The sequence below is a fragment of the Paenibacillus sp. OK060 genome (genome assembly GCF_900101205.1).
Taxonomy (GTDB): domain Bacteria; phylum Bacillota; class Bacilli; order Paenibacillales; family Paenibacillaceae; genus Paenibacillus; species Paenibacillus marchantiae.
Window position 1 is genome coordinate 517,346 of sequence record NZ_FNFR01000001.1, and the last position, 57,671, is coordinate 575,016.

The window sequence follows — 57,671 nt, forward strand, 5'->3', positions numbered from 1 at the left end:
CCTCGTCGTTGACGCTGGAAATTCGGTTCAACATGCAAAGGATTTCTTACATGAAATAGAGAAGTTAAACGTTCCGCCCGTTAAATATGTGGTCATTACTCATGCCCATTGGGATCATTTTTTAGGAATGAATGAATATGGAGCTACGATTATTATGAATAGTCTAACTAGCCAAAAGATGAATGATTGGAGGAACTATTCTTATGATGATCGCTCTCTACAGGAGTATGTGGATTCCAAGAAGATGACTTCACATTGTATGGAGACGATACAAAATGAAATACCGGAGAGAGACACATTTCAGTTATGTCCTCCGGATATTATTTTTGAAAAGTCTCTCCATCTGGACTTGGGCAATAAAGTTTGTGTGCTTGAAACCATTCGTAGCACCCATACCAATGATTCAACAGTCGTGTATATTCCGGATGAAAAGGTCATTTTTCTGGGCGATAGTGCTTACAATACAACTACCAATTCGTTATATCATATTAAGCAAGACAAGTTATTGCCTATGATTGAGGACATTCAGCAATATGATGCCGTTCATTTCTTGCTTGGTCATGAGTCGATCTGTGACGTGGAGGAGATGGATACGTTTTGGAGAGAGCTCATCTCAGCCAATGATGTTGTGAAATCCACATCATTAGAGGAAGCAATCGAGCGTTTTGAAGCAGCCAATAATCGAACAGCCAATGACAATGAGCTTTTCTTCTTACAAGGATTCGTGAATGATCAGATATTACAATCAAAAGCAACGGAATAAAAGAAGATCCATGAAAATCCATTTCAATTGATCCATGTGAAGTTCTCTGATATACTTTTCGCATGATATTTGATTGGGGGTTACTCAGATGGCAATGCTGAATTGCTCGTTAGCTAGAAATAACTCATGCAAAGCCTGATCGGGGGCGATACTTTGCGTGGGGCGCGATAGCTTAGATTCTTTCGCCCATACTTAATTTTATCGTTTCTAATAACAGGCTTTGCCCTTATTGATTTTTTTCTATGAAAAATAAGGAGCTGAAAGCTATGAGTACACCATTTATTAGAAACCACCAATATAATTTGATTAAAAAACAAGCGGAATTTGTTCGCAAAACCGTGCAATCCGCCGCGGATCGCAGGGTCCTGGAGACTGTTAGATACAGTGCTGCAACAAACATCGTTGAAGCATTTACGGATCTGACAGAGAACCAGCAGCAAATGCTGGAGCAAATCTCGTCGCTGGAGACAACAGACGATTTTCAATGGTATATGAAAGCATTGGAACCATATCTGGAGTTGTATCCATCGATTACGTTGAAACAAATTCAGAAGTTATTTCCGAAGAACAAAAAGATGAAAATGCCTGATCTACCATCCATTGATTTTCGATATGTAACGTACCTGAGCTGGGTAGATATTGCGACGAACAAATTATTCGTTGTATATCCGTTCGAAGGACAGTTTATCGGTATTGAGGGAAGAATAACGCCGACACACAAGAAGGGGTACTGCCTATTCTGTAATCGGCATCAAGAGCTTGCATTCTTCACGGTCAAGACCAAGAACGCTTTACCGGATAATTATTCTGCGATTGGTCAATACGTATGCATGGAGAACCAAGGATGTAATCACAGCATTACCAATACAGAATCGCTGGAGAAGTTCATTCTCTCCGTTCGTAAATAAGGTTATATTAAGTAAAGGCTGCCTGCAAAGGCGGCCTTTTTTGCTTATGCTTTCATTCCTCAAGGATACTCAGAAATCATTGGAAAAAGAGGTTGATAATTGTTAACATGTAATCATACGGTGTGTAAATGGAGAAGAGGTAGGAAATTGGAAATCAAAGATCGTCCGAAGATAACAATCCCAAAAACGTTACTGGAAAAAACTTTAGATATCACAACCATCATTTTATTTATTATTGGCATTATATACTGCTTGCAACAATGGATGACCTTACCGGATCAGATACCGATTCATTTTAATATGAAGGGGGAGCCTGATGGCTGGGGAGGAAAGTGGGGAGTATGGCTGCCCTTAGTCATTGGGCTTATTTTATGGATTGGACTTTCGCAACTGGAGAAGTATCCTCATACGTATAATTACCTCAATTTGAATATGGAGAATGCGGAGAGACAATATAAAAATGCACGGCTCATGATTAATCTGATGAAGACGGAGATATCCATATTTTTTATTTATATCAGTTGGATGATTATTGAGTTTTCAAGTGCGGATAAAGTCACTCATCATAATTGGTTGCCCGTTGTCATATTCATTATCGTTTTATTTAGTTCCATAGGTTTCTTTATATACAGATCATTTAAACTCAAATAACGTTGGAGCTAGGGTCTTATTGAAGAAGTGAAGACAAATACTATGAAATCGTGAGGATCTGAAAAATGAATAACCCTGCTGTTAACGATGAATTGAAAATTGTATTTGAAGATCATGAACAGGATTACCATGCTGTATGTAGCAATCTGTATCAATACAATCTAAGAGAAACAAAGGGTTTGTTAAAAAAACCTGGAAAAAGCATCAATTTGTTTCTAAGGGATAAGACTGGCAAAGCAGTAGGTGGGATCTTCTGTGCTACGTACTGCTATACTTTATATATTGATAACTTTTGGATTGATGAAGAATACAGAGAAAATGGGTATGGGAAATCATTAATCATGCAAGCAGAAAGCATTGCTGTTAGTGAGGGCTGCAAACTTTCACATACAAGTACATTTTCTTATCAGTCTCCTGAATTTTACAAGAAGATGGGTTATGAAGTGTTTGGAATGATAGATGAATACCCGGAAGGAATTATTCAGTACTTCCTGAAGAAAAGATTATAGACTTACATAGGAATCTCAAAAATATCATATAACATATATAAAGGAGAAATGATATGACGGTCGTTGGAATATTGGGGACAATTCATAATCAAGAATTAAGAGAAAAATATAATAGTTCTCTTACCTTGTATGAGGATCTGATTACAGAATTCAACCCGGATATTATCTGCGGTGAAGTGCATCCCCAGAGTTGGATGAAGTATATCAAGGATAAACAGGATAAGGGATATTGGGGGGAGCCAGCCAGTGAGTATTGGGAGCTTATCTTTCCATTATGCGAAGAACGGAATATAGAGTTTGTGCCTATTGACTGGTTTGAGTTAGATGTCTGGAATGATTTTGATCCATTTAACGGCTTCTTAGAAGAGCAGCGTAAAGCGTTGGAGAAGATCGATGATGAATGGTTTGCTAAACAAATGAATACACATGACGTTGGAACGATTCCCTTTAATTCGGTTGCGTTTGATACTATGACCAAACAAAAATATGAATGGTTGGATCAGATTAATCCAAAAGCAAATAACTTTAGATGGATCGTACGAAATCAGATCATGATTCAACGTGTGAAGAACACGTATCATTCGAATCCGGGTAAGAAAATTTTATGTGTTGTGGGAGCAGATCATAATTATATTTTCAAAGAGGAATTAATTAATGAACCTATTGAATTGGTATATCCATTACGATAGTTCAATTAATAGACTATAACCTTCAGGAGGTTTATTCCATGATCAGATTGTGCAACAGTATGGACGCAGATGCAATGGTTGAGATCATTAATGATGCAGCAAAGGCATACCAGGGTGTAATTCCTGAGGATCGCTATCATGAACCCTATATGCCATTGCAAGAATTGAATCAGGAAATCCGTGATGGCGTCGTATTCTGGGGCTTTGAAGAAAATAATAGATTATGGGGCGTTATGGGAATTCAGGATAAAGGTGATGTTGCTTTAATCAGGCACGCATATGTAAGAACTCACCAACGGGGGAGCGGAATAGGCACAAAACTGTTGGCTCATCTGGTGGCATCAACCGACAAACCGATATTAATAGGAACCTGGGATTCCGCAGAATGGGCTATAAAATTCTATTTGAAAAATGGTTTTACCCTAGTTTCATCGGATGAGAAGAAGCAGTTATTAACTCGATACTGGAACGTCCCCGAAAGACAAATCGAAACCTCTGTTGTTTTATGTGACGGGAAGTGGGGCGCCTGAATGCTTTATCATTTTAGCGAGGTTTCAGATATCCAAGTTTTTATTCCAAGAGAGAAACAAAACAGAGCTGAATTTCCAGCAGTGGTGTGGGCTATTGATGAAGAGCATGAATATTCATATTACTTTCCAAGAGATTGTCCAAGAATCATTTGTAAAAAGACTGACACGATAAGTGATGAGAATAATGAGAAGTTTTTTAAACATTCTAATGCGGATATCATCGTTACGGTTGAAAGTTCATGGTATCCGAGGATTATGAATCAGGTTATATACAGGTACCACTTCGATGACACCAATTTTGAACTCTTTGATCCAACGGCGGGCTACTATATTTCTTATCAGGTTACAAAGCCTCTACATATAGACCGCATGGAGGGTTTAATAGAGAGATTATTTGAAAAAGGAATCGAACTCAGATTTACTCCAAATCTGTATCCACTGAGAGAGGCGATACTGACATCGGATTTTAAAGAATTTGGAATACATAGATTCAATAACGCAACGAAAGTATAGAGCGATTACTTTTCGCTATGATGTGAAGGTACGAAATCATAAGGCGCTTACGACATGTTGTAAAAGGATGGGGATCATATATGGAAGCTAAAGTTGTAAATTTGCCCGCTTTCAGGTGGTAGGGTACAAAATTGAAGCCACGGTTGCCGTGTTTGAGTCGGGTCTTGGAAAGATCCATCATGAACAACTGGTCAATAGAAAAGATGAGATTCAGCATCGGAAAAATGATAATGTCATGTTGATGCAGATTTATCCTATGGACGCAAATTTTAATCCCAAGGAGGATGTGTTTACACATCTGATTGGTCATGAGGTGCTCGCAGACAGCGCTGCCCCACCTGACATGATTCTTCACGCATTCAAGGAAAGCCAGTATGTGACTTGCACACACAAAGGGCTTGAATCGGAGCTTGATGCTACATATGATTATTTATACGCTCAATGGATTGGTGAAACGGGATATGAACTGAAGGACTATGATTTTGAAATTTGGGATGAACGATATCAACCTGATCATCCCGATAATGAGATTGATTTGTTCGCAGCGTTGCAGTAGTTACCTTATCCAGGTTTTAAAATCAAAGAAGTCCCTAAGTAAATATTTGTTAACGTGAATGTCAAGATTTTGATTCGCCTTTTAAACTGGAGGATGACTCTTTTGAAAGTATTGATTTGTGTTCTTATGTTATTTTTAGGTATTTCAGTATTCTTCCCGACATTTTTTCCTTGTTGGCTTTTTATGCGATTGATGGGAGTTGTGATGGGAATATTATCTCTAGGTTTGGGACTATTTCATAATATGAACAAATTAAAAAATGTCTTTAAGCGCATATCCTCCAAGTTTTTTTGTGTCATTACCGGTATAGGATTAATATTGTTTTTTTTACCGGGAGTTATATCTGGTGTTCGGGATATAGGTCCATATCTCTCCAAAGAATACGTGAAAATAACAGGCATTCCAAACTCTATAACATCCATGGGTAGGAAGTGGAGGGAGCAAACTATTGAAATTAATCAGATTGAATTGAACAATACACACGATATAGCTTGGCAGGAGCGAGATAAAAAATTGGAGATAATGTTTTTGCCCAGATCAAAGTATGTCATAAGTATTAAAGTCATTGAATAAGTCGAAGGTACCCCGAGCAATAAAATGACAATTTAGCTATACCTTTATTCTATTTCGTATATAATAGAAATTCATATGAGTCTGTATAACTACATAACATCGCGAGGTGCACCAATCTTATGCCAACTATCTATGACTTTAGCGTAACCAAAACGAGTGGAGAACGTTTCCCACTCTATCAATACGAAGGAAAACCTGTACTGATCGTAAATACAGCGAGCAAGTGCAAGTACACACATCAGTTCGACGACATGCAGAAGCTTTATGACCGATATAAAGAGCAAGGGCTTCAGATCATTGGTTTCCCGTGTAATCAGTTTGCGGAGCAAGAACCGGGAAGCAGCGAAGAGGCGGAGACCTTTTGTCAGATTAACTATGGTGTGAAATTCCCCATGTTCTCCAAGATGGATGTCAATGGAGAAGCGGCGCATCCGCTGTATGACTTTTTGAAAAAGTCGGGACCTTTTGCAGGCTTTGATGAGTCAGATGTGCAAGCGAAACTGCTAAAGCTGATGGTGGCGGACAAAGCACCGGAATGGTTGCATGGTGATGCGATCAAGTGGAACTTTACGAAGTTTCTGATTGATGCCGAAGGGCATGTGGTTAAACGTTTTGAACCTGTTGATTCGATTGACGAGATCCAGGCGAGTATTGAACAGCTACTGTAATTTATCTTTCACATTCCTAAAGGGCCATGACACGTACCGTGCAAACAAGCGGATATGTGCATGGTCTTCTATATTTCAAAGTCTGTCCAGTACTATCCGACATGATGTGAAACGGGTAAAATGGTAAGAAACCTCTCCAGAACAGGAGGTACTTGAACGTGCCAAGTGTAATGCAATTTAGTGGTCCATTGGAATATAGCTATCGCTCCACCAGCACGTACGACCCTGGAGCATCGGACGGATTTCATTCGCATCCACAATATGAGGTGTACTATTTTCATGATGGCGAATGTACCTATCTGATTGGAGATCGAGTCTACAACCTTGAACCGGGTGACCTGGTCCTGATGCATGGCATGACCCTTCATCGGCCACATCCAATGCCAGGCAAACCTTATGTGCGAACGACGCTGCACTTTGATCCCTCGGCCATCCGCAGCAGTCTGCACCCGGACCGGGTGAGCGAAGTGTTAAAGCCGTTCGAAGAACTGAGAAACTGCCGGATCAATCTGACAGGCAATATTCGCTCCGAATTCGAAGCCTTGCTGTTGAGTCTGCATCAGCTTACCGTGAATCCGGGGGATTTCAAAGAGGAACGCATGAACGTTCGTTTATGTGACCTGCTGTATGTTATAGCTGGAATCTGCCGAGGCAGGGTCGAGGACCACCTTCCCTCTTCCGAGAAGGAGCGGCATGTACAGCATATCATTGCTTATGTCGAAACTCATTATATGGAGGACATTGGGCTGGATGATCTGGCAAGTGAGCTTCATCTGTCCAAGCCTTATCTGGCCGGATTGTTTAAAGAAATGACGGGTAGTACCATATTTAAATATGTGTATGACCGTCGCATTAATCAGGCCAAGCTGTTATTCCAGTTCCAGCCGGATATCAGTGTGACAGAGGCCAGCCGGTTGGCCGGGTTCAAACGTTTATCCCATTTCAGTCGAATGTTCAAACAAAGTGTAGGGTGTGCACCTGATCTGTACCGTAGTCGATTACATCGATCGTTTGATTAATGTAGCGTTACGGATCAAAAATTTTACATGCTGCACAGCCTGAGGAGGTTACTGAATGCAATCAGAACAACCATTCAAGCTTAATTACCGAATTGGATCAGCCGATGCCGATTACAGATCACAATGTCGTCCATCTGCTTTACTGGAGCATATGCAGTTGGCAGCAGACCGCGATTTAGCAGGTATGGGAGTTACCGTATCGCAGATGCTGGATCAGGGATTGGGTTGGATGCTATTAACGACAGATGTCACGATCATACGCCCAGCCCGATTGGAAGAAGAAGTATCCTTGCAGACGTGGCATAAAGAAAATAAAGGTGTGACATGGTTAAGGGATTATATCCTTACAGATCGAGAGGGAACACATCTGGCTGAGGCTCGTACAGCTTGGGCGTTGGTCGATCTGAAGAGACGCAGAGTCGTCAGACCATCAGCTTTACCTTTTGAAGTGAAATCGCATCCTGAGTTATCCTTAGGTGAAGCCCCTGCTAAAGTGACGGTCCCTTCTGAACTCAGCTTGCAGGAACAATATCGTTTAACTGTACAATACAGCAGCACAGACAGTAATGGGCATATGAACAACGCCCGGTATGCAGACGTCTGTTGTGATGCATTAACACTGGATGAACTGGCTGCAGGTATGATCCGTCTGCAAATTTCATATCATCGTGAGATTCGTATGCAGGAGTTAATGATTGTTGAGCGTTCAGAGGTTACAGAGGGAGCTGTGTGGGTTCGAGGAAGATTGGCTGAAGAGAATGAGAGCATTATTTTTGAAGCCAAATTAAGTCTCGGAGACTCAACTGACTCGCCCAGCAATCAATAAAATGGAACTGAATACAAGTAGATGAAGTCAACCAGTCCGTTCTGGTTGGCTTTTTTCTATTTTTACCTCCTGATGCAGACATGGAATGCACCGGTTACGTTCATCTCATAATTCGCTCGTGTTTAGAAGCCAGACAGAAAAGGTAAAAGAAGGGTAAATGAAAACTGAGGAGGAATCACGAATGAAACAGCACACACCGGATCAAAATAACAAGGATGCACATAAGGATCGTTCCCATGATAATCCGGAGCAGTATCCGACAGAGCAGGAAAGTTTGCTTGACCGGCATGAAGAAGAGCAGACGGTGGACCCCATTCCAATGGAAGATCTGAATATGGAGAAGCAGGAAGAGAAGAATAAGGATCAGACCAAAAGCAATTCGTCATCGGAAGAGAAATATCGAGCAGATTATCGTGAGTCGCAGTGATCAGAATCAATTCAATTGCTGTTAAAAATGAGTACTTAATTCCCCCTATTCAAGAGGAAATGACTAAATGTACATTTAGTGAAAATAAAATAGTTTGTTGACTAATGTATGTTACTATATTATAGTTACTATGTTGGCAATTTAGGAAATACCATTTTGGGAGGCGAATATTTATGTCTAAATCTTTCTTTGAAGCGTTGAAAAACAGAAGATCTTATTATGGAATCAGCAAGGAATCCACAATCTCGGATGCTAAAATCCAGGAAATCGTGGAAGAAGCGGTAAAATACACTCCGACTTCATTCAACTCACAAACATCTCGTGCCGTAGTATTGCTCGGTGAACAACACGATAAACTGTGGAATCACACGGAAGAAATTTTGCGTGAAGTGGTTGGCAATGCAGAAGCTTTCCAATCTACAGCTGAAAAAATGGCTGGATTCCGCAGCGGATATGGTACAGTACTCTTTTTCGAAGACAACAATGTGATTGCGCAGCTACAACAAAATTTTGCAGCTTATGCGGATAACTTCCCCATCTGGGCGAACCAATCTAACGGTATGTTGCAACTGGTGATCTGGACTGCTTTGGAACAAGAGGGTCTGGGCGCTTCCCTGCAGCACTATAACCCGCTGATTGATGAGAAAGTCAAACAGGAATGGAACATTCCGGAGAACTGGAGACTGATCGCTCAAATGCCATTCGGCAAACCAACAGCAACACCAGGCGAGAAAGAATTCCAACCGATTGAACAACGTGTAAAAGTACACAAGTAAGACTTTTACCTGGATCGAAAGTCGACCTTAATTGAAAAGATTGAGGTGCCTCGTTTCAGCGAATTTCCCATTATTTAACCACATACGGCCTCGCTTCAATTTGATACGATGATGTAGATCGTACTCCAATGAAGCGAGGCTTTTTGATGTGAATAATAGAATATACAAACGTACCCGCCGAAAGCTATGGAATGCTATTTTGTGCGGCGTACTGGCGATAGGATCAATCACCATCGGTGAATCCACAGCTCAGGCAGCATCGGCTCAGCAGGTGTTTAAGGATACAACCTCCAGTTATGCCAAGGATGCCATTGCACATCTGGTAAAGGCGGGAATTGCTGCCGGAACCTCCGAGAATACGTTTGAACCCAAAAAGGCAGTCACTCGTGCTGAATTTGCAACATTTGCCGTGAGACTGCTAGGTTTGAAGCCCGTTAAAAACAATATTAATCCCTATAACGATGTCAGCATGAACGCTTGGTATTACGGCAACGTTGCAGCCATGACCAATCTTTCCATTCTTGAGGGCAAGAGTCAGGGCGTGTTCCAGCCAAACGCCTCCATTACTCGGGAAGAAGCGGCTGCACTGCTGGTGAGGATGCTGAAACAATCTTCCAAATCAACGAACCTTCTTTCATCCACATATGACGATGCAACTGAGATATCTGACTGGGCACGTCCTTATGTGCAGACCGTATATCAGCTTGGATTGATGCGCGGCAGTGATGGCAAGTTTCGCCCGCATGACCAAGTGACTAGAGAAGAGGCAGCAGTGATGCTGGATGCCATTTTGCAAAAGAAAACCTGGTCAGATCAGCTGAAAGGCGAGGATCAGCTCGGTATTCAGTTGGGATGGCAATATAACGCCTCTACTGCTGAGTTCAAGAAACAGATCGAACAATCGGAAGCCAACACGCTGGTTCCCCGTTGGTTCTTCCTGAATAGCAGCATGAAAGTCACGGATCTCACGGACACATCGTTATTATCCTGGGCATCTGCTACAGACAGGCAGGTATGGCCGTTGCTTGGCAATCGTTCGAACCCGGACCTTACCCACCAGATGTTATCGAGCTCAGCCAACCGGGCGTCGGTGATCTCACAGGTCACCTCTTTGGTGAAAACATATAAACTGGATGGCATTAACGTGGATTTCGAGAACGTACTGCCAGCTGATCGCGAAGGAATGACCGCATTTATTACCTCGCTGACAACGGCTTTGCACGCTCTGGGCGCTGTTGTGTCTGTAGATGTATCACCCGATCTGGGGACAGATTGGACCGATGCATTTGATTATGCGCAATTAGGCGCTGTATCGGATTACATGGTACTGATGGGATATGAGGAACATTGGAACGGCGATCCGCAAGCAGGGTCTGTGGCATCTCTTCCTTGGGTTGAAAGGGCTTTGGATACGATGCTCGCTGAGGTCGTTCGCGCCAAAACAATTCTGGCTCTACCCTTATATACACGGGATTGGTCTTCCGTTAATCCGGCAGCCAGTTCATGGGATATCACCCTGGCAGAACAGGGAACTCGTGCACGAGCTTCAGGTTCCGTGAGACGATGGGATGCAGATCTGGTCCAATATGTCATCGGCTATAACAGTAACGGTTCGCCGAGATATATATGGGCAGAGGACAGTCGTTCATTATCGGCGAAAGTAATGATGAGCGGAGAGCGTAATATTGCCGGATTGGCCTACTGGTATATGGGCGGAGAGACGGCAGATGTATGGAATGCCATTTCGAACGCTTCACGATTTGAATCATACATTTTCTAAATTCCCGAAATTATAATTCTTTCTTAAACCAACCCAAACACACCGTTATTCAGACGGATGGTTTGGGTTATTTTATTTTGGTAAAAGCTAAGTTGTAATGAATCACGTTTGATTTTGGTTGAACGGTGTAAATGGATAGAAGGATAGTGAACTGTCCAATAACATATAAGAGATAGAAGCATAGGAGGGAGATGGAGCATGCGAGAGTATGATTGCATCATAGTAGGTGGAGGACTCGCAGGACTTCAGGCAGCCATTCAGATGGGGCGTTACTCTTCCCACCGGGTATTGGTGGTGGACGCAGGAGAAGGCAGATCAACGTTATGCCGAACCTATCATAATATTCTCGGTTTCCCCGATGGAGTATCTGGTGAAGAGCTGCGCTCCAAAGGCAGAATGCAGGCAGAGCAGACAGGAGTAGTTTTTGAAAAAGACCGTATCATTAAGGCAGGACGCCGGGGAGAACAAATTCAATTGTTCGGCTCTTCCGGCTCTGAATATATGGCAAAAACAGTCTTACTGGCAACCGGACTAACGGACAGAATACCCGCTATTCCGGGATTAAGGCCTACGTTGGGACGAACAGTATATGTGTGCCCGGATTGCGATGGATATGAGATTCAGGATCAGCGCACGATATTGCTTGGTTCAGGCGAAGCCGGTGCAAACATGGCTATGGTTTTGATTCAACGTACCAATGAGTTGTTGTACATCAACCATGAGCAGTCGCCAATCTCTGCTGAGCTTCATCGAAGCATGAAAGAGGCAGGAGTTCGTTACCTTGAGGCGGCCGTCCAAGAAGTGCAACAGATGGAGGATGGCCATATTACGGGTGTGCTGACGGAAGATGGACAGATATATGAGTCGGAGCGTGGATTTGTCGCGTTTGGAGGCAATCGTGTGCATTATGAACTGGCAGAGCAGCTTGGAGCCGTCATCGCGGATAATAAACACGTGGAAGCTAACCCGCGCAGCATGCAGGCCGCGCCTAATGTATGGATTGCCGGGGATCTGGGTCTGCACGCGGAACAAGCTACGGTTGCCATGGGCGAAGGTTCAATTGCAGCGATCTGGATTCACAAGGCATTGCAACAGATGGAAAAGGAAAATAAGGTGAAGCAGATTTAAACGCAAATTAAAAAGCCGATTAAAATGCAGATGGAGAACAGCCCCGTTCATAGAAAAAACAGTTTAAAAAGTCCCCCGACCGTTGTGACTAAGGTTGGAGGACTTTTTGCGTTGCACGTAAACCTCTTGCATAAGGATGGTCAGAATTTATTTGCTGTTTGTATTGCGGATTTCGGTTGTTTTGGCTTTGTGAGGATGGGTGATATTGTCTACGATTTCTCCTACGGCTTCTTCAATCATGTCCGTTGGGCCGGGGTTGTTCGGGTCGGGTTGAATAATTGTATTCACACCAGGCTGTAGATCCTTGTTTTTTCGTTCTTTTTTATGTTCATTCATGGAAAATTCCTCCTTATTCGGGTATGTTTAAGGTGTTCCTTAACATATCCAATCCTTGTGATGTATATGTAAACGATTAACCAATCAAATCAAATTGAAACGCTAGGTGTTAGGGGAGGAGGAGTTCATCTGTTCAAAAAAACGAGCATGCTCCTGTTACTTCTGATTTTATGTGTGTGGACATATTGGAGAACGGATAGCGATGATCAGAATCCGTATTTGATTACCGACTACAGCCGCCTTCATCCGGTTAAGGTTGAACGTGTGGTCGAGGGTCATGAAGAGCAGCAGCTCGTTGAACTGCTCAAAGAAGCTCGAGAGCAGAATCTGACGATATCGATTGCTGGGCAGCGCCATAGTCAGGGAGGGCACACTTATTATAAAGACGGCATTGTCATAGACATGACCTCGTATAACAAAGTGCTGGAAGTCAATACCGATGCCAAAAAGGTGCGTGTGCAGGCTGGGGCGACCTGGGCTGACGTACAGCGAGCCATTAACCCATATGGACTGGCGGTCAAAAATATGCAGTCCCAGAATATTTTCACCGTAGGCGGATCTATCAGTGTAAATGCACATGGTCGGGAGCTTCATCAGGGTTCCTTGATTGAAAGTGTCGATTCCTTTCATCTCTTGACGGCAGATGGTCAGATTCGGCAAGTGAGTCGCACGGAGAATGCAGAGCTTTTCCCGCTTGTACTTGGGGGTTACGGACTGTTTGGCGTGATTTTGGACGTTACGTTGACGTTAACGGATGACGAAGTCTATCGTCTCACAACTGAGCAGGTGCAGGTTGAGGACTACCCGACTTATTTTCAAAAGAATGTCCTGGGAGGCGCGATGATGCGTATGCATCTGGCCCGAATTTCAGTTCAGCCCGGTGAAGGCTATTTTCGCGAGATGTACGCATTGAATTATGCCTCTGATCCAATGGCTTCACTGGATAATTATGATCGTCTGGATGAACGTGAAAGAGGCGTGCTTACCAGCAAACTTCTGTTCAACCTGAACCGTGAATTCCTATGGGGGCGGGCCTGGTTTTGGCCGCTGCAACAGCGGTATTTCGAGTCACAGGATGGCAAGAGGCTCAGCCGCAACAATGCGATGGCTTCTGCGTCTGCCTTCATGGAGTATCATCAGCCGGGTGAAAATGATCTGCTGCAGGAATATTTTATTCCGGTGGATGTCTTCCCCGCATTTGTTCAGGAGATGGGAGAGATTGTATCCCAGGAGCAATTGGATTTGCTCAACATTACAGTCAGGTTTGTGAAACATGATGAAGAAGCTGTGCTTTCCTATGCGACGCAGGATATGTTCGGCCTTGTCTGTTTATTTCACGCTTCATTGTCTGAGGTAGAACAAGAGAAGTTCAAGGGCAGTATGCAGCAGCTGATAGAAGCCGTCCTTCGATATAACGGAACATATTATCTGCCCTATGCAGGTTATGCAACTTCAGAGCAATTCGAACAGGCCTATCCACGAAAGAATGAGTTTTTTGCAGCCAAAGAAAAGGTGGATCCGAATCATTTATTTATGAACTATTTTATGGAGCAGTATGGAGGAAATCATCCATGAATATCAAGTGGCTTGTTCGATCTCAAAGTATCGTTACGCTCGCTTCGGGCATGATTTATCCGTATTATCTTTTGTTTCTCAAAAATCTGGGTAACAGCTTCTCCAAATATGGGCTTGCCTTTGCCGTATTTACAATCAGTTCGGCTGCTGCTTCGCAATGGCTCGCTCCCCGGATGGATCGACACGCCAAGCAGTGGCTCATTGTAAGTTCGGTGGGGATGGCCGCAGCCATGATTGCATTTCCGTGGGTCATTTCCTACATCTGGGTGCTGCTGCTGCAAATGATGATGGGGACATGCAATGCGATGCAGCGAATGAGTGAACGGGTGCTGCTCGCCGATTATACGGTGGCTGGGCAACGGGGCCCAGCTGTAGGTAACTATCATTTCTGGACATCTGCTGCTTCAGGATTTGCGGTTATTGTTGGCGGTGTGCTGATTGATTGGCTGACGATCGATGTATTATTTTATCTGAGTGCCATGCTGTATATGTGGGGAGCTCTGGCAGTATGGCGATTACGTAGCATTTCTGAGGAAGCAGCTGATGGCTAAAGGATAGAAATGGTCTGATTAATCTCCAGCGAGAAGTTTATATTATAGATAACCTGGTATGATTAAGCATTTTGCTTACATTCCACAAAGCGAGTATTCTCAAGGAGGTTTTTCAGATGAATGAACAAAATCATGTTATCCATAAAGATGGACAAGTTTCAACCGACAAGGTAGACAATGCGATTGATAAGATTGCGCCGGAGGCACGGGAACAGATTTTACAGAACTTTGATGCCTTTAAAGGATATCTGGGCAAACGAATTGCAATGGGAGAATCGATTGGACTGGGTGAGGAACAGATGGCCAAAATCGCCGAGAAAGTAGCCGACTATTTGGCAGCCCGGGAAGAGCCGCGTAACCGTGAAGAGAAGTTGCTGCAAGAACTGTGGAATGTCGGGAAAGAGGAAGAGCGCCATATGCTGGCTCATATGCTAGTGCGTCTGGCACAAGGTTCAGCCCCGAATCATTAAGATCGAGCTGAAATTAAAAGCTAAGCCAACAGATACTCTGGATGCCATGGCATTCAGGGTTTCTTTTTGATGACACCTATTGTAACTATTTTTCATCTGGCTGATACTTTTGCAGTGTGTACACCCAGTATGATAGGGAGAGTAAAAGAAAGATTAAATATTCATATGAGCGTTTGAAGAGAAAGCCTTTCGGTTAAGGAATAGTAACGTTCATAATAAGGAGAGATGCTGCCTATGAAGAACGCGGCGAAACAATGGAAATTACGAATGCTGGGTGCGGCTGTTGCCTTGCTTGGCATGATTGTGCTTGCTACATATTTACTTACACCAGCGAACGCTGAGGAGAGCACGGACTCTGTACAGGCTTCTGCCAAAGCGCAGGCTGCAAACTCCGAGATGTTTACAGCGTATGTGGAAGACATACAGCATGAGAATGGTAAATTGTACTTGATTGTAGACAAGATTGGCTGGTACCAAGGTGCAGAGGCTGATAAAGTTTTTGAACAACGCAATCCGGGCTCTGGTATAGATGGTGCTCCTGATGGTTATTATATTGTCAATGACAGCAAAGAGCAGGAAAAGGTAGAAGTAAGTGCTAATGCTGAAGTGTTGATGCAGTTATATGATCGCGATGGTACAGTGTCGGGCACCACTATTCAATGGAATGAGTCCGTGGCGCTCAGCAAATTCGAATCTTTGTATGACAATACCAATATTCTTGATCTGTCCGTATTCCCGTATCACCTCACTGTACAGGACGGAAAAGTGATCAAAATTGTACAGCAATACATTCCATAAAATTAGATCAAAATGCAACGGTTAAGCATTCCTCCGGTTCCATTGAACCGGCAGGGATGCTTTTTGGTTATGACAAATTCATGAAGGAGATTGTAATTCATGGTATGTACATGTATCATTATAGGAATGGTGTTTTTACATAGTTCAGGAGGCTTCTCATGCTTAAAGACATGATTGCATTAACGAAACCCGGACTTTTGCGGCTGAATGTGTTTGCGGTAGCGGTAGGGTTCTGGGTCGCTTCAAAATGGGATATCTCGTGGATATCTCTGCTCATGGTGTTGATTGGATCAACCTTGGTCATCGCTTCGGCATGTGTTATTAACAACTACTGGGATCGTGAGTTGGATCAGAAGATGGAGCGCACCAAAAAACGGATTGATTACATCAATCATCTTAAACCCAAGTTTGTATTGGGGTATGGAATTGTTCTTGGTGTGGTTGGTTTTGTGCTGCTGTACTTCCTGGTCAATCCGTTATCCGGTTGGATGGCACTGCTCGGATGGTTTGCTTATATCGTGATCTACACGATGTGGCTCAAACGCAGCTCGACCTGGAGTACATCATTGGGTGGAATTGCGGGGGCGATGCCGCCTGTAATCGGTTATTGTGCGGTAACCAATCAGATTGATGCAGGTGCCTGGTTGCTGTTTGCGCTGTTATTTCTGTGGCAGCCACCTCACTTCTGGTCACTCGGGATTCGCAGAGTGGAAGAATATCGTGCAGCCGGTTTCCCACTGTTGCCGGTAGTCAAAGGTGTGAAGCGCACAAAGGTGCAGATGATTCCTTATGTATTTCTGTTGCTTCCTGCTGTATTTCTGTTGTATTACTACAACTACGTTGGGCTTGTGTTTCTGCTTGTATCCGTCATTGGTGGTCTGATCTGGTTTGTCCATACACTAAGCGGATTGAAAACTCAGGATGATGAGAAATGGGCCAAAGTTAACTTTCTGATCTCCGTCAATTATCTCATGGTTGTATTCATTGTCATGGTAGCAAACACAACCTGGTCCTGAGCAAAACATCACTTTTGTAAAATATTCGAATATGAAGGTGCCAGGTTAGCTGGCACCTTACGAAAAAGCACGCTGTAGAATAGACTTGGACAACCTGTGGTTGTTCCGGCATACTTCTCGGGGTGTTTTTTTGCTATAATTATACTTTGGAAAATGATTTTGGAAGAATGGGAAGTGGAGTAGATGAAGGATTTACAGCAGGCTATCCTCTTGAGAACGGAGGGGAAAATGCAGGAGGCGATAGAGCTGCTGCAGGAACTGGCGTTACAGGAACCAGACAATGCACAGGTTTGGTACCAGCTGGCTTGGGCTCATGATTCACTTGGACTGGAGCGGGCAGCGGTACCGCATTATGAGAAGGCTCTAAGTCTAGGGCTTTCGGTTGAGGACAGGACAGGTGCCATACTCGGACTTGGCAGCACATATCGGACTCTGGGGCAGTATGAGCAGGCGAAGGCCTGGTTTGAAAAGGGATTAAGTGAATTCCCGGAGAACCGGGAATTTGAAGTTTTTCTTGCCATGGTGCTCTACAATCTGGGCGTGCATGCGGAGGCAATGAAGCGGTTGCTGGTACAACTGGCTGATACATCAAAGGATAAGGGAATAACCGACTACAGCAGAGCCATCCGTTTCTATGCAGACCAGCTGGATCGGGTATGGGATTAAACCTAACGTATTCGAGCGATAACACCTAATCTAAAGGAGATGATTGGATGAATTCGAATCACGAACAAGAACAGGTGCACGAAAGACTTGACCGGCTTGAGCAGAAGCTGGATTACCTAGCAGAAGCTCAACAGGCGAACAGACGCTCACCCGGTGTACGCTTTCTGATTGGTTTTGCAATTATGATTGCCGTTGTATTTGTTCTCATACTGGTCATTGGCATTATACAATTTTTTAGTAGTGGTGGTTGAGGCAACGGAGGACCGATTATAACGATGGAGTTAGCCATTCCTGTACCGCTTCAATAAAACGACGCGAAGCGGGGGACAGATTGGTGAGAGACGGGCAAGCGATGCCAATTGTACGATAAGGATCTCCAGTGAGTGGAACAAGAGCGAGCTCGTTCGTATGGTGTTGAAGAACCATTTCAGGCAAAAGACTGATGCCAAGACCGTTTCGAACCATCGCCATGATGGCCTGATCTTCGGCGACCTCATAGACCACATTCAGCTTGGCCGCATGCTGTCGGATCAACCGTTCGATCTCGTTATCACCACCCCATTTAGGCAAAATAAAGGGCTGTTCCAGCAATACATCAAATGAGACAGACTTCTCCGTAGCGAGTGGATGTTCCAGAGGCAGGATGCACATCATCCTGTCTTTTTGTAATGGAATTGTCTCAAAAGGCGAAGAATCGCCAAGGGACAGAAAGCCAAGATCGATGGCGCCTCCAGCCAGCCAGCCTTCAATTTCTGCGTAGTCCCCTTCCCACAGCTTAATTTCGATTCCGGGATGACCGAGGCGAAATTGCTTCAGGATGCCAGGCAGCCACTGCGTGGATACACTGGCGAATGTGCCAATACGAACGGTTCCAATCTCGGCGCCGCGAATTAATGAAATTTCCTGGTTCATCAGTTCCGTCCAACGCAGAATTTCACGAGTATAGCCCAGAATACGTTCCCCTTCAGCAGTAAGTCGTACACCAGAGCGGCCTCGATTCAGCAGCGAAAAACCACACTCGGTCTCCAGACTGGCGATCGCATGACTGACCGCTGATTGGGTAATATTCAATGCTTCTGCTGCTTTGGTGAGGCTGCCGTATTCCACTACGGCATTCAAAATTTCGTATTTGACCAATGACATGAAAGATTCCGTTCCTCTCTTCATTTAATACATGAGTTTATTTCATATTAACTATTATAAATATTCATTTTTATAATGCAAAGAGATCGTTTATACTTGCCAAGGCGAGTTAGTTCGATAGAGCCTCGGATAGATTATAATACATAGAATGAAGGTAGAAGCAAGATGAACGGAGTACGTGCACCACAAGGTCAAGCATCAAGAAGAGCGGATTTACAGATGCTGCTCGCAACGGTAATATGGGGATCATCCTATCTGTTTATGAAATCAGGACTGGAGTCCATGCAGGAATTGAATCTGGTCGCTTTCCGGTTTGGAATTGCCTTTATCGCGGCAGCTGTCCTTTTCCATCGGCGACTGTTCAGAATGGATCGAGGAACGCTTGCAGCAGGGGCTATTATGGGAACAGCGTTATTTGCGGCCTTTGTATTTATCACTTATGGAGTACAGCGCACTACGGCTTCCCAGGCAGGATTTTTGATCAGTTTGGCAGTGATCTTTGTGCCCATCCTGACGACAATTCTGCATCGCAGAATGCCAGACTTGCGGTTAACGATAAGTATTCTCGTGGCGGTAATTGGGCTCGCATTGTTGACACTTCAACATGAGCTTAGCCTGCATATGGGGGATATCCTTTGCATTCTCGCAGCATTAATGTACGCGATCTACATTATGATTGCTGGCAAGTATACGCCGAAGCATGATCCGCTAACGCTGGGAACGGTGCAACTGGGCGTTGCAGCCCTGTGGGGGCTGGCTGCTACATTTGTGCTGGAGACACCACGTTTACCTGACACACCTCAATCTTGGGCGGCCATTCTGGGTCTGGGAGTACTGTGCAGCGGCATTGGCTACATTTTACAGACTCTTGCCCAGCGGCATGCTTCACCAACGAGAACGAGTCTGATCTTTTCGCTTGAACCACTGTTTGCAACAGCATTTGCGTTTACTTTTCAAGGGGAGTCCCTTACACTGCAAGGGTATGCGGGTGCAGCACTGATGCTCATTGGTGTTCTGATTACAGAGATCAGAGTCCCTTATCCGGTATTCTGGCGAAGAAAGCGGACAGCATTACAGACCGAACTGGGAGATCAGGGAGCACCGGGCGTATAACTTTGAAATAAAGCAAGAGTTCTTCCATCAACTTCATTGTGAAGCAGGTGGAGGAACTTTTTTGTTATTTATTCGAGAAATTTTCAGAATCTATAGCAAATCCTCAACCTAACAAAATGAAACTTTTCATAACTTGTTTTGTTGAATCCCTTTTTTTATGCTACACTAAATGAAAAATAAAGGAAAAACGGGTGAGAAAGATGGCCAAAAGAGTAACCATGCAGCAAATTGCCGATGCTGCGGGGGTATCCAAATTCGCAGTTTCTCGTGCGTTGACCGGTAAACCCGGTGTCAGTGAACATACCCGGGAGATGATTGTCAGAACGGCAGGACAGCTCGGATATTTCAAAGCTGAACCGAAACGTTTCCTAGTGGAAACCCCTGCTGAACAGGAGATGAAGATAGACAGACAGGGGACTATTCTGATCTTGTTTCCTAACATTCGTTCGCAGAATCGATCCTCCCTGTACTGGGGTCCCATCTTTGACGGAATATCTGCACGCCTGAATGAGAAGGGCATGGATATCCTTACCTTGACGGAACCTTCCTCAGATCGCATGTTTTCGGTGCTGAATCCTGAAGCCATCAGCGGTATTATAACTGTCGGTTCCATTTCCACATCCGTATTGCTCGAGATTTATCGACTGCATATTCCACTTGTGATGGTTGATCATGAAGACCCGGCAATTCATGGAGATACGGTGTTTACAGATAACATGAAATGTATGCAGGAACTGGTGTTGATGCTCGTTGGAAAGGGCTACAGACGGCTACAGTTTGCTGGCGAATTGCCTGATGCAGCCAGTTTCAGAGAACGATGGCTCGGCTATCGTTCGGTACTGGAAGAGATGCAGCTGCAAGTTTCGCAGCAAGCAGATTTGCTGGGACCTGATCTGGATCACATTCGGGAATCGATTATCGCCATGAAGATGGAGGATATCCCCGAAGTGATGGTATGTGCCAACGACCACATGGCCGCTGTTGTGATTGGTGCACTCCAAAGCAGGGGCATTGAGGTGCCAGAGCGCTGTGCAGTAACCGGGTTTGATAATACCCGTGCAGATGAGCCTATTCTTGCTACGGTGCATATCGATAAGGAGAATCTGGGCAGACGTGCGGTGGACCAGTTATTATGGCGGTTGGAGCATCCGGACGGGCCTTTTGAAAGAAAGCTGATCTATTCGGAACTAATCATTCGTGATGAGTACAATGCTAGTTTAACGTGAAGCTAACGAACGTAAATTTAGAAATGTAATATTAACACACGCCAGGACCCTATAAACTTGGGGTGAAAAGACATGGAGAGATTGGGCTTCATGTCTTTTTTTTGTTATCGGATATGTTTTTTTGAAATAATCCACAAAACAGATTGACTGAATTGAGCATATCATGTTAATTTTGTTTTGTAAGTTATTTGTTTTTATAATAACAAAACCTAACAAAATGTTTTTTTAAAAAATACTTCAATGATAACGGAGGCTGTCATGAGCAAAATACAATCGCAGACTTTTCAGAATTGGACGTTCAAGGCTTGTGAGGATCAGGAATGGATGCCGGCTCACGTACCCGGCTGTGTGCATACGGATTTGCTGAAACTGGGTAAAATACCGGACCCTTTCTATGGAACTAACGAAAAAGAAATTCAATGGGTCGATAAGAAAGACTGGGAATATCGCACGGAATTTGATGTGAATGAAGCACTGCTGTCGCAGCAGCATCTGGAGCTTGTCTTTGATGGTCTGGATACATATGCAGATGTGTATGTGAATGAACAACATCTGTTGTCGGCAGACAATATGTTCCGGGTGTGGACAGTCGATGTGAAATCTGTTGTAAAGGCAAGTGGCAACGTACTCCGAATACGTTTTCGTTCTCCGATCAATGAAGATCTGCCGAAGCTTGAGAAACTAGGATATGCCCTGCCTGCATCGAATGATCAATCTGACGTGGGGGGATTAGGCGATAAAAGAGTGAGTATTTTTGCACGGAAAGCCCCGTACCACTATGGTTGGGACTGGGGTCCACGTTTTGTAACCAGCGGAATCTGGCGTGAAGTACGCCTTGAAGGCTGGACAGACATACGAATTAATGATGTATTCATTCAGCAAAATGAAGTAACTGCTGCTTCCGCTTCGCTCACTGCCGTCGTGGAAGTGGAGTCTGAGCAATCCATAGAAGCGATCATTCGAGTAGGAACGGATGAACAGAGTTGGGAGCAGGCTGTAACCCTGAAACCGGGCGTCCAAACTGTGGAGGTTCCAATCTCTATTGTTGAGCCGAAGTTGTGGTGGAGCCGCGGATTGGGTGACGCGCATATGTATTCTTTCCATACGGAAGTGATTCAGGGCGAACAGGCTGTGGCTGAGTCTACAGTCAAAACGGGTATTCGGTCCATTCGTCTGGTTCGTGACAGTGATAAAGCGGGAGCATCCTTTTATTTTGAGTTAAACGGAGTTGCTGTGTTTGCCAAAGGTGCGAACCACATTCCCAATGACAGCTTCATAACAGAAGTGACACGTGAGCGCTATCTGCATGAGATTGTATCTGCTGCCGAGTCGAACATGAATATGCTCCGTGTATGGGGTGGTGGCTTCTATGAAGAAGACGTATTCTACGAGTTGTGTGACGAATATGGTTTGCTCGTATGGCAGGACTTTATGTTTGCATGCAGCATGTATCCTGGAGACGAGGCTTTCCTAAATAGTGTGAAGCATGAGGCGATTGATAATGTGAAACGTCTGCGTAATCATCCAAGCATTGTGCTGTGGTGTGGTAATAACGAGATTGATTCAGCGTGGGCACATTACATTGAGGATGGCGGCTGGGGTTGGAAAAAAGATTACAACGCGGAGCAAAGAGAGCGCATTTGGGCGGATTACGAAGCTATTTTCCATGATCTTTTGCCTGAAGTGGTGGAAGCCTATGCTCCTGGTGTGGATTATTGGCCTTCTTCACCACTGGTATCACTGTCGGGAGACGAGAAACAGCATGCTCACCCATCCACATCAGAAGGGGATATCCACTATTGGGGTGTGTGGCATAATGTGGAGCCCTTTGAGAACTACAACGTTCATGTTGGTCGCTTCATGAGTGAGTATGGCTTCCAATCCTTCCCTGAATACGATTCGGTTCGCAAGTATGCGGAGGAAGAGGATCTGGCATTGGAGTCTGAAGTCATGCTGGCGCATCAGAAGAACGGGGCAGGTAATCGTCTGATCAAACAATACATGGATATGTACATGCATGAACCGAAAGATTTCCCATCCTTCCTCTATATGAGCCAAGTGCTTCAGGCTGAGGCGATGAAAACAGCCATTGAGGCTCACCGTCGTCGCAAACCGTTCTGTATGGGAACGCTCTACTGGCAGATGAATGATTGCTGGCCGGTGGCTTCCTGGGCGGGTATGGATTACTTCGGACGTTGGAAAGCATTGCAATATTACGCGAAACGCAGCTTCAGTGATATCTTGGTATCGGTAGATGGTACGAAGGAAGATGTGACAGATATTTACCTCATCTCGGATCAGCTTGAACCTGTGAAAGGCAAACTCCAGATACGCCTGATTGGCTTTGATGGCAGAGTATATCGTGAGGAAGAGCATGAAGTCGCTCTGGCATCCAACTCTGGTCAACAGGTGCTGTCATTGAGCCAGGCGGAATGGCTGGAAGGTCGCGATGCTGCAACAACATTGCTGCGTATTGATCTGAAGCAGGATGGGGCATCCGACATCACACAGGAACATTATTTTGCACCTTCAAAGGATATTGCATTGCAACCAGCGCAAATTAAGGTAACCGAAGTTACCGAGAATGATGGCGTGCATCTGGTCCTGGAAAGTGATGTACTTGCAAAACAAGTATGGATTTCTACTGAGGCAGAAGGGGTGTTCTCGGACAATTTCTTCGACCTCATTCCGGGTATTCCTGTGAAGGTCAAGTTCACCGCCAGAGGGGAATTGCAAGGATCTGATGGTGCTGTCTCCAAGGCGGGGGCCATCCAGGTTCGTTCCATGGCTGACTTTATCAAATTGTAATCAAGTAAGATTGGTTTATGTTGTTAACGCCCAATTCTTTAAGGCCCGGATGCACTTGATGTGCATACCCGGGCCTTTTCATGGTTCATTTTGTTTTAAGCGCAGAGATGTTACATATTATTGAATCTCCAAGATTTCGATATCATACGGCTCCAGTTCCAATCGAGGTCCTTTCATAGTTCCATTCAATGCACTTTTGTATGATGCTTGCAACGGAATGGAGACAGATTCAGGACTTAAATTCAGGATGAAACGAAACGTTCCATTCGGTCCTGAGCGGGTTGTCACCTGGACACCGTCTGGCAGGGTTTGAATCCCGGATAGGCCACATTGTTCAGCGATGTTTTGCAGTAACTGGCTCAGATAAGCTTCATCCGGCTGGGTCGCTACATAATAGACAGCACCTTTACCCCAGTTGTTTTGGGTGACAGCCGCACTTTCGGCATAAAATTGATCCGCATAAACCGCAATCGCCTGTGCCGTGTCCAGTTCCAACACATCAGCCCATTGTGAAGCAGCATATGTATTGCCCTTCTCATCCCGAATCTGAATTTGGTCACCACCGACGGGATCATATTCGGTAACACGCACGCCCGAGCAAGAAGATAACATACCTGGAAGTGGCTCCATGACACAGACGTTGTTATCGTTTTTGACACCGGTGCGATGCGTTAAGACCAATATGCCACCATCCGCTGCAAAAGCTTGCAGACGTTCCGCGGTGTTCTCATCCAGCAAATACAAGTGCGGAGCGATGATGATTTTGTAGCAATCCAGCGCTTCCGAGGAATGGATGACATCTGTACTGATTCCCCATTTGGTCAGGGCACGATGCCATACTTTTATATTTTCGTAGTACTCCAGTCCATCCGCCTGTGGCTGAATTCGTAGAGCGTTTAACTGATCATGCGAATGCAGGATGGCGACTTCGTTCTGCAATGTAGAGCCTTGCAGGCGTTCACCCAGACTGTTCACTTCGGTACACAGTTGCTGAAACTCCTTGAACCGTCGCCCTGGAACATTGCTGTGATCAATCAGTCCGTGCCAGAACTGTTCTGCTCCTATAGTGGCACTGCGCCAGCGGAAATGCACGACCGCATCCGCTCCACGGGCAATAGTCTGCCATGAGTAAGCACGCAAGAAGCCGGGCTGAGGTGTACGCCACATCGGAAACCAGCATCCTGGAGGTCCGCTAAGCTGCTCCATAATCCAGAAATTGCGGCGTTTAATGCCACGTGTCAGATCTAGCGACAAAGCGCCACTGTAAGGTGCGGTGTCCTTTTTGTTGGGTGAAGGGTTGGGATAGTAATCAAAAGAAGCGAAATCCAGATCCTGACCGATTTTATATTGATCTGCCTTTTGCGGATAGCTATGAAAATTATGAGTGACAAAATGATCGGTACAGTTATGCCGAATGATCTCGATTTGGATGCTTTGAAAAGCCACAATGGAATCCGACTGAAAACGGGAGTAGTCCAGCAGGAACGAAGGATTCTGAAACGGAGAGCCGCCATATGGTGGCGTCACCTGCTCCCAATCGCTGTATTCTCCACTCCAGACAACAGTACCCCAAGCCTGGTTGAGCTGCCCTAGTGAAATGTAACGGGCTCGAACCCACTCGCGAAAAGCCTCTGAACAAGCAGTACACTGACAATCCGTGAAACTGAATTCATTATCAGTCTGCCAGCCAATCACAGCCGGATGTGCTGCATATCGCTCGCTCAGCTTCTGGACAATTCGTGCACTGTACGTCCGCATGCTCGAACTGTTATAACAGCGGTGGCCGCGGACTCCTTCATGGTACAACTGTCCACTTGGCAGCACCGGCAGAATATCAGGACATTTTTTGGTGAGCCACCGTGGTGGTGTCATCGTTGGTGTACCGATCACCACCTGGAGCCCATTGCGATGAAGGGTATCGAGCGCCTGATCAAGCCATGTCCAATCGAATTGTCCATCGGCAGGCTCCATTCGACTCCAGGCAAATTCACCCACACGTACAATACGTACACCACTATCGGCCATTAATCGGGCATCCTGCTCCCACAGATTAGGGTCCCAATGTTCAGGATAATAATCAACACCCATTTGAATAGGTCGGTTTTGGTTCATGTATGCTAATCTCCTTTGGTCTGGAACATAATGATTTTCATGCACGCTCAAGCCAGTGCTTAATGACTCCACTATCATCATCTTGTGGAAGAGTGTCGAGTCTATTTCATTTTATAATGGATAATGAGAGGGGAATATAATAACATGTTGCGATAGGGTATCATGATCTTGCTATTTTTGGGGGAAGAACATATGCGAAACCATTGGTTTATGCCGGAGCCCGGGCATGCAGGGTATGCATGTTATCCAGTAGCCTACGGAAGATATCTCGATCCAGAGCACAAGGAACATCGTCCGCACGGAATACGAGAGTATAATTTGCATCTGGTTTTCAACGGACAGGGTGAAGTGAGAACCGAGCAGGGTAGCGTTCGATTAACGGCTGGACAAGGTTTTCTATATGCGCCGGGACAGGCGCAACAGTATTATGCCGATCCATCTGATCCCTGGGATATCAGATGGATTCATCTGCAAGCCCACGATCTGGAGCGGCTGCTAGGCTTGCGGAATCCGGATAAAGTGTGGCTCTTTTCATTCTCTGGCGAGGAACGTTTCGAGGAGTTGCATGAACAATTATGCCAGCTCGGTGAAGGTTATGAGAGTGTGCATGAACCGAAGTTGTCGGCGGTACTGTATGAGTTGCTAGTTGAATTGGCACGAAATTCGGAGTCAATCGAAGGGACGTCATTACTGAACCATCAGGATACAATCCGCTCAACAGCCGATTATATTCGTCGTCACTGCACACATCCGCTAAGTCTTGCTGAAATGGCGGATATAGCGGGATACAGCGTGTATTATTTTAATCGCATGTTCAAGAGTATCATGGGTGTTCCGCCCGGCAGGTATCTGCTGGACTGCCGCATTCTGGTCGCGAAGAAAATGCTCGTAGACTCGGAACTATCCGTGAAACAAATTGCTTCTCAGTGTGGATTTACATACAGTAGTTATTTTATTCGCATGTTTCGGACCTATATCGGGATGACCCCGCAGCAATTCAGGCTTCTCTATAGCTCAGGCACTGGGAAATAGGAAGATTTCACACGATTACTAATGCTTTCTATACAAGCATGCATAATTTCCCTGCTATTACAAACAATACAATCAAATTCAATTCAAGCAGGGAAAGGAAGTGCCTGAGCATGTGTAACCGTTTTTCATTGGCAGCCGATTTGGATGAGGTCAGGGATCATTTTAAGATTCAACGGGTGATGTATTATTACAAAAACCGTTACAATATCAGCCCAACCCAGCATACACCGATTATTTTGCATCAGGATGGTGAGCGGGTATTGGACGAGTTCCGATGGGGATTCATTCCGTTCTGGGGACGCGATGCAGTCAATGCCAATCTCATGACGGTGCATGAGAATCCAGCCTACTACAAGCTGGTAGAGACGAAGCGTTGTGTTATCCCATGTAATGGTTTGTATTACTGGCGTCAAGAAGGCAAGAAAAGCTATGCAGTCCGAGTGGTTATGCCGGATCGCGGATTGTTTGGTATTGCGGGATTATACGAGGTATGGAAAGATACGCGCAAACAGCCACTGCGTACCTGCACGATGCTGATGGCGGGAGCGAACATGGTTACACGGGAGTTTGGAAGCAAAATGCCGGCGATTCTGTCTGAAGAAGAAATCAATACCTGGCTGGATCCGGCGAACACACGCGTGACACAGCTGCTGCCGTTGTTGAAATCCTACAACAGTACAGAGATGAATCTGTATCCGGTTACTCCGATGGTAGCCAATGATGAGCATGACTGCTATGAATGTGTGGAAGAAATGGACCAGAAGCTGGCATACGTACGCAGTTTCTAAGCTAACCAAGCAGTTTTATGAGGCGGAGAGTTGTAAGACACTCCGTCTTTTTGGGTTGAGAAAGAAGAAAAAAGTGTAATGGACAAAAGGCGGAGAGTGAATGGAGCAGTGAGCTTTAAGCATCGAATGGATAAGGGGTGAAAATGAAAAGTTGCAATGTGAGTGAAACGTAACTATAATCATTACAGTAAGCGAACGCATATATTCATATATCTATTAAAAGAGATATTAAATCAGGAGGGACCACGAATGAATCCAAAGTATAGCCCAATGTTTGAACAAGTTTCACTGCCAAGCGGCATTACGCTGAAAAACCGGATCGTGCTCGCTCCAATGACTCATATGTCCTCAAATCAAGATGGTACTGTATCAGACGCTGAACTTGCTTATTATGCACGTCGTACTGGCGGTGCTGGTATGTCTGTTACAGCGGTAACCCATGTAACTGCGAATGGAATTGGTTTTCCGGCTCAATTTGGAAGTTATGACGATAGCTTTATTCCCGGTCTGAAACGTCTGGCCGATACGATTAAGCAGCAAGGTTCCAAAGCCGTACTGCAAATTTTCCATGCAGGTCGTCTCACGCCAGAACAAGCGGTGCCAGCGGGTCAAGTCGCTGCTCCAAGCGCTGTTGCCAGTGAGCGTCCGGGATCTCCTGTACCAAGAGAGTTGTCTGATGACGAAATTACGTCCATCATCAAGGACTTTGGAGAAGCAACCCGCCGCGCCATTGAAGCTGGCTTCGACGGTGTTGAGATTCATGGTGCGAACGGTTATCTGATTCAGCAGTTCTTCTCTCCGCATTCCAACCGACGTGAAGATCGTTGGGGTGGAAGCATCGAGAAACGTCTCACATTCCCACTGGCTGTGGTGGATGAGGTCCAGAAGGCTGTAGCTACACATACGAAACTGCCGTTTATCGTTGGATACCGTTTCTCCCCAGAAGAGCCGGAAACACCGGGACTGACCATGGAAGAGACGTATGCATTGGTTGATGCGCTGAAAGATAAAAATCTGGATTACCTGCATGTATCCGTCAACGAGTTCTGGTCCAAGCCAAGACGTGGTGAAGCAGATACTCGCTCCAGAATTGAATTTATCCTTGATCGCGTGGATGGTAAACTGCCTGTCATTGGCGTAGGTGCCATCCATACGGCAGATGAGGCAGCCGAAGCTCTTCAGAGTGGTGTGCCATTGCTTGCGATCGGTCGTGAGCTGATTATCGAGCCTGACTGGGTTGAGAAAATCGAAAGCGGACGTGAAGAAGATATTGAGACGATTCTCACCAAATCGGATCAGGAACGTCTGGTTATCCCTGACGGTCTTTGGAATGCAATTATTCACACACCGGGCTGGTTCCCTATGGCTGACGATAAATAAGACACAATTTCATTCGAAATGGAGGGAGCGTAAGCTCCCTCTTTTTTGCACCCTCTGCGCCCTTGATGAAATTCTACTTCCGGGGGCACTGTGGTATGATGGGATGAACAGGATTCATCTTGGATAATCAACGGTTTGGAGTGAATGAAGATGCTCGTGGCTGAACGTTATGAGAAAATTGTGGAATGGGTAGATTCCCAGGGAAGTATGCGCGTAACCGAGCTGAGTGAGCGCTGCGGTGTGACGGAAGAGACGATCCGTCGTGATCTGGACAAGCTGGAGCAGGCGGGAAGGCTCAGACGTTCCCACGGCGGGGCTGTCAGCGTAAAATATAAAGAAGAGGGGCAGTCGGAGATCCCTTATCCGGAGCGGGCTGTAACTCATGCAGAAGAGAAACGCAGAATTGCGGACGAAGCGTTGAAAATGGTAGAGCACGGTGACCGGATAGCGCTCGATGCCAGTACAACTGCGTGGTATATGGCGGCTGGACTGCCGAACATACCACTCACCGTGTTGACCAACTCCATTAAGGTCGCAGCGGAGCTGAGTAACAAGGAACAGATCCGTGTAATCGCGACAGGCGGGCAGCTTGCTTCGAAGTCCCTATCGTTTGTAGGGCCGCTAGCTGAACGGTCGCTTGATGCGTATCATGTGGATAAAGTTTTCTTATCCTGCAAAGGTGTACATTTGACCAAGGGCATCAGTGAGTCGAATGAATTGCAGGCGCTGGTGAAGCAGAAGATGATCAGCATAGCTGATGAAGTTATTTTGCTGGCGGATTCGAGCAAGTTTGGCGTGCAGGCTTTTACAAGAGTGGCTGAACTCAGCAGTGTGGCAAAAGTAATAACGGATCTGGGCTTAGAGGAAGAGCAGGTTAGCGCACTGAACGAACAATCCATAGCATGTGTCCGTGTCTAATTAGAAAGGAATGAATATAATGAAACATCCTTTTCACCTGAAAGCTACTTGGAATGGTGGACGTAACAGTGAAGGGCATATTGATGCAGGCGGGTTAAAAACAGTCATTTCGATTCCACAGGAGATGGGTGGTCCGGGTACCGGTACCAATCCGGATGAAATGCTGCTGGGTGCAGCGTCCACCTGTTATTTGATTACGCTGGCAGCAATGCTGGAGCGATCGGAGATTACACCGGATGAGCTGACACTGGAGTCCGAAGCGACAGTGGATGTTACCAATAACGTATTTACGTACGAACGGATCACACACAGACCTCGCATTGTGCTCAAAGCGGATGCATCTGATGCTGATGTAACGAAGGCGGAGCGCTTGGCACATAAAGCAGAAGAGTCCTGCATGATCTCCAGAGCGGTAGCAGGTAACGTCGCCATTGAGACACAGCCAGTGATTATAACAGCAGGCGTTAACGCGGTGTGATATACTGAAGAGTAGGCGGCTTCAGCCGTCATTTGTGTAAGATAAGGGGAAGTTCGGTATGAACCTACAGAAAAGCAAAAACTCACGTTTTGCGCGTTTAACACGTGCTTTGAAGCTTAATTTTCTCAAATTGTTACGTGCTCCCGGCGGGGCACATAAAGTATCTACCGGATTTGCTTTGGGTTTTGGTCTGGAATTGATCGTCATTTCCACAGCATCACTGGTATATCTCGTGTTCTATCCGATTGTACGTTTGTCCGGTGGTTCACTGCCAGCGGCTATTGTGGGCAACGTGGTCGGCAAGCTAACTTTCCTGCCCATCATATTGATGCCACTTGCCAAGCAAATTGGTTCCTGGATATTGCCGGCGCACAGCATGGGGCAGGGGCTTGTTCATGAGAGTGCCTTTATGGAGCTGTTTCGCGGTAACTGGTCCGCGCTAAGTGAACTATTGCGGGGTGGTCTGGATATTCTGGCAGGCATGTCCGTCTTTGGGGTCATCCTGGGTGTGATTTCTTACTTTGTCGTCAAGTTCTTCTATGTCAGAGCACTGAAACGTCGCTTTGAACGTCGGTTGGAGAAACGCAAGCAGGCAGCGATGTCTCCAACTTCAGCTTCCGTGCTGATCAGGAAGACATCACAATCATGATCGGCAGAATGACCATGGACGCAGCAGTTGTCCACAGAATACAGCGGGACACAAACTGCGGAGACGCATTGAATTGCTCGGCCAAAATTACGGCGTTCACTGCGGTCGGCATGGACGCTAGGATCAGCAGCACACTGAATAACGTTCCTTCAATCTGAAGTGCAGTCAGGATTAGATATGAGAGTACTGGTGCTGCAGCAAGCCGTACTATAAGTCCAGTCCAGAACGCTTTGCGCACGTTAGGTTTCCAAGGTTCGACGGAACCACGTGGTCTGAGCATCTGTGCACCGAGAATGGCCAGTACGACAGGAGAGTAACCGGCTGCGAGCATGGAGATGCCTCCATCCAGTGCCACTGGTAAGCTCAGATTGGATGCACGTAGGATGATGGCTATCGCAGCAGCATAGATGGAAGGCATGCGGAAGACGGATAGAATCGCATTTTTGACCGTGAATTCCGATCTGGCAGCAAAAAAGATACCTACCGTGTTTACAATGATCATCTGTCCGATGACATATACCGAAGCCTTATCCAATCCAAGCTGTCCAAAGGCAAGCAACACAAGCGGGAGCCCATAATTCACGCAGTTCGTAAACGTGGAGACAAGGGTAAGTCCCGCTTTTTCGCTTGCCCCAAGATGGAATATTCGGCTCAGCAGTTCAGCAAGTGCCCACAGGGCGATCAGATTGATGATGGAGAACCAGAATGTGCCGGTTACGTCTGTCCATGTAATATCAGCATGCAGCAGTGTATCAAAGATAAGCGCAGGGCTCAAAATATAGAGGGAAAAGGTCGACAGCGGCCGAGTATCCCAATTTTTGAACCGTTTTAACAATATGCCTCCGATTACGGGAAGCGATATGGGCAGAAATACATGATATAACGTGAGCAGAAATGAATTAAACAATCGAAATTCAGTCCTTTCTGGATGAAAAACCTATTTTATCATAGCAGAAGTTGACCTTTGTCGGGAATGGATTTTGGTATTGACTTGCGTAATGAGCATATGTTTGAGGCCACTTCTTTGATGGATGCGCAGGGGCGGTGGATTGCTATTTTGATATGGCAGATTTATTATAGAAGAGGTGCAACCAGATTACATACACATAGAGGAGGAAACTGTAATGAGTGAATCAAAACGCTTGCTCGTATTGGTCGGCTCTTATGCCGAAGCGGAAAATGAGGGCATTTACGCATATGAATTGAATGAGGATACAGGTAACCTCTCCAAGCTTGACGGCATCGCGGGCGTGAAAAATCCAACGTTTGTAAACGTGGATGCTGAAGGTAATAAACTGTATGCGATCGGTGAGACGGCGTCTGCCGAAGGTAATAAAATGTCTGAAGCTGTAGCTCTGAGCATTGATCCTTCAACAGGAAAATTGTCATTGCTGAATCGTCATGACTCCATTTCGGCTCCACCATGTCATATCCAACGTGATCCTTCCGGACGTTACTTGATCCTTTCCAGCTACCACGGTGGTCTGGTGGGTCTGCAAGCCCTGACGGATAACGGTGAAGTTGGCGTGCTTCTGGATGAAAAGAAACATGAAGGCAAAGGTGCGCATCCTGAACGTCAGGACAAGCCGCATGTGCATTCTGCATTCTTCAGCCCGGATGGAAAATACATGATGGTACAGGATCTGGGTGCGGACAAAATCGCAATCTACTCCATTGATGCAGGCAAGAATGAACTCGTACTGCACAGTGAAACCAAAACACATCCGGGTGCAGGACCTCGTCACTTGGCATTTCATCCGAACGGTCAATTCGCCTATGTTATTAACGAAGTGGATTCTTCCATTACGACTTTCCGTTATGATGCAGCAGCAGGCACGTTGACAGAGGTTTCCACCGTGTCCACATTGCCTGACGGCTATGACGGCAGTGAAAACACAACAGCTGAAATCGCCGTATCAAACGATGGTCGTTTCGTATACGGTTCGAACCGCGGGCATGACAGCATCGTGGTATTTGCAGTAGACGCTGAAACAGGACATTTGAAACTGGTTGAGCATGTATCTGCTGAGGGTGAACACCCACGTCACTTTGCTTTGACTCCGAATGGCAAACTGCTGATCGCAGCTAACCGCGATACCAACAATATCGTTTCCTTTACAGTGGATCAGGAGAGCGGGCGTCTGAAATACACAGGCCACAGCACAGGTGTATCCAAGCCGGTATGCGTGAAACCTGTTTATCTGTAAATCCAAGATTTGAATGATTAACCGAGAGGTTTAAATACGTTTTCAGGATCAATTTGTATAATCTTGTTGACTTGATACTTTGGAAAGACCCTGTCCTTGTGGCGGGGTCTTTTTTGATGAGAAGAGGAGCACATGAATTCGCAGATAACCACATATGTGGATTGTGAACGATAACTTATTTTCGAATTTAAGTTCATATAACAATGTAATTCAATCAATAGTATCGTGCAAGTAACTACCTGACTTCAAAGTGCGTACTTCCTTAACGGATAGTCGGGTTCTACAATGAATGAGTAGCCATGACAAACATTGCATGCATCTGAACTGGCTGAACGGTGCAGGCTAAATATTTTAACATCCTTTACAGGATATACTCATACTCGAACAACAAAAGGAGAAATGAATCGTGAAATTGCAATTGGCATTGGACTTGGTAAACATCCCTGAAGGTATTGCACTTGTTAAAGAAGTTGAACAATATATCGATATCGTTGAGATTGGTACGCCAATCGTTATTAATGAAGGTTTGCACGCGGTAAAAGCGATGAAAGAAGCATTCCCTAATCTGCAAGTTCTTGCAGACCTTAAAATTATGGACGCTGGTGGTTATGAAATCATGAAAGCAGCTGAAGCTGGTGCGGATCTGATCACTGTGCTTGGGGCAACCAATGATAGTACGATCAAAGGTGCAGTAGCAGAAGCGAAGAAACAAAACAAACAAGTTCTTGTGGACATGATCAACGTGCCTAATCTTGAACAGCGTGCTCGCGAAGTTGATTCGCTTGGCGTAGATTACATCTGTGTACACACAGGTTATGACCTGCAAGCTGAAGGACAAAGCCCGTTCGAAGATCTGCAAACGATCAAACAAGCCGTGAAAAATGCAAAAACAGCTGTAGCTGGTGGCATCAAGCTGGAAACATTGCCTGAAGTGATCAAAGCACAACCGGATCTGGTGATTGTGGGTGGCGGTATCACTGGACAAGCAGACAAAGCTAAAGTAGCAGCTGAGATGCAACGTTTGGTTCAACAAGGGTAAGACAGATGAGCAGCCGACAATACGCAGTGGACATCTTGAAGGAGCTGGAACGTACGCTAAGCCAGATCGACGACTCGGAGATGCAGGCCATGGCGGAACATATTCTGGCTGCCGAACAGATTTTTGTGGCAGGCGCAGGCCGATCCGGTCTGATGGGAAAGGCTTTTGCGATGAGATTGATGCAGATGGGTCTGCGGGTATATGTAGTTGGGGAGACCGTTACGCCAGGGATCTCTCCGAAAGACTTCCTCTTGTTATGCTCAGGCTCAGGGGAGACAGGCAGTCTGGCAGCGATGGCTCAGAAGGCCAGTAAAGCAGGTGCTCCTGTGGGTCTGATCACAATTAAACCAGAGTCCACCATTGGACAGCTGTCCGATACCGTGGTTCGTCTCCCTGCCTCTGCCAAAGAGGATACGGCGACCGCCGGAACCGAAGTGACCATTCAGCCGATGGGCTCTCTGTTTGAACAGGGGCTGCTGCTGAGCATGGATGCACTGGTGCTCACCATGATGGAATTGAAGAGTATGACTGGAGCAGACATGTTTGGGCGTCATGCCAACCTGGAATAGACCATATGTCATAAACTTGATGAAGTAGAATAGATGGAAGACCGGAATACCCTTAAACAAGAGGGAGTTCCGGTCTTTTCTGCTATCGTTGTTTGTGGTCTGATTCGGGGTTTGCTTAACATCAGAGTCTTGCTGTAGTAGAATGTATACAAGCTGTATCGAACCAATGAACCCGTTATATGATACAAGGGAGCGGCAAGTTCTCCTGTTGCGGAGTGTTCTTGTGATATGCGAAATGCATTTTAGCGATATAATATTGAGTGGAAGAAAAGGGGGCTCGGAGCCATGGCAACCGAAGTCAAGGAACGCATCAACTTGAAAGAGATCAACTGTGAGAAAGAATTGACCCTTGCTGTTATTGGCGGCAAATGGAAACTGATTATTTTATGGCATCTGGGTCTTGAAGGCACCAAACGTTTCAGTGAATTGAAGCGATTGATTCCTCATATTACCCAAAAGATGCTGACCAACCAGTTGCGTGAGCTGGAGGAAGACAAGCTAATTGAGCGCAAGGTGTATGCAGAAGTACCTCCTCGTGTGGAATATACGATGACGGATCACGGACAGAGCCTGATGCCCGTGCTGCATGCGATGTATAACTGGGGTAAAAACTATGGTGAAAATGTAATTTGGAAATCAGAATAAGTTATAGTCAGACGAACCGCCGGGTAAATGGACACTTCCATTACCTGGCGGTTTTTCTTTCCCTCTAATTCACTGACAGTTTTAAAAAAGTTTTCTTGAAACGTAGAAGGCAGAAATAGCCTGAAGAAGCGAAGCGTTAGCCTAAAAGCTTCTGAAAGAAAGCTGCATCGGAAGCATATGCTTATCCCCGGATTTCCCCTTTAGAAAAGGGATCAAAAAATCTGGGGATAACAGCGATCGGAAGGTTATTCTTCCGTCGGAGTGGTAAGTGTGAATATTTTTTAGTCCAATCTATAATCCCTTGAACCAAAAGGCTCATTTTAGGATATGTAAGGCATAAATGCTCCGAATATGATACGATGAGAGATATTGGAAATGCAAGGAGGAGGACAGTTAACGATGGAAAAAATACGTACACGCGATGAAGTAAACCAAGAGACTACCTGGGACTTGCGAGACTTGTTTGGGACAGACGCAGAGTGGGAGCAGGAGCTTAGATCACTGCCTGAAGCTGCTGCCCATATCGAAACATTTAAAGGACATCTGGGCGAAGGCGCTGAGCAGCTGCTGGCCTGTCTGGATGCCCGCGAAGCTTTGCAGGAACGCATTAGCAAAACAGCTTCATATGCCCGGCTGAAACAGTCGGAGGACAGTACCAATCCCGTGAATATTGAGAATTCAGCCAAGGCGGGAGACATCTTATCGAATTTGTCGTCGTCCTTGTCTTTTGTGAATTCCGAGATCGTGGATCTTCCGGATGGAACGGTTAAACGTTATATTGAAGAACTTCCGGGTTTGCAGCCGTATGCCCGCAGTTTGGATCGTCTAATTCAGGAAAAGGCACATCGTCTTTCGCCCGAAACGGAGAAGGTACTCGCTTCCCTCGGGGAAGTGCTGGACTCGCCATACCGGATCTATCTGCGTGGTAAATTAGCAGACATGACGTTTGACGATGCACTTGATGGCGATGACAATAACCGCCCGCTGTCCTGGTCATTCTATGAGAATAATTATGAAATGTCATCGGATACAAAGCTGCGCCGCTCTGCGTATGCTGCATTCAGCTCCAAGCTGAATGATTACAAAAATACGTTTGCTGAAGGTTACGCAACCGAAGTGAAGAAACAGGTCGTCATGTCCAGGCTGCGTGGATATGATGATGTTACAGATATGCTGCTCAGCCCGCAGCAGGTAAGCAAAGAGATGTATAACAATGTACTGGACATCATCCAGCAGGAACTCGCACCTCACATGCGCAGACTGGCAGCTCTCAAGAAACGTGAGTTAGGTCTGGACAAGCTGATGTTCTGTGATCTGAAAGCACCACTGGACCCTGAATTCAGCCCTGCCATTACATATGAGGAAGCCTGCACGCTCATTCGTGAAGCTCTTGCCGTGATGGGACCGGAATATGGCGACATTGTGGAGCGTGCATTTAGTGAGCGCTGGGTAGATTACGCAGATAATGCGGGCAAATCGACAGGAGCTTTTTGTTCGTCCATATATGGTTCTCATTCCTATATCCTGATCTCATGGGCAAACAATATGCGCGGAGCATTTACACTTGCCCATGAAGTGGGACATGCTGGACATTTCATGCTTGCCGGGCATTACCAACGTCTTACGAATACACGACCGTCCCTCTATTTCATAGAGGCGCCTTCGACAATGAATGAAATGCTGCTGGCAGATCATTTGTTGAAACGTTCTGATAATCCGAGAATGCGTCGTTGGGTCATTTTGCAATTGCTCAATACGTATTACCATAACTTTGTTACGCATCTGCTTGAAGGTGAATTGCAGCGTCAGGTGTACGCACTCGCAACTAAGGATGAACCTATCACAGCGAAGACGTTAAGTCAGCTGAAAGGCAACATTCTCTCCGAGTTCTGGGGGCCTGATCTGGTGATTGATGAAGGGGCGAAATTGACCTGGATGAGACAGCCTCATTATTATATGGGATTGTATCCATATACATATGCAGCAGGTCTGACGGCATCTACCGCTGCTGCACAGCTGATTCGGGAAGAGGGGCAGCCTGCCGTTGATCGGTGGCTTGATGCATTGAAAGCGGGAGGAAGCCTTGATCCGCAAGAGCTGATGAAGCTTGCGGGTGTGGACATGTCTGGACCTGAGCCGATTCGTGCTGCTGTTGCCTATGTTGGCAGTCTGGTCGATGAACTTGAACGTCTGTATTCGTAATCAGGTTCATATAGTATACGGACAAGGCTTGTAGGGTTGTCTGCGTGCACCGTCTCCTTGGCAGGGGGCGGTGCATCTTAATTTGCAGGGAGAAGGGAACGATGATGAATGACGTCATTGAGCATATCTTCATCACTGGGCTGGTTAAGCATGGATGGCTTCGGTATTTTTGATGACATGAATGATGTTCCGGGATTTGAGGGCAATCAGAGTGGTTTTTTTGCTGGATTCAATGAGTTTGGAGCAATGAGTGCGTTTGGATCCATTTTTATCGGTGGCGTTTTTCTCATCATTGCTGGTGTCATTGTTTATGCCATTATTTCAGGGGTACGCACATGGTCATCGAATAATGCATCAGCGCTGTTAACCTTGCATTCAACGATTGTGGCAAAGCGAACTAGAGTTAGCGGGGGAACAGGGGACAGCAGGGCTTCCACTTACTATTACATTACATTTGAGCTCGACAACGGTGAACGGGTAGAACTGAACGTAGGTGGGAGTGACTACGGTATGCTTGTGGAACATGACCGAGGCATGCTGACATATCAGGGGACCAGGTTTAAGCATTTTGAAAGAGATGTGCAGCCCCAGTCCGGTGTTAGTAAAAACAGCTTTTATACGTAAAATAACAGGAAGGCGGCTCCTCCCGAGTGGAGAGAGTCGTTTTTGGTATGGGTAAAAGAAACCAATCACAGGGTATTCAAACGCTTACAATGATGATATACTCGTAAAATAAAGCAAAACAGTATAAAACAAAAATAAACAAACAACAAAATAAAGAATAAAGTGCAGAGCAGCTATGATTGAAATCAAGAAATATTCAAGAGCGAAAATATAGTATGGGATGAAGGGCTGGTGAAGAGCGGTGAGTGTGCTGGCGTATGATTTGGGTGCTGGAAGCGGGAGAGCACTGCTGGGTCATCTGAATGATCGGGGAATGGAAACGATGGAGATCCATCGGTTCAAGAATGAACCGGTAAAAGCGGGGGAGCGGCTGCACTGGGATATATTGAGGCTGCACCATGAATTGCTGGAAGGGCTGAACCATGTTAAACAAAAGGGAGAGCAGCCTGAAAGTCTGGGGATTGATTCCTGGGCGGTTGATTTTGGACTACTTGGGAGTCATGGTGAATTGTTGGGCAATCCATATCATTACCGTGATGCACAATTTAACGGCATGATGGATCAGGTGCGTAAGGAATTGACCTCTCAGCGAATTTTCGAACGCACAGGCATCCAGTTTCTTAGCTTTAACACACTGTACCAGTTGGCTACGCTTAAGCGGAAAGGCTCCCCACTGCTTAACGAAGCGGAGCGTTTCCTCATGATCCCCGATCTGCTTCGTTACTTTCTGACCGGTGAAGCGGTGAATGAGTTTACCAACGCCACCACAACACAGCTATACAATCCAACCATAGGGCATTGGGACAGTGAACTGCTTGCACATATCGGTATTTCGGAGACACTGTTCGGAGAAGCAGTCATGCCAGGTACTCGAGTGGGGCAGCTGCGCAGCAGCATTTGCAGTGATCTTGGCTTATCTGCCATTCCGGTTATTGCGGTTGCAGAGCATGACACAGGTTCGGCGGTTGTGGCTGTTCCGGCAACAGAGCGTTCATTTGCTTACCTAAGCTGCGGAACCTGGTCACTTATGGGCACGGAGATTGATCACCCCGCCATCAGTTCCGAGAGTTTGGCGCTCAACTTTACGAATGAGGGCGGGGCAGGCGGTACGTTCCGTTTGCTTAAGAACATCATGGGCCTGTGGATTTTGCAAGAATGCATGCGTGAATGGGAACGGAAAGGACAGGGAATCAGCTATGCGGAGTTACTGAGCAGGGCGGAACTTGCTCCTCCATTTGCGAGTCTGTTTGATCCCGATGATGAGCGGTTTATGCCAGCAGGGGATATGACCTCTCGTATACAACAATATTGCCGTGATACAGGGCAGACTGAGCCGCAAGATCAGGGGGCTATTGCCCGTTCTATTCTGGAGAGCCTTGCACTGAAGTATCGGAGGGTGCTGGAATGGACAGAACAACTGTCCAGACAGTCTTTTAATGGATTGCATATGGTCGGTGGTGGCATTCAGAATCGCTTGTTATGTCAGTGGACAGCCAATTCCATTGGCAAACCGGTATGGGCGGGGCCAGCAGAAGGTAGTGCGATCGGGAACATGGCTGTACAGTGGATGGCAAGCGGAGCCTTTAAGGATATATGGGAAGCCCGCAAGGTCATTCGTGATTCATTCCCAGTTACTGATTATGAACCAAAGGACAGACCCATCTGGGAAGAGGCCTACGGCAGATTCCTAAGGTTGACGGCTTCGCCCAAATCACAAGCCGGGAGCGAGGTGTAACATGCTGGCAGCAGAGCGCTATGACCGGATTGTGGAGATGGTTAATGTTAAGGGCAGCATGCGTGTATCCGAGCTTAGTGAGCACTGCCGGGTAACAGAAGAGACCATTCGGCGTGATCTCGACCGGCTGGAGCAAGCAGGGCGACTGCGCCGTTCCCATGGTGGCGCTGTCAGCGTGAAGGAAGAGCAGCCGGAGATCCCTTACCGGGTAAGGGAAACAACACATGCAGAGGAAAAGAAAAGAATTGCCCAATCGGCTCTATCCATGATTCGTCCGGGTGACCGAATTCTACTGGATGCCAGCACGACAGCAGGGTATATGGCGGCCAATATGCCAGATATGCCATTGACCGTATTGACCAACTCCATACAGGTAGCCACCGAACTGAGCAGCAGGGACAAGATTGAAGTCATCTCGACTGGTGGCCAGTTGGCCCAACGATCTCTGTCTTTTGTTGGTCCGCTCGCCGAACGTTCCCTGGAGACATATCATGTCGATAAATTGTTCCTCTCTTGTAAAGGTGTGCATCTGGAAGGTGGCGGAATCAGTGAATCCAATGAGCTTCAGGCACGGTTGAAGCAGAAAATGGTCGGTATATCCGACCAGGTCATTTTGCTTGCAGATACGAGCAAGTTTGGGGTTCGTGCATTTGCCCGGGTAACCGGGTTAAATGCGGTTCATGCGGTGATCACGGATCAGTCGCTTGGTGATGATTTGATAGAACGACTGAACAGCTATGATGTCTCAATCACAAGGGTATAAAACAATACGGTATTTGATACTTATATGCGTTATAACAACAATTCATCAGTTATAGGAGCGTGTAATCATGAAGGTCTCCTTATTCATTACCTGCCTCAGCGATGCCATATATCCCCGCGTGGGGGAGGCGATGGTGAGATTGCTCGCCGCTCATGGCGTTCGGTTGGATTTCCCGCCCGTGCAGACCTGCTGCGGTCAGCCTTCCTACAACAGCGGGTATTGGGATGAGACACGGGTAGCCGCCAAAACGATTCTGGAAGCCTTTGATGATAGTGATTTTGTCGTCTGTCCCTCGGGCTCCTGTACGTACATGATTCATCATTATCCCGAGCTGTTTGTCGATGAACCTGTGTGGCTGGAGAAGGCTAAACGTTTGGAAGCCAAAGCCTACGAATTCACGCAGTTCCTCGTTCAGGTGCTTGGCATCACGGATTTGGGTGCACATTTTCCGCATAAGGTTACATACCATCCCTCCTGTCATGGCAGTCGTTTGTTAGGCGTAAAGGATGAGCCTATGGCATTACTTTCGGCAGTAAAAGGTTTGGAATTTGTTCCCCTTCCTTACGGAGAGGATTGCTGCGGCTTTGGGGGTACCTTTGCCATCAAAATGCCGGATATATCTGGTGCCATGGTCACAGAAAAGGTAGATCACATCAAAGAAACGGAAGCTGAAGTATTGGTAGGACTGGATATGGCCTGTCTAATGAATATCGCAGGTAATCTGCGGTATCGGAATGAACCAGTGCGTGTGATGCATTTGGCCGAACTGCTCTATGAGGGGGTGCAAACAGGATGAGTCAACCCGGTGTAATGGATGTTACCGTCAAAGAACGTGCAGAACTGGCTTTGAATGATGACTTCCTGCGGAAAGCCGTCAAGTTTACGACAGAGCGATTGCGTAATGGCAAGAAGTCCGCATCCGAAGAACATGGCAACTGGGAAGAATGGCGCGAACGTGGACGTCAGATTCGTCTGCATACGATCGCACATCTGGATTATTACCTGAATGAATTCGTCAATAATGCACGTGCCAATGGAGTTCATATTCATTTTGCGGATACTTCGGTAGAGGCAGCCGCAATAGCACTTGATATTGCGGCTCACAAGCAGGCTTCTACCGTGGTAAAATCCAAGTCCATGGTGTCCGAGGAAGTGCATCTCAACCATGTATTGGAATCCGCAGGTATTGAAGCAATAGAGACCGATCTGGGCGAATATATCATTCAATTGGCGGGTGAAGCCCCATCCCATATCGTCATTCCGGCTATTCACAAAAATCGATACCAGATTGCGGACCTGTTGTCCAAGGAAGCGGGAGAAATTCTGGAACCGGACACCACCGTACTTGCCGGATTTGTACGCAAAAAGCTGCGTGAGAAGTTTCTTGAAGCAGAAATAGGCATGACCGGCTGCAATTTTGCGATTGCGGAAACGGGTTCCATGGTCCTATTCGAAAATGAAGGCAATGCCCGTATGGTATCCACCGTGCCAAAAACACAGATTACCTTAATGGGCATGGAGCGTATCATTCCATCCTGGACGGATCTCGAGGTGATGGCAACCTTACTGCCACGCTCCGCGACAGGTCAAAAATTGACGATGTATATGTCAGGTATAACCGGCCCTCGCCGAACAGAAGACGGGGACGGGCCAGATGAAATGCACATTATTATCGTGGATAATGGACGTTCACTTCAGTTGGGTGATCCCGAGTTTCAGGAGCTGTTGAACTGTATTCGTTGTGGTGCATGTTTGAACGCTTGTCCGGTATATCGTCATATCGGCGGGCATGCCTATGGTGGAACCTACAGTGGACCGATTGGAGCGGTACTTACACCTGCACTCAATGGCAACATCGATGAATGGAACGACATCGCGGGTGCTTCCAGTCTGTGCGGAGCCTGTTATGAAGCCTGTCCTGTCAAAATTCCGCTGCATGATATGCTCGTATATTTACGTAGACGCAAGGTGGAAAAGGGCCATGGCAATAAGCTTGAGAGCGCTGGTATGAAAGGTTTTGCAGCGGTTGTATCCAATTCTAAACGATTCGGAGCGGCTATACGTCTCGGACAGATTGGTCAGAAAGCCATTGTTCGGAATAACGGAATTTCACTTAAACTTGGGCCCCTCAAAGGCTGGAACAGCTATCGGGTTGCGCCAAGCCTCGCGAAGCGTTCCTTCCGGCAGCAATGGAACAAGTTGGATCAGGAGCTGAATCAGGAGAAGAAAGAAATGGATTCTTCCGTTCGGGATCGAATGGAACAGATTCTGCGTGAGCGCGAGGGGGGTGGTGGTCAACATGAACACTGAACATCAGGAATGGCTGGAGCAATTGGAGAAGAAGTCTCGTGCGAAGCAAGAGAACTTTATGAATGACATCGCCTCCAAATTGAGAAGACCTCGGCAGACACATGCTCCGACTCAACCTTTTCGCGGTGCACCCGCATTCTGGACGGATTTGGAGTGGGACATAGATAAGCGCATACAGGCATTCACCGATAATTTTGTGAGTGTAGGTGCTCATATTGCACGGGTAAAAGACATTGGCGAAGCCTCGGACTTTATCGCTAATAAATCTAATGAATTGAGTGCGAAATATATCATACGTCAGAATGAACAGGCACTGACGGATCTTGGATTGGAAGAGCAACTTCCCGATGTGCAGATTTCTGTATGGAACAGCAAAGCAGAGGAGAACTGGAAGGCACGGGCAGCCGAGGCAGATATCGGTGTAGTAATGGCGGATTATGCCACAGCATATACGGGTTCTGTCACGGTGCTTTCTTCGCCAGAAAAGGGACGCTCAGTGAGTCTATTGCCAACCGTACTCATCATTATTATTCCAGTTGAACGGCTCTACACCAGACTTGGTGAAACGCTTGATCGATTCGATGAAGCGGGAAGAGAGAATCTTCCGGCAGGCATACATTTTATTTCCGGTCCTAGTCGTTCTTCTGATATTGAAAATGATTTGACGATTGGTGTTCATGGGCCGGGGATTGTATATGGTCTTATTATGGGTTAGCTACATTTCGAAATGCACAACCTTAACGAATGACTGTCCAAAAGCAGCTTTTTGTCTGCGAAGGGCAGTTTTTTCTATGTCTAGTATGTCCATTATGAAAGGGATCATGAGCCATTCAATCATATGGCAGTAGATAAAAATATTCTATAGATAAAAACTATTAATATTATAATTATTATATATTTAACCTATCAAGAGAAGCGGCGTATAATCCATTCCAAGATAGGTTCATGTGAGAACCGACCAAGGAGGCGTTATGAATGAGTATATTTTCTTATCAGGTTCCATTCATGGATGGACACGTGGGCGATTTATCTGTTTTTGAGGGGAAAGTGCTACTTATCGTGAATACAGCCAGCAAGTGCAGTTACTCTCGACAATTTACGGAGCTTCAACACCTGTATGAGCAGTATCGTGATCAAGGACTGGAGATCCTGGCGTTTCCCTGTGATCAGTTTAATCAGAAGGAGCCGGGCAACAATGATGAGATAGCTCAGTATTGTAGGAATCATTTTCATATATCCTTTCCGATTTTTGAGAAGATCGAGGTTACCGGACAGTCCATACATCCTTTGTTTCGCTATCTGGTCGATACAGCCCCATTTGAGGGTTATGACATGGAATCGGAAGAAGGTTGGTGGATGGATCAATTCCTAGAGGAGAAACATCCCGAATTATACCGGGGAGACGGGATCAAATGGAATTTTACCAAATTTCTGATTAATCGAACCGGGGAAGTGAGTGGTCGCTATGAGACTACGGTTGCACCGATAGAGATGGAGTCAGCGATTCGGAACCTGCTGAGACAGGCCTAGTTTGAGTTTAATGAACTGTGTATCTTCGAAATTCTAGTTTTCGTTCAGAGCAAAATAATCTCTATATGGAGGGACCAAAGGGGAAATTTACTCATGCCAATTCGGATGGATACCCATTGGTCCTAAGACTTTGAGACTGTTGAAGATTAGGACTGGAAATGTTAGGGTAAAAGAAAGATAACGAAGGAACCCATTTTTTTTAATCTAAACTGACCAATATACCATTTTGGTCAGTTGGTTCCGGTATGAATTTCAGGTTATCTGGATGAAATATGAAAATTTGCAGAAAATGTAGTCATGTCTGTTGATCTGAAGTCGTAATTGAACAAAAGTATTATTTTTTAGTCGAACGTAACACTTGGAAGAGGAGTGAGTATTATGGCGCAAATTTCAGTTCCCCAACCCAAAACTTTTGGGCCTTTAGGAAACTTACCACAGTTAAATACCGATGAGCCTGTACAATCCCTGGTGAAACTCGCTGAAGAGTATGGCCCCATTTTTCGAATGGATTATCCTGGCCGAAGTGAATTGTATATTTCAGGTCACGAACTGGTAGCCGAGGTAACCGACGAATCCAAATTCGATAAACGGGTATGGGCACCGCTGGAGAAGGTACGTGCATTTGCCGGAGATGGCCTGTTTACGAGTTGGACTCAAGAACCGAATTGGAAAAAAGCTCACAATGTGTTGCTGCCCAGCTTCAGCCAGCGTGCGATGCAGGGATATCACAACAAAATGATTGATCTCGCTGTACAACTCGTGCAGAAGTGGTCCAGATTGAATCCGGATGAGACGGTTAACGTACCTGATGATATGACTCGTCTCACCCTGGATACGATTGGATTGTGTGGATTCAACTACCGATTTAACAGCTTTTACCGGGAAGAACCGCATCCCTTCATTACCAGTATGGTTCGAGCACTAGACGAATCGATGAGTTCGTTGCAGCGTTTGCGTCTGCAAGACAAGCTGATGATCACGAAAAAGAAACAGTTTGAGCAGGATATCCGTTCGATGTACTCTCTGGTGGATCATATTATTGCGGAGCGCAAGGAGCAGCCCCAGGAAGGGGCGGACGATCTGTTGTCCCATATGCTTAGTGGCAAGGACCCGGAAACCGGGGAAACGCTGGACGATGAAAATATCCGTTACCAGATCATCACCTTCCTGATTGCTGGACATGAGACGACGAGTGGCCTGTTGTCCTTTGCCATCTATTATTTAATGAAAAACCCGGATACCCTTGCCAAGGCTCAAGCTGAAGCAGATCAGATTCTGAAAGATCCGGTTCCGACATACAATCAGGTCCGCAATCTGAAATATGTTCGTATGGTTTTGAACGAAGCATTGCGGTTGTGGCCTACGGCTCCGGCATTCTCCTTATACGCGAAGAAAGATCTTGTTCTGGACGGGAAATATCCTTTGCAAAAAGGGGATAGTGTCAGTGTACTCATTCCCAAGCTGCACCGGGACCGCGACGCTTGGGGAGACGATGTGGAGGAATTCCGTCCGGAACGGTTCGAAGATCCGAGCAAGGTGCCACATGACGCCTATAAACCATTTGGTAATGGTCAGCGGGCCTGCATTGGTCAGCAATTCGCCCTTCAGGAAGCAACACTTGTGCTAGGAATGGTCCTGAAGCATTTTGAATTCATCGATCATGCGGACTATCAGTTGAAAGTGAAAGAAACGTTGACGCTCAAACCCGATAACTTCACGATTCGTGTTCGTGCACGCGGGGGGCAACCGGTCATGGCTGTTCCGGGTGTTGCCGTGGAGGAACCGACTCCGGTTGCCAAAAGACAAGAGCCGGATACAGCAAATGCCCATCACACCCCGATGCTTGTCCTATATGGATCTAATCTTGGGACTGCGGAAGGCATTGCGCGTGAAATCGCAGATACCGCAAGATATCAGGGCTTCCGCAGCGAGGTGGCTACCCTGGATGATCGTGTAGGCAAACTTCCGAAGGAAGGCGTCGTCATCATTGTGAGCGCATCCTACAATGGTCAGCCACCAAGCAATGCCAAGGATTTCGTCGAGTGGATTGAACATGCGGATGCAGGGGAATTCCAAGGCGTTCGATTCTCCGTTCTCGGATGTGGGGATCACAACTGGGCCAGCACGTACCAGCGTATCCCGCGTTTGATTGATGAGCAGTTATCTTCCAAAGGAGCAGAACGGTTATCACCGATCGGAGAAAGTGATGCCAGCGGGGACTTTGAGAAACAGGTTGGAGACTGGACCGAGCAGCTATGGCCGGATTTGGCACGAACTCTGGGCCTCAAGTTGAACACAAGCTCAGGTAGTGAGCGCAGTTCCTTGTCAGTACAGTTTGTCAGCGGACTGGCGGTAACGCCGCTCGCGGATACGTATGATGCACATGTTGCTGAAGTGCTTGAGAATCGGGAACTTCATGATGCGGGCAGTGAACGAAGCACACGTCATCTGGAGATTAAACTGCCTGAAGGCGCAACGTATAAAGAAGGCGATCACCTGGGCATTTTGCCGCAAAACCCGTCTGAGCTCGTAGAACGAGTACTGAAACGATATGGATTCACAGGTACGGAACATCTGGTTCTGGATGCCTCTGGTCGCAGCGCAGCTCATCTGCCATTGCACCAACCGGTTAGTCTGGTCGATCTGCTCAGTCACAGTGTGGAGCTTCAGGAAGCGGCAACTCGGGCCCAACTGAGGGAGCTGGCGGCGTACACGGTGTGCCCACCGCATAAGAAGGAGCTCGAAGCGCTTCTTGATGAGTCTGTTTACATGGAAGAAGTGCGTAAGAAACGCATATCCATGCTGGATTATTTGGTGAAATACGAAGCATGTGAGCTGCCTTTCGAACGGTTTTTGGAACTGCTGCCTTCCCTGAAAGCCCGATATTATTCAATCTCCAGTTCACCGCGAGTGCAGCCTGAGCAGGCCAGCATAACCGTCAGCGTAGTGCGTGCTCCGGCGTGGAGTGGTCAGGGAGAATATAAAGGTATAGCGTCCAACTATCTGGCGAACTTGAAGCCGGGTGAAGAGGTTGTCATGTTCATACGCACGCCTGAGTCCGGGTTCGAACTGCCAGAAACTGCAGAGGCTCCGATCATTATGGTTGGTCCGGGGACGGGCGTAGCTCCATTCCGTGGTTTCCTTCAGGCAAGACGTGTACTGAAGGAACAGGGTGAGAAGGTTGGCGAGGCCCATCTGTATTTTGGATGTCGCAACCCTGAACATGATTATTTATATAAAAATGAACTCGAAACTGCGGAGCAAGAGGGCCTTGTCCAGCTTCATACCGCCTTCTCCCGCGTGGACGGGGAAGAGAAATGTTACGTGCAGCATCTAATGAGAGATGATGCCCACAAACTGATTCCTCTGCTCGAACAGGGTGGACATCTGTATGTTTGCGGCGATGGCAGCAAGATGGCACCTGATGTTGAAGCAACACTCAAGAAAGCGTACGCTGATGTCAGCGGCAACTCCACAGAGGAAGCCGATGCGTGGTTAGAACGTTTGCAGCAGGAAGGTCGTTATGCCAAGGATGTGTGGACAGGCATCTGAGTGATACGTTCCTGATTCCAATGATTATTGATAGGCATCTGCGCGGTGAGACACAGAAGGGTTCTGTGCTCACCGCTTTTTGCTATGGCACAATATCCGAGCAGACCAATGCAGGTATGAGTTATACTAGGGAATAGAAATATGCATATCATGACATGGGGTTGACCCAGGGCATGGATCGTTTCTCTCATTGGGCGATTGCTGGCACAGATATGAATTCAGCGATGTCTGGTCTCATTATTTCTTCTTTTTATTCGTTGGACGATAGATCGATTCGACCTGAGTTAGCGGAAAGAGAATACGTGAGGAGAATTTACCTTTTCCCTGCAGCTCAATGTAATCCAGTCCAACACCAACAAGTCGGATATTGTTAAATGCGTTTCCGGATGGGAATACCGTGCGGATGCCTACCCGTATGCCTCGCCGTGCTCGTGGTACATCAAATACACGAATGGAAAACAAACTGAGTGGAATAAATAACTGCCGATTGACTTTGATGAAATTGCGCGGAAATACTTTTCTAATTATTCCAGGTTCCAGACCAGACAATGGAGCATTCAATTCTGCCAGATGTCCCTGGAACTCGGCCAGACGCTGTTGAAGTGTTTTTCCTGTATGAAGTTGGTGCCAATTCATAAGCAATCCTCCGTTCGCCATTTATACCTACTATATGAATGGACGAGGGCAAGAGGTGAGCGAAATGGCGCCCATGTTACTCATGATAAGGTACAACTTAAGATATAGGGAGTGATTCAGATGGACGTGGAAATGTATAAAGACCTCATTCGGGATGAACGTGGCAACTATTATATCGCGGTACAGATAGAGGGTAATGAGCTTACGCTTGTCAACGCATTTGTTGAAGCATCGTTTACACCGGAACTGATCTATAATGAAGAATTTCGTAATAAACATAAAGAGATGGAAGGCGGCTTTGTAGGCAAAATTGCAATGGACCTTCTCCGGCATGATGTGGTCATGGGTTTGAAACAAATGGACAGAAAGCTGCTGGAGCTTTCGGAAGTTGAACAGAAGTACACGGTGAACTATATAGATACGATTGAGTTCTATCGCCACCCTGCGTGGGAGCGGAAAGCATAAGCGAAGGCTCATTTTCGTGGACAGTCCATTAGGATAGTAAAATCGTAAAAGCGCAAGTACAGGGGAGCTACCCTTGCCACTTGCGCTTTTGGCGTTGCAACTATTCATCGGGAAACGCACTAGCGATAGGAAGGATAGATGATGCCGATATCCCGTTCTGTTTTCAAGCTTCCCTCTATATACCGCTGGAGTTCATTTCCTTTGATTCGAATCGGAATGGAATTCCCTCGATAGATCAGTTCACCCTCAATCGTGCGCACGCTCATTCCGATGACGCCTTCCAAATGTCCACCCTGATCCGTAATTAACCGAATTCCTGCTGGCCCCTCCATAAGAATCTTACCATCCTGATATACCGTTACCTGTTCTGGCGTGTTCACCAATTCAAAATGCAGCCCATTCACCGTACGGCTGTACGCCGTATGACCAGCGACTTCTTCGCCATGATCCATGTCGATGGGGAGAAGACCGGTAAACCACAGTTGGTCCGATCCAACCGGCATGATGCCGCATAACCGTTCCACATAATCAAGCAGGCAAAGAATGGAGGGGGAATAGGTTTCCGTAAAACCCTCCTCCCCGGTCCATGGGCTTAAAGCCTGCGCAAAGCGCGTTGCTTTGGAAAGGGACGACAAGATGGGTTGCAGTACCCAGGTCAATTCCACATAGCGATGGTGATATTCAAAAGCATGTGGTGCACGGATCAGACTCAGGAAGTTGGATGCTCCACCCCAGCTGTTATAAGAGGAGAACGGATCGAACCGTGGATCATCCATCGACATGGAGGTAAACGGGTATTTGGCAAAAAACTTACTTGTATTCAGCAAATACCGGCGCAGCATGTTATCAAACAATTCACGGTCGCCCACCTCGCAGGCCATCACGCGCAGCAGCACATCGGACTGTACCCTGACGAATTCGTCATTGCGATTCCTGTCGTAGAAGAACATATCCTCTTCGTCATAACAGTAGCGGAAGAGACTTTCCAGACTGGCTTCAGCTTTTGCTTTCCAATCAACACCAGACTCCCCAAGTTCCTCAGCCATTCGGGATAAATACATGCGCTGGCAATATATATTGGCGGTTAAGTCTGGTGCCAAAAAAGGCAGGACCGGAGAGTCTGGATGGAAGGACGCAGCATCATTCATATATGGTGTATCCGGGACATGCCAGAACCGTGGGGACAGATCATGCCCGGTATCAAAGGTGCTAAATGCCTCCACACAGCCGGTCCCTCGGGTATTGCGATACGTTGCAATCCATTCGTCGTATTGTACCATGGCCTTGTACATGGTCTTCAGGAAGGAACGGTTCTTTCCATGAAGCAGGTAGTGGTTCCATACGCTTCGTGCCAATGGTGTAACGAGCTGAATCTGGCGAAAGGATGGACCGTTCTCCGTTAGCTTATAAGGCAGTAATCCATCTTCTCTTTGGTGTCGGGCAAAAGCAAGATAGGTCGTTTCCGATACGGAAGGAATTAGACGTGACAGCAGCTCCGCATTAATGGTGCCCGTACTCTCTAGCCAACAACCCAGATAGATGCCACCTTCCTGAAGAATGGGCTCACTGCCGTTCAGGGGCACAATGCAAGTCAGTAACTTCTCCAATGCGGAATAATAAGTCGCTTCCAATCGTCCGCCGGATGCCGCGAATCGAACACCCGACGCCTGCCATTCCAGTATTAACTTTTGATCTTCCGGTTTACCTGGCTGCACATGATCGTGGATCGAGATTTGACGCAGCTTGTTCGGCAGGGCTTCTGTCATGTCGACCTCCTTATAGCTAGCGGTTATTTATTGATTGGATTCAAAGATTCGTACGGTGCCATTATAGAAGTCAGTCACGGCTTGCTCCACACTTTTTCGGCCAAAGCCGATTTCCTGGTTGGTTGTCTGGGCCAGCTTGGAGAATTCAGCGAATCCCGGTGGATTATAGCTCACGTCAAAAGGCTCCGTTTTTGTAGCTTCAGATACAAAGCTGGTGTAATTATATACAATCTCCTCAACAGGTCCCGCTTCTTGCTGAAGCAGATTGCGGTTGGCTTCCGTAACGGGCACGCCGCGGTCGTTGCCGAGAATTTTGGCTGCGTCCGGATCATTAATCCAGAAATCCATCAGGATCGCGACTTCTTTTGCATGTTTGGTATTCGCATAACCGGACAACCCCTGACTGGATTCAAATACAACCCCAGTTCCTTTTGGACCCCGTGGTACAGGCAAAAGAATTAACTTATCTTCTGTGAGACTCTGGAAAGCAGCCAGTTGATTCGAAGGAAGCAGGCTCATAGCCGCCTTGCCCGTAATAAGCAAGGATTTACTCGTATCATCCGGTGGGTTGGAAACCTGCAATTCAGGCGTGACCACACCTCCGGATTTGGAAGCCTGCTCCCAGTAAGTGAACCATTCCAAAATGTCTTCTTTTGCAAATCCGAGCGTGCCATTCTTCATATCATATAGCTGTTTGCCGCGTTGTTTCAAAAAGATGTCCATACCGTCAACTGTGAAATTATAGGTTCCATAAAAGCCCTTACCGAGCTTGTCGGATAGCTCTTTGCTGATTGCAGCATAATCTTCCCAAGTCCAATCTGAAGCTGGCAAAGGGATTCCCGCTTGATCGAATAGCGCTTGATTAACGACAATACCCCGTGCATTCGCACCTGCGGAAATATGCTGCAGCTTCCCATCAAGACGCCCATATTCAACCATGGTGGCATCCATGCCATCCAGATTCAGTTCACTACCGACATAAGGGTCCAGGTTCAAAAGCACATCCTTTTTGGCGTAGTCAACCACATTACCCCCAAGGAAGAAAATATCCGGTGCTGTGCCTGACGCCAGCTGTGTATTCAACTTGTCGAAATATCCGGAGGAAGGGGCAAATTCACCTACAATTTTAATATTCGGATGTTTCTCCTGAAAAACCTTCAGGGCTTCGTTCGTAATATCTGCCCGTTTTTGATCGCCCCACCACATCATGCGCAGTTCGACTTGCCCGTCTTCAGCGGTCTTTGTTCCTTTCTGCTCATCAGCGCCGGTATGATCCGTTCCAGAGCAGGCAGTCACCAATAACAGGAGTGAAGCTATAACAGTGATCATTAATCGTTTGAACATGAGAAATCCCCCTGACAATGGATAATGAAAAAAATAATATCTGTTGTACACGTATTGCGTCTGGACAGGTATTTTCGTAATTTCGTAATCACTTCAGCCCAGTCGTTGCAATCCCCTCTAGAAAATAACGCTGAAATACCAGAAAGATGATGGTCACAGGCAGCAGAGACAGCGTGGACATGGCGAGCAGTGCGCCCCAATCCGATTGTCCCGATGGATCAAACAATGACCGAATACCCAGCTGTACGGTAAACAGATCAATTTTGCTCAGGTAGATCATCTGGCTAAAGAAGTCATCCCAGCTCCAGATGAAGGTGAAGATCGCTGTTGTGATCAGTGCAGGAACGAGAAGAGGCACCACGATTCTGAAAAAAATCTGAGATTGCCCGCAACCGTCAATGGTTGCACTCTCGTCCAGCTCCCGTGGAATACCACGGATGAATTGAACCATGAGCAGAATGAAGAAGGAATCCTGTGCCAGCCACTTGGGCAGAATGAGCGGGAAATACGTATTAATCCAATGCAGCTCGTCATACAGAATGTACTGAGGTACCAGGGTTACATGGTAAGGAAGCATGATGGTGACCAGCATAATGCTGAACCACAGGCCTTTGAACTTGAACTTTAATCTGGAAAAGGCGTAGGCTGCAAGGGAACAAGAAATCACATTTCCCAGCACACTCATGACTGAGATCAGTGCCGAGTTGCCGAAGAAGCGGCCAAACGACACCCCTTGCAATCCTTTCCAGCCATTCACAAAATGATCGAGGGTGAAGCTGGTTGGAATCAGGCTGCTATTGGTGAAGATGAGATGATTCGGTTTAAATGAACTGAGAATTAACCATAACACCGGATACAACATCAACAGACCGAAGAGGATAATGGCGACATGCCTCCCGGCTTGAACTAAACGTCGCTTTAGTGGCATGTGTACTATCTCCCTTCCTGATTGTCGCCGTAGAACACCCAGAATTTCGAGGTGAGGAAGACGATTGCGGTGAATACCCCGATAATGACCAGCATGATCCACGCCAGGGCAGAAGCATAACCCATATCAAAGAACGAGAAGCCTTTCAGATACAGATACAAGGTATAGAACATTGTGGCGTCGAGCGGGCCTCCGCGTCCATCCCCGATCACATAAGCGGGTGTAAAGGCTTGAAACGAATTAATCATGCTCATGATCAGGTTGAAAAAAATAACAGGCGAGAGCATCGGAAGTGTGATGCCGAAGAATTGGCGTACCTTTCCGGCCCCGTCAACGTCCGAAGCTTCATATAAATCGGCTGGAATTTGCTTTAGGCCGGCCAGGAAGATAACCATGGCCGAACCAAACTGCCATACAGAGAGTGTAATGATCGTATAGACCACATAATCGGGATGGGCAATCCAGGCGGGTCCGGTGATTCCGAACCAACTCAGAAACTGATTGACCAAGCCACTTCCTTCGAAAATCTGACGCCAGACGATCGCAATAGCGACGCTGCCTCCCAATAGGGAAGGGATGTAATACACGGTTCGGTATAAGCCGAGTCCCCGAATCCCTTTGTTCAGCGCCATTGCTACAAGCAGGGCGAAGGCAAGCCTTAGCGGAACAGATAGAAATACATAATAAAATGTTAGCCCCAAAGATCTGCGAAAGGTATCGTCTTCGGTAAAAATCTGGACATAGTTGCTGAGCCCCGTCCACGTTGGTGATGTTAACAAATTAAATTTCGTCAAGGACAGGTAGAGCGACGCAACCATCGGTCCGAGTGTCAGACAGAAAAGTCCGATGAGCCAGGGCAGCAGAAACAAATAGGCAGTCATATTCTGCTGGCCGTATAACGGCATGGACAGCTTTCTCATCATAGGCCTCCCTTCAGGGTTGGATGTGAATTCGTGATCACCGCAGAATTGAATCCGCTTACAATATTTACGGTGATTCTCTTGGTAAATTCATCATACCGGGGAGAGGGAGAAGCCGGAATCTCATTTCTTCGGATCATGATTATCAATTTTTTCGGAATGCAGCAAACGATAATCCGAAGGACTTATGTTGAACATTTTTTTGAATTTTGAACTGAAATAGCTTGGGGAACGGAAGCCTGTCAGCTCTGTAACATCCCAAACGGTTAGTTGGGTTTCCTTCAGTAAACGTATGGCATGTTTCATTCGCACCTCGGTTACATATTGAATAAAAGAGATGCCGGCAGCTTCTTTGAATATCTCTGAAAAATAGGTAGAGTTGTAGTTATATTGCTCAGCTAACGAAGTTAATGTCAGTTCCAGCATGTAATTTTCCTCGATATATCGTTTGGCCGATTCAATGACCGTATCTTCTCCAACCTCGGATGGCTGCTGTTGATTCACAAAATCTTCCGCCCAATGCATCAGCAGCAGTTCTGCCTGGTCTGGAGTCTTTAGCCAAAGCACCCATTCCGGGGAAATCCACGAGGATTCCTGTTCGAACAATAATGAAATTTGAAAAAGGCTTCGGATCATATGGGAAGTGGATATCCGAAATGAGTAAGCAAGCTCCTTTCGAATCACGCTGCGGAAGGTATCCAGCTCTCCACGAATGAGGCAACGATGCAGCATGCGACTGGTTTCCTCAGGCAGTAATGGACTATGATCTACTTCGGGTACACGGTCCTGTGCACCTTTGCGTCCAGCAGAGTTCCATGCCAATAGGGAATGAATATAGCCTTCTTTCCAGCGCTCAAACCCAGACACGGACAATCCCAATCCAACTTGTACATCCATCGTTAAAACAGAGCGGGTCTGTGCTGTGATCTGCTGAGCAAATTCGTGCTGAATACCTTCCAATGTTATGAAATGCATAATTCCAGGGTGGGCTCCGTCATGGAACACTTGCACATTAACTGGATAGGACTGGGCCATTTCGTGACAAAGCAGCTCAAAGGGAAGGTAGAGCTTTTCGGGAATACGTTCCACTGAGGCAGTCTGTATACCGGAGTCTCGCATGCCAGCGGTGATGAAACAGACGCTGTGATCCTGCCAGGATTCCAGATGAAACAGCCGCATCCGCTCTGGCAGTGAAGAAGGTGGGAGGCGATGCCCCCTAACAAGATCAAGCAGGAAACGTTGCTTCATTTCTTTGTAATACTGGGAGAGACGCCATTGCATCATTTCGGAATCGCCGTGCAGCTGTTTCTTTTTATCCAACTCATCTTTGATTTTATTTAAAGTGGTTTTCAGTTCATCCCGGGTTACAGGCTTCAGCAAATAGTCCATGGCCTGGCTGCGCACACCTGCTCTGGCATAGTGGAAATCTTCATATCCAGTGATGATCATAATTTGAATGGAAGGATTAAGGCTTCGGCAAACGTCCAGCAATTGGACGCCATCCATGACAGGCATGTTCATGTCTGTAATTAACAAGTCAAAATGTTCAGCTTTCAGAAGCTCTTCCGCTTCGATGCCGTTTGCTGCTTCACCTGAAATGATAAAGCCCATGTCTTGCCAGTTCACTTTCAATTTTAGTCCTTCGCGAACCTCGATCTCGTCATCTGCGATCAATACGTTGTACATCATATTCCTCCTGTGCGGGTAGAATCAGTTCAATAGACGTGCCGTTATGCTCTCCGTTCTCGATCTGAGTGTTAAACAGACTTCCGTAATGCAAGCGGCAGCGTGCAACCACATTACCGAGCCCAATGTGCCAGCTTTGGCTTCGCAATAGGGGTTCGAGCTGAGATGCTTCAACAGGATCATGAATTTTCTGGATGATTTCGGCTGGAATCCCGGGCCCATTGTCTGAAATGTTGAAATGCAGGCGGTTATTCCGTCTGGAGATCCGGATGTGTACTTCTGCCGTCGTCTGATGCTGGAAGCTGTATTTGACGGCATTCTCAATAAGCGGCTGAAGAATAAATTTGATGATGACCAGGGAATCCAGCCTGCCTTCCTGTGTCAGAGTAATGTCCAGCTTATGACCGAAACGGGTTTGCAGAATGGAGATATAGTGCCGGATATAAGCCAGTTCCTCTGCAAGCTGTACCCTGTCGTCACTTGTATTCATGGAGAATCGCATCATTTTGCCCAGATCCTCAATGACCTGAACTGTATCATCTGTTCGGCGCTGCATGGCGAGACTGCTCACCAGTTCCAGCGTGTTAAACATAAAATGGGGATTAATCTGCATGAGCAGCGCTTTATACTCAGCTTGCTGGCGGAGCAGCTTCAACTCGAATTCATTCTGGATGTGCTGTCGCAATCGGCTGATCATGTAGCGGAAAGTGGAGATGACATAACTGACTTCGCTTTTTACATTTTTGTCCGGAGGTAGAAGGGACTCTGCTTGATCGAATGCGCCGCGTTGTACCTGTCTCATGGCCAATACCAGTCGTGTTAAAGGTTTGGTGACGCCATAAGAGAGCCAGGCAGCGGCAAACAAAGAGACGAGAATGAGAACAATGGTGACCACCAGAATGGTACTCTGAAGTTTGTGAAGAGAAGAATATAGCTCTTTTTCCGGTGCCAGACCCGCCAGCATCCAGCCCGTACGCCCTAGCTTTTTGTATACCAGAATGTCACGCTGTCCTTCATCATTGTTCAGGTACACCACACCCGATTTGAGCGAGTTGTTCCGAATCTGATCGATTTCTGCTAAAGCTTCGGCACCAAGCTGATTGGCCTGTTGGGAAAGAATAGGGCTTCCTTGTTCGCCCAGCAGAAAAATAGTGCTGCTTTCGGCCAGATGGATTCGGTTAAGCGGTTCCAGAAAGTAAGATTCGCTGACATTAATTTTCATCACATTTTGGGCTGTAGCATGGTGAAAGGTCCCAATGGGCATCAGCAGGCTAACTACCGGGTTGCCGTGATCCCTTATATTTTCATGTTGATCGGTATGTGCAGGCAGCCAGTGATTCCCTGAGATAAAGAAATTTTTGTACCATAATTCTTG

57 protein-coding genes (2 of these 57 running past the window's edge) are annotated in these 57,671 nt (G+C 46.4%); 46 read left to right on the plus strand and 11 right to left on the minus strand.

The features are described from left to right. The 16 genes from BLS14_RS02410 to BLS14_RS02485 all read left to right on the plus strand — a co-directional run. On the plus strand, positions 1 to 763 hold the 3' portion of the coding sequence (locus BLS14_RS02410; protein ID WP_090949266.1) for an MBL fold metallo-hydrolase. The gene continues 95 nt to the left of window position 1, outside the view; the window shows 763 of its 858 coding nt (coding positions 96-858); the start codon falls outside the window, past its left edge; its stop codon occupies positions 761 to 763. A gap of 266 nt (positions 764 to 1,029) precedes the next feature. Then, entirely contained in the window at positions 1,030 to 1,671 is a 642-nt protein-coding gene (locus tag BLS14_RS02415; protein WP_090949268.1) for a FusB/FusC family EF-G-binding protein, read from the plus strand. A gap of 147 nt (positions 1,672 to 1,818) precedes the next feature. Next, positions 1,819 to 2,322 (plus strand): DUF1648 domain-containing protein, encoded by a 504-nt coding sequence (locus BLS14_RS02420; protein ID WP_063563296.1) that lies wholly within the window; start codon positions 1,819 to 1,821, stop codon positions 2,320 to 2,322. A 65-nt stretch (positions 2,323 to 2,387) separates the two neighbouring features. Then, positions 2,388 to 2,831, plus strand: coding sequence for a GNAT family N-acetyltransferase (locus tag BLS14_RS02425; protein ID WP_072732484.1), 444 nt, complete (start codon positions 2,388 to 2,390; stop codon positions 2,829 to 2,831). Positions 2,832 to 2,884: 53 nt separating this feature from the next. Beyond that, positions 2,885 to 3,520 carry a hypothetical protein gene (locus tag BLS14_RS02430; protein ID WP_090949271.1) on the plus strand — a complete coding sequence of 212 codons (636 nt, stop codon included), beginning with the start codon at positions 2,885 to 2,887 and terminating at the stop codon, positions 3,518 to 3,520. A 38-nt stretch (positions 3,521 to 3,558) separates the two neighbouring features. Further along, the gene (locus BLS14_RS02435) at positions 3,559 to 4,050 is read left to right on the plus strand and encodes a GNAT family N-acetyltransferase (RefSeq protein WP_090805594.1); all 492 of its coding nucleotides are present in this window, start codon (positions 3,559 to 3,561) and stop codon (positions 4,048 to 4,050) included. Further along, on the plus strand, positions 4,051 to 4,563 hold the full coding sequence (locus tag BLS14_RS02440; RefSeq protein ID WP_090949273.1) for a DUF6886 family protein: 513 nt from the start codon (positions 4,051 to 4,053) through the stop codon (positions 4,561 to 4,563). It abuts the gene before it with no gap. 115 nt (positions 4,564 to 4,678) lie between these two features. Next, complete coding sequence (locus tag BLS14_RS02445; protein ID WP_256336125.1) at positions 4,679 to 5,119, plus strand: GyrI-like domain-containing protein; 441 nt, start codon at positions 4,679 to 4,681, stop codon at positions 5,117 to 5,119. A 102-nt stretch (positions 5,120 to 5,221) separates the two neighbouring features. Next, positions 5,222 to 5,692, plus strand: a complete 471-nt coding sequence (locus BLS14_RS02450) for a hypothetical protein (protein ID WP_090949275.1) — start codon at positions 5,222 to 5,224, stop codon at positions 5,690 to 5,692. Between the two features lie 119 nt (positions 5,693 to 5,811). Next, a complete protein-coding gene (locus tag BLS14_RS02455) occupies positions 5,812 to 6,360 on the plus strand; it encodes a glutathione peroxidase (protein WP_090949278.1) in 549 nt (182 codons plus the stop codon). 158 nt (positions 6,361 to 6,518) lie between these two features. Beyond that, positions 6,519 to 7,379: an AraC family transcriptional regulator gene (locus tag BLS14_RS02460; RefSeq protein ID WP_090949281.1), complete on the plus strand. Its 861-nt coding sequence runs from the start codon at positions 6,519 to 6,521 to the stop codon at positions 7,377 to 7,379. A 55-nt stretch (positions 7,380 to 7,434) separates the two neighbouring features. Next, on the plus strand, positions 7,435 to 8,205 hold the full coding sequence (locus BLS14_RS02465; RefSeq protein ID WP_090949284.1) for an acyl-[acyl-carrier-protein] thioesterase: 771 nt from the start codon (positions 7,435 to 7,437) through the stop codon (positions 8,203 to 8,205). Positions 8,206 to 8,386: 181 nt separating this feature from the next. Beyond that, positions 8,387 to 8,632, plus strand: coding sequence for a hypothetical protein (locus BLS14_RS02470; protein WP_063563304.1), 246 nt, complete (start codon positions 8,387 to 8,389; stop codon positions 8,630 to 8,632). 173 nt (positions 8,633 to 8,805) lie between these two features. Then, complete coding sequence (locus BLS14_RS02475) at positions 8,806 to 9,408, plus strand: nitroreductase family protein (protein WP_063563305.1); 603 nt, start codon at positions 8,806 to 8,808, stop codon at positions 9,406 to 9,408. Between the two features lie 148 nt (positions 9,409 to 9,556). Further along, the gene (locus BLS14_RS02480) at positions 9,557 to 11,188 is read left to right on the plus strand and encodes an S-layer homology domain-containing protein (protein ID WP_256336126.1); all 1,632 of its coding nucleotides are present in this window, start codon (positions 9,557 to 9,559) and stop codon (positions 11,186 to 11,188) included. Positions 11,189 to 11,386: 198 nt separating this feature from the next. Then, positions 11,387 to 12,316, plus strand: a complete 930-nt coding sequence (locus BLS14_RS02485) for an NAD(P)/FAD-dependent oxidoreductase (protein ID WP_090949287.1) — start codon at positions 11,387 to 11,389, stop codon at positions 12,314 to 12,316. A gap of 147 nt (positions 12,317 to 12,463) precedes the next feature. On the opposite strand, the gene BLS14_RS02490 is transcribed toward BLS14_RS02485, so the two are convergent. After that, on the minus strand, positions 12,464 to 12,652 hold the full coding sequence (locus BLS14_RS02490) for a hypothetical protein (protein WP_090949289.1): 189 nt from the start codon (positions 12,650 to 12,652) through the stop codon (positions 12,464 to 12,466). A gap of 147 nt (positions 12,653 to 12,799) precedes the next feature. On the opposite strand from BLS14_RS02490, the gene BLS14_RS02495 reads away from it, so the two are divergent. The 7 genes from BLS14_RS02495 (at position 12,800) to BLS14_RS02525 (ending at position 17,979) form a co-directional block, all read left to right on the plus strand. Continuing rightward, a complete protein-coding gene (locus BLS14_RS02495) occupies positions 12,800 to 14,227 on the plus strand; it encodes an FAD-binding oxidoreductase (RefSeq protein ID WP_090949291.1) in 1,428 nt (475 codons plus the stop codon). Continuing rightward, the gene (locus BLS14_RS02500; RefSeq protein ID WP_064638937.1) at positions 14,224 to 14,778 is read left to right on the plus strand and encodes an MFS transporter; all 555 of its coding nucleotides are present in this window, start codon (positions 14,224 to 14,226) and stop codon (positions 14,776 to 14,778) included. Before BLS14_RS02495 ends, BLS14_RS02500 begins: the two co-directional genes overlap by 4 nt. 116 nt (positions 14,779 to 14,894) lie before the next feature. Beyond that, positions 14,895 to 15,248 carry a DUF3243 domain-containing protein gene (locus BLS14_RS02505; RefSeq protein ID WP_090949293.1) on the plus strand — a complete coding sequence of 118 codons (354 nt, stop codon included), beginning with the start codon at positions 14,895 to 14,897 and terminating at the stop codon, positions 15,246 to 15,248. 234 nt (positions 15,249 to 15,482) lie between these two features. Then, complete coding sequence (locus tag BLS14_RS02510; RefSeq protein WP_063563311.1) at positions 15,483 to 16,046, plus strand: hypothetical protein; 564 nt, start codon at positions 15,483 to 15,485, stop codon at positions 16,044 to 16,046. A 158-nt stretch (positions 16,047 to 16,204) separates the two neighbouring features. Further along, positions 16,205 to 17,062, plus strand: a complete 858-nt coding sequence (gene cyoE, locus BLS14_RS02515; RefSeq protein WP_063563312.1) for a heme o synthase — start codon at positions 16,205 to 16,207, stop codon at positions 17,060 to 17,062. Between the two features lie 183 nt (positions 17,063 to 17,245). After that, positions 17,246 to 17,728, plus strand: a complete 483-nt coding sequence (locus BLS14_RS02520) for a tetratricopeptide repeat protein (RefSeq protein ID WP_090949296.1) — start codon at positions 17,246 to 17,248, stop codon at positions 17,726 to 17,728. Positions 17,729 to 17,775: 47 nt separating this feature from the next. Further along, on the plus strand, positions 17,776 to 17,979 hold the full coding sequence (locus tag BLS14_RS02525; RefSeq protein WP_090949299.1) for a hypothetical protein: 204 nt from the start codon (positions 17,776 to 17,778) through the stop codon (positions 17,977 to 17,979). A gap of 16 nt (positions 17,980 to 17,995) precedes the next feature. On the opposite strand, the gene BLS14_RS02530 is transcribed toward BLS14_RS02525, so the two are convergent. Further along, positions 17,996 to 18,871, minus strand: a complete 876-nt coding sequence (locus tag BLS14_RS02530) for a LysR family transcriptional regulator (RefSeq protein ID WP_079694924.1) — start codon at positions 18,869 to 18,871, stop codon at positions 17,996 to 17,998. 165 nt (positions 18,872 to 19,036) lie between these two features. Here BLS14_RS02530 and BLS14_RS02535 point away from each other — a divergent pair, with 165 nt between their 5' ends. The 3 genes from BLS14_RS02535 (at position 19,037) to BLS14_RS02545 (ending at position 24,018) form a co-directional block, all read left to right on the plus strand. After that, positions 19,037 to 19,984 carry a DMT family transporter gene (locus BLS14_RS02535; protein WP_090949303.1) on the plus strand — a complete coding sequence of 316 codons (948 nt, stop codon included), beginning with the start codon at positions 19,037 to 19,039 and terminating at the stop codon, positions 19,982 to 19,984. 200 nt (positions 19,985 to 20,184) lie between these two features. Further along, the gene (locus BLS14_RS02540; RefSeq protein WP_090949305.1) at positions 20,185 to 21,210 is read left to right on the plus strand and encodes a LacI family DNA-binding transcriptional regulator; all 1,026 of its coding nucleotides are present in this window, start codon (positions 20,185 to 20,187) and stop codon (positions 21,208 to 21,210) included. Positions 21,211 to 21,468: 258 nt separating this feature from the next. Next, positions 21,469 to 24,018: a beta-mannosidase gene (locus BLS14_RS02545; protein WP_090949308.1), complete on the plus strand. Its 2,550-nt coding sequence runs from the start codon at positions 21,469 to 21,471 to the stop codon at positions 24,016 to 24,018. A gap of 117 nt (positions 24,019 to 24,135) precedes the next feature. Here BLS14_RS02545 and BLS14_RS02550 read toward each other — a convergent pair whose 3' ends face one another. Continuing rightward, the gene (locus tag BLS14_RS02550; protein WP_090949310.1) at positions 24,136 to 26,130 is read right to left on the minus strand and encodes a beta-galactosidase; all 1,995 of its coding nucleotides are present in this window, start codon (positions 26,128 to 26,130) and stop codon (positions 24,136 to 24,138) included. 192 nt (positions 26,131 to 26,322) lie between these two features. On the opposite strand from BLS14_RS02550, the gene BLS14_RS02555 reads away from it, so the two are divergent. From BLS14_RS02555 to BLS14_RS02580, 6 genes are all read left to right on the plus strand, one after another. Next, positions 26,323 to 27,162, plus strand: a complete 840-nt coding sequence (locus BLS14_RS02555; protein WP_176854278.1) for a helix-turn-helix transcriptional regulator — start codon at positions 26,323 to 26,325, stop codon at positions 27,160 to 27,162. A 110-nt stretch (positions 27,163 to 27,272) separates the two neighbouring features. Continuing rightward, positions 27,273 to 27,950: an SOS response-associated peptidase gene (locus BLS14_RS02560; RefSeq protein ID WP_063563320.1), complete on the plus strand. Its 678-nt coding sequence runs from the start codon at positions 27,273 to 27,275 to the stop codon at positions 27,948 to 27,950. Positions 27,951 to 28,199: 249 nt separating this feature from the next. After that, complete coding sequence (locus tag BLS14_RS02565) at positions 28,200 to 29,330, plus strand: NADH-dependent flavin oxidoreductase (protein ID WP_090805630.1); 1,131 nt, start codon at positions 28,200 to 28,202, stop codon at positions 29,328 to 29,330. 150 nt (positions 29,331 to 29,480) lie between these two features. Continuing rightward, positions 29,481 to 30,248 carry a DeoR/GlpR family DNA-binding transcription regulator gene (locus BLS14_RS02570; protein ID WP_090805633.1) on the plus strand — a complete coding sequence of 256 codons (768 nt, stop codon included), beginning with the start codon at positions 29,481 to 29,483 and terminating at the stop codon, positions 30,246 to 30,248. 19 nt (positions 30,249 to 30,267) lie between these two features. Further along, entirely contained in the window at positions 30,268 to 30,726 is a 459-nt protein-coding gene (locus tag BLS14_RS02575) for an OsmC family protein (RefSeq protein ID WP_079694564.1), read from the plus strand. Positions 30,727 to 30,784: 58 nt separating this feature from the next. Further along, the gene (locus BLS14_RS02580) at positions 30,785 to 31,375 is read left to right on the plus strand and encodes a DUF2062 domain-containing protein (protein ID WP_063563324.1); all 591 of its coding nucleotides are present in this window, start codon (positions 30,785 to 30,787) and stop codon (positions 31,373 to 31,375) included. Here BLS14_RS02580 and BLS14_RS02585 read toward each other — a convergent pair. Continuing rightward, positions 31,353 to 32,282, minus strand: a complete 930-nt coding sequence (locus BLS14_RS02585) for an AEC family transporter (protein ID WP_090949313.1) — start codon at positions 32,280 to 32,282, stop codon at positions 31,353 to 31,355. The two genes, BLS14_RS02580 and BLS14_RS02585, sit on opposite strands and share 23 nt — an antisense overlap. 217 nt (positions 32,283 to 32,499) lie before the next feature. Between BLS14_RS02585 and BLS14_RS02590 the strand changes: the two genes are divergently transcribed. From BLS14_RS02590 to BLS14_RS02650, 13 genes are all read left to right on the plus strand, one after another. Then, entirely contained in the window at positions 32,500 to 33,582 is a 1,083-nt protein-coding gene (locus BLS14_RS02590) for a lactonase family protein (RefSeq protein WP_072732503.1), read from the plus strand. Positions 33,583 to 33,988: 406 nt separating this feature from the next. Beyond that, entirely contained in the window at positions 33,989 to 34,621 is a 633-nt protein-coding gene (gene hxlA / locus BLS14_RS02595) for a 3-hexulose-6-phosphate synthase (RefSeq protein WP_063563327.1), read from the plus strand. Between the two features lie 5 nt (positions 34,622 to 34,626). After that, complete coding sequence (gene hxlB / locus BLS14_RS02600) at positions 34,627 to 35,190, plus strand: 6-phospho-3-hexuloisomerase (RefSeq protein ID WP_090949316.1); 564 nt, start codon at positions 34,627 to 34,629, stop codon at positions 35,188 to 35,190. A gap of 285 nt (positions 35,191 to 35,475) precedes the next feature. Beyond that, complete coding sequence (locus tag BLS14_RS02605; RefSeq protein ID WP_063563329.1) at positions 35,476 to 35,835, plus strand: winged helix-turn-helix transcriptional regulator; 360 nt, start codon at positions 35,476 to 35,478, stop codon at positions 35,833 to 35,835. Between the two features lie 399 nt (positions 35,836 to 36,234). Then, positions 36,235 to 38,037, plus strand: coding sequence for an oligoendopeptidase F (gene pepF / locus BLS14_RS02610; protein ID WP_079694556.1), 1,803 nt, complete (start codon positions 36,235 to 36,237; stop codon positions 38,035 to 38,037). Between the two features lie 117 nt (positions 38,038 to 38,154). Further along, positions 38,155 to 38,661, plus strand: coding sequence for a DUF2500 domain-containing protein (locus tag BLS14_RS02615; protein WP_256336127.1), 507 nt, complete (start codon positions 38,155 to 38,157; stop codon positions 38,659 to 38,661). A gap of 241 nt (positions 38,662 to 38,902) precedes the next feature. Beyond that, positions 38,903 to 40,396, plus strand: a complete 1,494-nt coding sequence (locus tag BLS14_RS02620) for a rhamnulokinase (RefSeq protein WP_090949319.1) — start codon at positions 38,903 to 38,905, stop codon at positions 40,394 to 40,396. A 1-nt stretch (position 40,397) separates the two neighbouring features. Then, the gene (locus tag BLS14_RS02625) at positions 40,398 to 41,159 is read left to right on the plus strand and encodes a DeoR/GlpR family DNA-binding transcription regulator (protein WP_090949321.1); all 762 of its coding nucleotides are present in this window, start codon (positions 40,398 to 40,400) and stop codon (positions 41,157 to 41,159) included. Positions 41,160 to 41,226: 67 nt separating this feature from the next. Continuing rightward, positions 41,227 to 41,955: a (Fe-S)-binding protein gene (locus tag BLS14_RS02630; RefSeq protein WP_063563333.1), complete on the plus strand. Its 729-nt coding sequence runs from the start codon at positions 41,227 to 41,229 to the stop codon at positions 41,953 to 41,955. Then, the gene (locus BLS14_RS02635; RefSeq protein ID WP_090949323.1) at positions 41,952 to 43,469 is read left to right on the plus strand and encodes a LutB/LldF family L-lactate oxidation iron-sulfur protein; all 1,518 of its coding nucleotides are present in this window, start codon (positions 41,952 to 41,954) and stop codon (positions 43,467 to 43,469) included. Before BLS14_RS02630 ends, BLS14_RS02635 begins: the two co-directional genes overlap by 4 nt. Then, positions 43,459 to 44,184, plus strand: a complete 726-nt coding sequence (locus BLS14_RS02640) for a LutC/YkgG family protein (protein ID WP_090949325.1) — start codon at positions 43,459 to 43,461, stop codon at positions 44,182 to 44,184. Before BLS14_RS02635 ends, BLS14_RS02640 begins: the two co-directional genes overlap by 11 nt. A 260-nt stretch (positions 44,185 to 44,444) precedes the next feature. Next, the gene (locus tag BLS14_RS02645; protein WP_090949327.1) at positions 44,445 to 44,999 is read left to right on the plus strand and encodes a glutathione peroxidase; all 555 of its coding nucleotides are present in this window, start codon (positions 44,445 to 44,447) and stop codon (positions 44,997 to 44,999) included. A 378-nt stretch (positions 45,000 to 45,377) separates the two neighbouring features. Then, positions 45,378 to 48,551 carry a bifunctional cytochrome P450/NADPH--P450 reductase gene (locus BLS14_RS02650; RefSeq protein ID WP_090949329.1) on the plus strand — a complete coding sequence of 1,058 codons (3,174 nt, stop codon included), beginning with the start codon at positions 45,378 to 45,380 and terminating at the stop codon, positions 48,549 to 48,551. A 237-nt stretch (positions 48,552 to 48,788) separates the two neighbouring features. Here the strand turns inward: BLS14_RS02650 and BLS14_RS02655 are convergent, their stop codons facing one another. Continuing rightward, positions 48,789 to 49,187 carry a hypothetical protein gene (locus BLS14_RS02655; RefSeq protein ID WP_064638911.1) on the minus strand — a complete coding sequence of 133 codons (399 nt, stop codon included), beginning with the start codon at positions 49,185 to 49,187 and terminating at the stop codon, positions 48,789 to 48,791. Between the two features lie 120 nt (positions 49,188 to 49,307). Between BLS14_RS02655 and BLS14_RS02660 the strand changes: the two genes are divergently transcribed. Beyond that, entirely contained in the window at positions 49,308 to 49,652 is a 345-nt protein-coding gene (locus BLS14_RS02660) for a hypothetical protein (RefSeq protein ID WP_063563339.1), read from the plus strand. A gap of 119 nt (positions 49,653 to 49,771) precedes the next feature. On the opposite strand, the gene BLS14_RS02665 is transcribed toward BLS14_RS02660, so the two are convergent. From BLS14_RS02665 to BLS14_RS02690, 6 genes are all read right to left on the minus strand, one after another. Then, complete coding sequence (locus BLS14_RS02665; protein WP_090949331.1) at positions 49,772 to 51,418, minus strand: MGH1-like glycoside hydrolase domain-containing protein; 1,647 nt, start codon at positions 51,416 to 51,418, stop codon at positions 49,772 to 49,774. Positions 51,419 to 51,445: 27 nt separating this feature from the next. Beyond that, entirely contained in the window at positions 51,446 to 52,762 is a 1,317-nt protein-coding gene (locus tag BLS14_RS02670; RefSeq protein WP_072732513.1) for an ABC transporter substrate-binding protein, read from the minus strand. An 88-nt stretch (positions 52,763 to 52,850) separates the two neighbouring features. Then, complete coding sequence (locus BLS14_RS02675; protein WP_090949333.1) at positions 52,851 to 53,690, minus strand: carbohydrate ABC transporter permease; 840 nt, start codon at positions 53,688 to 53,690, stop codon at positions 52,851 to 52,853. 5 nt (positions 53,691 to 53,695) lie between these two features. Beyond that, on the minus strand, positions 53,696 to 54,610 hold the full coding sequence (locus BLS14_RS02680) for a carbohydrate ABC transporter permease (protein WP_090949336.1): 915 nt from the start codon (positions 54,608 to 54,610) through the stop codon (positions 53,696 to 53,698). Between the two features lie 123 nt (positions 54,611 to 54,733). Next, positions 54,734 to 56,296 (minus strand): response regulator, encoded by a 1,563-nt coding sequence (locus tag BLS14_RS02685; RefSeq protein WP_090949338.1) that lies wholly within the window; start codon positions 56,294 to 56,296, stop codon positions 54,734 to 54,736. Continuing rightward, positions 56,271 to 57,671, minus strand: the 3' portion of a protein-coding gene (locus BLS14_RS02690) for a cache domain-containing sensor histidine kinase (protein ID WP_090949340.1). It continues 417 nt past the right edge of the window; 1,401 of the gene's 1,818 nt are visible here — the last part of the coding sequence; the start codon falls outside the window, past its right edge; its stop codon occupies positions 56,271 to 56,273. Before BLS14_RS02690 ends, BLS14_RS02685 begins: the two co-directional genes overlap by 26 nt.

Excerpts from the sequence above, each read along its gene's own strand:
- BLS14_RS02415 (WP_090949268.1), top strand. The coding sequence starts at position 1,030 with ATGAGTACACCATTTATTAGAAACCACCAATATAATTTGATTAAAAAA.
- BLS14_RS02425 (WP_072732484.1), top strand. The coding sequence starts at position 2,388 with ATGAATAACCCTGCTGTTAACGATGAATTGAAAATTGTATTTGAAGAT.
- BLS14_RS02430 (WP_090949271.1), top strand. The coding sequence starts at position 2,885 with ATGACGGTCGTTGGAATATTGGGGACAATTCATAATCAAGAATTAAGA.
- BLS14_RS02435 (WP_090805594.1), top strand. The coding sequence starts at position 3,559 with ATGATCAGATTGTGCAACAGTATGGACGCAGATGCAATGGTTGAGATC.
- BLS14_RS02440 (WP_090949273.1), top strand. The coding sequence starts at position 4,051 with ATGCTTTATCATTTTAGCGAGGTTTCAGATATCCAAGTTTTTATTCCA.
- BLS14_RS02455 (WP_090949278.1), top strand. The coding sequence starts at position 5,812 with ATGCCAACTATCTATGACTTTAGCGTAACCAAAACGAGTGGAGAACGT.
- BLS14_RS02465 (WP_090949284.1), top strand. The coding sequence starts at position 7,435 with ATGCAATCAGAACAACCATTCAAGCTTAATTACCGAATTGGATCAGCC.
- BLS14_RS02470 (WP_063563304.1), top strand. The coding sequence starts at position 8,387 with ATGAAACAGCACACACCGGATCAAAATAACAAGGATGCACATAAGGAT.
- BLS14_RS02475 (WP_063563305.1), top strand. The coding sequence starts at position 8,806 with ATGTCTAAATCTTTCTTTGAAGCGTTGAAAAACAGAAGATCTTATTAT.
- BLS14_RS02485 (WP_090949287.1), top strand. The coding sequence starts at position 11,387 with ATGCGAGAGTATGATTGCATCATAGTAGGTGGAGGACTCGCAGGACTT.
- BLS14_RS02490 (WP_090949289.1), bottom strand. The coding sequence starts at position 12,652 with ATGAATGAACATAAAAAAGAACGAAAAAACAAGGATCTACAGCCTGGT.
- BLS14_RS02495 (WP_090949291.1), top strand. The coding sequence starts at position 12,800 with ATGCTCCTGTTACTTCTGATTTTATGTGTGTGGACATATTGGAGAACG.
- BLS14_RS02500 (WP_064638937.1), top strand. The coding sequence starts at position 14,224 with ATGAATATCAAGTGGCTTGTTCGATCTCAAAGTATCGTTACGCTCGCT.
- BLS14_RS02505 (WP_090949293.1), top strand. The coding sequence starts at position 14,895 with ATGAATGAACAAAATCATGTTATCCATAAAGATGGACAAGTTTCAACC.
- BLS14_RS02510 (WP_063563311.1), top strand. The coding sequence starts at position 15,483 with ATGAAGAACGCGGCGAAACAATGGAAATTACGAATGCTGGGTGCGGCT.
- cyoE (WP_063563312.1), top strand. The coding sequence starts at position 16,205 with ATGCTTAAAGACATGATTGCATTAACGAAACCCGGACTTTTGCGGCTG.
- BLS14_RS02520 (WP_090949296.1), top strand. The coding sequence starts at position 17,246 with ATGAAGGATTTACAGCAGGCTATCCTCTTGAGAACGGAGGGGAAAATG.
- BLS14_RS02525 (WP_090949299.1), top strand. The coding sequence starts at position 17,776 with ATGAATTCGAATCACGAACAAGAACAGGTGCACGAAAGACTTGACCGG.
- BLS14_RS02530 (WP_079694924.1), bottom strand. The coding sequence starts at position 18,871 with ATGTCATTGGTCAAATACGAAATTTTGAATGCCGTAGTGGAATACGGC.
- BLS14_RS02535 (WP_090949303.1), top strand. The coding sequence starts at position 19,037 with ATGAACGGAGTACGTGCACCACAAGGTCAAGCATCAAGAAGAGCGGAT.
- BLS14_RS02540 (WP_090949305.1), top strand. The coding sequence starts at position 20,185 with ATGGCCAAAAGAGTAACCATGCAGCAAATTGCCGATGCTGCGGGGGTA.
- BLS14_RS02545 (WP_090949308.1), top strand. The coding sequence starts at position 21,469 with ATGAGCAAAATACAATCGCAGACTTTTCAGAATTGGACGTTCAAGGCT.
- BLS14_RS02550 (WP_090949310.1), bottom strand. The coding sequence starts at position 26,130 with ATGAACCAAAACCGACCTATTCAAATGGGTGTTGATTATTATCCTGAA.
- BLS14_RS02555 (WP_176854278.1), top strand. The coding sequence starts at position 26,323 with ATGCGAAACCATTGGTTTATGCCGGAGCCCGGGCATGCAGGGTATGCA.
- BLS14_RS02560 (WP_063563320.1), top strand. The coding sequence starts at position 27,273 with ATGTGTAACCGTTTTTCATTGGCAGCCGATTTGGATGAGGTCAGGGAT.
- BLS14_RS02565 (WP_090805630.1), top strand. The coding sequence starts at position 28,200 with ATGAATCCAAAGTATAGCCCAATGTTTGAACAAGTTTCACTGCCAAGC.
- BLS14_RS02570 (WP_090805633.1), top strand. The coding sequence starts at position 29,481 with ATGCTCGTGGCTGAACGTTATGAGAAAATTGTGGAATGGGTAGATTCC.
- BLS14_RS02575 (WP_079694564.1), top strand. The coding sequence starts at position 30,268 with ATGAAACATCCTTTTCACCTGAAAGCTACTTGGAATGGTGGACGTAAC.
- BLS14_RS02580 (WP_063563324.1), top strand. The coding sequence starts at position 30,785 with ATGAACCTACAGAAAAGCAAAAACTCACGTTTTGCGCGTTTAACACGT.
- BLS14_RS02590 (WP_072732503.1), top strand. The coding sequence starts at position 32,500 with ATGAGTGAATCAAAACGCTTGCTCGTATTGGTCGGCTCTTATGCCGAA.
- hxlB (WP_090949316.1), top strand. The coding sequence starts at position 34,627 with ATGAGCAGCCGACAATACGCAGTGGACATCTTGAAGGAGCTGGAACGT.
- BLS14_RS02605 (WP_063563329.1), top strand. The coding sequence starts at position 35,476 with ATGGCAACCGAAGTCAAGGAACGCATCAACTTGAAAGAGATCAACTGT.
- pepF (WP_079694556.1), top strand. The coding sequence starts at position 36,235 with ATGGAAAAAATACGTACACGCGATGAAGTAAACCAAGAGACTACCTGG.
- BLS14_RS02625 (WP_090949321.1), top strand. The coding sequence starts at position 40,398 with ATGCTGGCAGCAGAGCGCTATGACCGGATTGTGGAGATGGTTAATGTT.
- BLS14_RS02630 (WP_063563333.1), top strand. The coding sequence starts at position 41,227 with ATGAAGGTCTCCTTATTCATTACCTGCCTCAGCGATGCCATATATCCC.
- BLS14_RS02635 (WP_090949323.1), top strand. The coding sequence starts at position 41,952 with ATGAGTCAACCCGGTGTAATGGATGTTACCGTCAAAGAACGTGCAGAA.
- BLS14_RS02640 (WP_090949325.1), top strand. The coding sequence starts at position 43,459 with ATGAACACTGAACATCAGGAATGGCTGGAGCAATTGGAGAAGAAGTCT.
- BLS14_RS02645 (WP_090949327.1), top strand. The coding sequence starts at position 44,445 with ATGAGTATATTTTCTTATCAGGTTCCATTCATGGATGGACACGTGGGC.
- BLS14_RS02650 (WP_090949329.1), top strand. The coding sequence starts at position 45,378 with ATGGCGCAAATTTCAGTTCCCCAACCCAAAACTTTTGGGCCTTTAGGA.
- BLS14_RS02655 (WP_064638911.1), bottom strand. The coding sequence starts at position 49,187 with ATGAATTGGCACCAACTTCATACAGGAAAAACACTTCAACAGCGTCTG.
- BLS14_RS02660 (WP_063563339.1), top strand. The coding sequence starts at position 49,308 with ATGGACGTGGAAATGTATAAAGACCTCATTCGGGATGAACGTGGCAAC.
- BLS14_RS02665 (WP_090949331.1), bottom strand. The coding sequence starts at position 51,418 with ATGACAGAAGCCCTGCCGAACAAGCTGCGTCAAATCTCGATCCACGAT.
- BLS14_RS02670 (WP_072732513.1), bottom strand. The coding sequence starts at position 52,762 with ATGTTCAAACGATTAATGATCACTGTTATAGCTTCACTCCTGTTATTG.
- BLS14_RS02675 (WP_090949333.1), bottom strand. The coding sequence starts at position 53,690 with ATGCCACTAAAGCGACGTTTAGTTCAAGCCGGGAGGCATGTCGCCATT.
- BLS14_RS02680 (WP_090949336.1), bottom strand. The coding sequence starts at position 54,610 with ATGAGAAAGCTGTCCATGCCGTTATACGGCCAGCAGAATATGACTGCC.
- BLS14_RS02685 (WP_090949338.1), bottom strand. The coding sequence starts at position 56,296 with ATGTACAACGTATTGATCGCAGATGACGAGATCGAGGTTCGCGAAGGA.